Origin of the sequence: Burkholderia sp. AU33423 (genome assembly GCF_002223135.1) — a bacterium.
GTDB lineage: Bacteria > Pseudomonadota > Gammaproteobacteria > Burkholderiales > Burkholderiaceae > Burkholderia > Burkholderia lata_D.
On record NZ_NKFH01000009.1, the window covers coordinates 56020 to 113080 of the forward strand.

The 57061-nt window shown below is 64.9% G+C and carries 52 protein-coding genes and 3 pseudogenes (1 of these 55 cut by a window edge); 20 read left to right on the forward strand and 35 right to left on the reverse strand.

Translation table 11 applies throughout. The features are described from left to right. Nucleotides 1–49 precede the first annotated feature (49 nt). From tnpA to CFB50_RS33525, 4 genes are read left to right on the forward strand one after another with little or no spacing between them, the layout of a single operon-like run. Entirely contained in the window at nucleotides 50–445 is a 396-nt protein-coding gene (gene tnpA / locus CFB50_RS33510) for an IS66-like element accessory protein TnpA (protein WP_089445531.1), read from the forward strand. Then, nucleotides 442–789, forward strand: a complete 348-nt coding sequence (gene tnpB / locus CFB50_RS33515) for an IS66 family insertion sequence element accessory protein TnpB (RefSeq protein ID WP_089445532.1) — start codon at nucleotides 442–444, stop codon at nucleotides 787–789. Before tnpA ends, tnpB begins: the two co-directional genes overlap by 4 nt. Nucleotides 790–818: 29 nt before the next feature. Further along, on the forward strand, nucleotides 819–2381 hold the full coding sequence (tnpC, locus tag CFB50_RS33520) for an IS66 family transposase (protein ID WP_089445533.1): 1563 nt from the start codon (nucleotides 819–821) through the stop codon (nucleotides 2379–2381). 38 nt (nucleotides 2382–2419) lie between these two features. Next, nucleotides 2420–3016 carry a plasmid pRiA4b ORF-3 family protein gene (locus CFB50_RS33525; RefSeq protein WP_089445534.1) on the forward strand — a complete coding sequence of 199 codons (597 nt, stop codon included), beginning with the start codon at nucleotides 2420–2422 and terminating at the stop codon, nucleotides 3014–3016. 48 nt (nucleotides 3017–3064) lie between these two features. On the opposite strand, the gene CFB50_RS33530 is transcribed toward CFB50_RS33525, so the two are convergent. After that, nucleotides 3065–3379 (reverse strand): hypothetical protein, encoded by a 315-nt coding sequence (locus CFB50_RS33530; protein WP_089448775.1) that lies wholly within the window; start codon nucleotides 3377–3379, stop codon nucleotides 3065–3067. A 202-nt stretch (nucleotides 3380–3581) separates the two neighbouring features. On the opposite strand from CFB50_RS33530, the gene CFB50_RS33535 reads away from it, so the two are divergent. The 3 genes from CFB50_RS33535 to CFB50_RS39215 all read left to right on the forward strand — a co-directional run bounded on the left by CFB50_RS33535 (nucleotide 3582) and on the right by CFB50_RS39215 (nucleotide 5849). Continuing rightward, entirely contained in the window at nucleotides 3582–3797 is a 216-nt protein-coding gene (locus CFB50_RS33535) for a hypothetical protein (RefSeq protein WP_089448776.1), read from the forward strand. Between the two features lie 430 nt (nucleotides 3798–4227). Further along, complete coding sequence (pstS, locus tag CFB50_RS33540) at nucleotides 4228–5235, forward strand: phosphate ABC transporter substrate-binding protein PstS (RefSeq protein ID WP_089449043.1); 1008 nt, start codon at nucleotides 4228–4230, stop codon at nucleotides 5233–5235. Between the two features lie 269 nt (nucleotides 5236–5504). Further along, the gene (locus CFB50_RS39215) at nucleotides 5505–5849 is read left to right on the forward strand and encodes a hypothetical protein (protein WP_144020733.1); all 345 of its coding nucleotides are present in this window, start codon (nucleotides 5505–5507) and stop codon (nucleotides 5847–5849) included. Here CFB50_RS39215 and CFB50_RS33545 read toward each other — a convergent pair. The 3 genes from CFB50_RS33545 to CFB50_RS33555 all read right to left on the reverse strand — a co-directional run bounded on the left by CFB50_RS33545 (nucleotide 5830) and on the right by CFB50_RS33555 (nucleotide 8638). Beyond that, nucleotides 5830–6429, reverse strand: coding sequence for a DJ-1/PfpI family protein (locus CFB50_RS33545; RefSeq protein ID WP_069249653.1), 600 nt, complete (start codon nucleotides 6427–6429; stop codon nucleotides 5830–5832). The genes CFB50_RS39215 and CFB50_RS33545 overlap by 20 nt on opposite strands. A gap of 219 nt (nucleotides 6430–6648) precedes the next feature. Further along, nucleotides 6649–7062, reverse strand: coding sequence for a hypothetical protein (locus CFB50_RS33550; protein ID WP_089448777.1), 414 nt, complete (start codon nucleotides 7060–7062; stop codon nucleotides 6649–6651). Between the two features lie 1192 nt (nucleotides 7063–8254). Further along, entirely contained in the window at nucleotides 8255–8638 is a 384-nt protein-coding gene (locus tag CFB50_RS33555) for an ATP-dependent protease (protein ID WP_089448778.1), read from the reverse strand. Nucleotides 8639–8749: 111 nt separating this feature from the next. On the opposite strand from CFB50_RS33555, the gene CFB50_RS33560 reads away from it, so the two are divergent. After that, nucleotides 8750–9190: a hypothetical protein gene (locus CFB50_RS33560; RefSeq protein WP_256979387.1), complete on the forward strand. Its 441-nt coding sequence runs from the start codon at nucleotides 8750–8752 to the stop codon at nucleotides 9188–9190. A 372-nt stretch (nucleotides 9191–9562) separates the two neighbouring features. On the opposite strand, the gene CFB50_RS33565 is transcribed toward CFB50_RS33560, so the two are convergent. Beyond that, nucleotides 9563–11008, reverse strand: a complete 1446-nt coding sequence (locus CFB50_RS33565) for a DEAD/DEAH box helicase (RefSeq protein WP_179254266.1) — start codon at nucleotides 11006–11008, stop codon at nucleotides 9563–9565. Between the two features lie 380 nt (nucleotides 11009–11388). Here CFB50_RS33565 and CFB50_RS33570 point away from each other — a divergent pair, with 380 nt between their 5' ends. Further along, nucleotides 11389–12123, forward strand: coding sequence for an ABC transporter substrate-binding protein (locus tag CFB50_RS33570; RefSeq protein WP_089448780.1), 735 nt, complete (start codon nucleotides 11389–11391; stop codon nucleotides 12121–12123). A 156-nt stretch (nucleotides 12124–12279) separates the two neighbouring features. Here the strand turns inward: CFB50_RS33570 and CFB50_RS33575 are convergent, their stop codons facing one another. Next, the gene (locus CFB50_RS33575; RefSeq protein ID WP_089448781.1) at nucleotides 12280–12924 is read right to left on the reverse strand and encodes a carbonic anhydrase; all 645 of its coding nucleotides are present in this window, start codon (nucleotides 12922–12924) and stop codon (nucleotides 12280–12282) included. A gap of 364 nt (nucleotides 12925–13288) precedes the next feature. On the opposite strand from CFB50_RS33575, the gene CFB50_RS33580 reads away from it, so the two are divergent. Together CFB50_RS33580 and CFB50_RS33585 are read left to right on the forward strand one after the other, a co-directional pair. Next, the gene (locus CFB50_RS33580) at nucleotides 13289–14080 is read left to right on the forward strand and encodes an MHYT domain-containing protein (protein WP_089448782.1); all 792 of its coding nucleotides are present in this window, start codon (nucleotides 13289–13291) and stop codon (nucleotides 14078–14080) included. Between the two features lie 15 nt (nucleotides 14081–14095). After that, nucleotides 14096–14473 (forward strand): annotated as a pseudogene (locus tag CFB50_RS33585) (AraC family transcriptional regulator); the annotation flags it as partial. 74 nt (nucleotides 14474–14547) lie between these two features. On the opposite strand, the gene CFB50_RS33590 reads toward CFB50_RS33585, so the two are convergent. Then, nucleotides 14548–15525 carry a LysR family transcriptional regulator gene (locus tag CFB50_RS33590; protein WP_089448783.1) on the reverse strand — a complete coding sequence of 326 codons (978 nt, stop codon included), beginning with the start codon at nucleotides 15523–15525 and terminating at the stop codon, nucleotides 14548–14550. 112 nt (nucleotides 15526–15637) lie between these two features. Between CFB50_RS33590 and CFB50_RS33595 the strand changes: the two genes are divergently transcribed. The 4 genes from CFB50_RS33595 to CFB50_RS33610 are packed head-to-tail and all read left to right on the forward strand — an operon-like array spanning nucleotide 15638 to nucleotide 19791. Further along, nucleotides 15638–16810, forward strand: a complete 1173-nt coding sequence (locus CFB50_RS33595; protein WP_047853245.1) for an acyl-CoA dehydrogenase family protein — start codon at nucleotides 15638–15640, stop codon at nucleotides 16808–16810. A gap of 58 nt (nucleotides 16811–16868) precedes the next feature. Continuing rightward, complete coding sequence (locus tag CFB50_RS33600; RefSeq protein ID WP_089448784.1) at nucleotides 16869–17726, forward strand: FAS1-like dehydratase domain-containing protein; 858 nt, start codon at nucleotides 16869–16871, stop codon at nucleotides 17724–17726. A gap of 10 nt (nucleotides 17727–17736) precedes the next feature. Next, nucleotides 17737–18936: a CaiB/BaiF CoA transferase family protein gene (locus tag CFB50_RS33605; protein WP_089448785.1), complete on the forward strand. Its 1200-nt coding sequence runs from the start codon at nucleotides 17737–17739 to the stop codon at nucleotides 18934–18936. 3 nt (nucleotides 18937–18939) lie between these two features. Further along, nucleotides 18940–19791 carry an HpcH/HpaI aldolase/citrate lyase family protein gene (locus tag CFB50_RS33610; protein WP_089448786.1) on the forward strand — a complete coding sequence of 284 codons (852 nt, stop codon included), beginning with the start codon at nucleotides 18940–18942 and terminating at the stop codon, nucleotides 19789–19791. A 50-nt stretch (nucleotides 19792–19841) separates the two neighbouring features. On the opposite strand, the gene CFB50_RS33615 is transcribed toward CFB50_RS33610, so the two are convergent. The 10 genes and pseudogenes from CFB50_RS33615 to CFB50_RS33660 form a co-directional block, all read right to left on the reverse strand. Continuing rightward, complete coding sequence (locus CFB50_RS33615) at nucleotides 19842–20882, reverse strand: LLM class flavin-dependent oxidoreductase (RefSeq protein WP_089449045.1); 1041 nt, start codon at nucleotides 20880–20882, stop codon at nucleotides 19842–19844. Between the two features lie 232 nt (nucleotides 20883–21114). Further along, a pseudogene (locus CFB50_RS33620) lies at nucleotides 21115–21435 on the reverse strand (hypothetical protein); the annotation flags it as partial. After that, on the reverse strand, nucleotides 21366–21653 hold the full coding sequence (locus CFB50_RS33625) for a DUF1330 domain-containing protein (protein WP_089448787.1): 288 nt from the start codon (nucleotides 21651–21653) through the stop codon (nucleotides 21366–21368). The pseudogene CFB50_RS33620 and the gene CFB50_RS33625, both read right to left, overlap by 70 nt. Before the next feature lie 467 nt (nucleotides 21654–22120). Further along, a complete protein-coding gene (uvrA, locus tag CFB50_RS33630) occupies nucleotides 22121–28024 on the reverse strand; it encodes an excinuclease ABC subunit UvrA (protein ID WP_089448788.1) in 5904 nt (1967 codons plus the stop codon). A 359-nt stretch (nucleotides 28025–28383) separates the two neighbouring features. Further along, the gene (locus CFB50_RS33635) at nucleotides 28384–29589 is read right to left on the reverse strand and encodes an MFS transporter (RefSeq protein WP_089448789.1); all 1206 of its coding nucleotides are present in this window, start codon (nucleotides 29587–29589) and stop codon (nucleotides 28384–28386) included. 204 nt (nucleotides 29590–29793) lie between these two features. Further along, complete coding sequence (locus tag CFB50_RS33640; protein WP_089448790.1) at nucleotides 29794–31812, reverse strand: bifunctional DedA family/phosphatase PAP2 family protein; 2019 nt, start codon at nucleotides 31810–31812, stop codon at nucleotides 29794–29796. Nucleotides 31813–31815: 3 nt separating this feature from the next. Continuing rightward, nucleotides 31816–34935 (reverse strand): efflux RND transporter permease subunit, encoded by a 3120-nt coding sequence (locus tag CFB50_RS33645; protein ID WP_089448791.1) that lies wholly within the window; start codon nucleotides 34933–34935, stop codon nucleotides 31816–31818. Nucleotides 34936–34977: 42 nt separating this feature from the next. Continuing rightward, nucleotides 34978–36039, reverse strand: coding sequence for a metal transporter (locus CFB50_RS33650; protein ID WP_089448792.1), 1062 nt, complete (start codon nucleotides 36037–36039; stop codon nucleotides 34978–34980). Continuing rightward, nucleotides 36036–37423 (reverse strand): annotated as a pseudogene (locus CFB50_RS33655) (TolC family protein). The gene CFB50_RS33650 and the pseudogene CFB50_RS33655 overlap by 4 nt, the downstream one beginning before the upstream one ends. A gap of 88 nt (nucleotides 37424–37511) precedes the next feature. Further along, complete coding sequence (locus CFB50_RS33660; protein WP_256979393.1) at nucleotides 37512–38744, reverse strand: sensor histidine kinase; 1233 nt, start codon at nucleotides 38742–38744, stop codon at nucleotides 37512–37514. Between the two features lie 134 nt (nucleotides 38745–38878). Here CFB50_RS33660 and CFB50_RS40315 point away from each other — a divergent pair, with 134 nt between their 5' ends. Beyond that, nucleotides 38879–39289, forward strand: coding sequence for a transposase (locus tag CFB50_RS40315; RefSeq protein ID WP_256978861.1), 411 nt, complete (start codon nucleotides 38879–38881; stop codon nucleotides 39287–39289). Beyond that, on the forward strand, nucleotides 39181–39696 hold the full coding sequence (locus tag CFB50_RS40320; protein WP_256978984.1) for an IS5 family transposase: 516 nt from the start codon (nucleotides 39181–39183) through the stop codon (nucleotides 39694–39696). Before CFB50_RS40315 ends, CFB50_RS40320 begins: the two co-directional genes overlap by 109 nt. 8 nt (nucleotides 39697–39704) lie before the next feature. Here CFB50_RS40320 and CFB50_RS33670 read toward each other — a convergent pair whose 3' ends face one another. The 4 genes from CFB50_RS33670 to CFB50_RS33685 form a co-directional block, all read right to left on the reverse strand. Continuing rightward, entirely contained in the window at nucleotides 39705–40394 is a 690-nt protein-coding gene (locus CFB50_RS33670) for a response regulator transcription factor (RefSeq protein ID WP_089449046.1), read from the reverse strand. Between the two features lie 140 nt (nucleotides 40395–40534). Continuing rightward, nucleotides 40535–40720 carry a DUF1289 domain-containing protein gene (locus tag CFB50_RS33675; RefSeq protein ID WP_089448794.1) on the reverse strand — a complete coding sequence of 62 codons (186 nt, stop codon included), beginning with the start codon at nucleotides 40718–40720 and terminating at the stop codon, nucleotides 40535–40537. 2 nt (nucleotides 40721–40722) lie between these two features. Then, entirely contained in the window at nucleotides 40723–42006 is a 1284-nt protein-coding gene (gene dmeF / locus CFB50_RS33680) for a CDF family Co(II)/Ni(II) efflux transporter DmeF (RefSeq protein WP_089448795.1), read from the reverse strand. A 12-nt stretch (nucleotides 42007–42018) separates the two neighbouring features. Further along, nucleotides 42019–42291, reverse strand: coding sequence for a metal/formaldehyde-sensitive transcriptional repressor (locus tag CFB50_RS33685; protein ID WP_089448796.1), 273 nt, complete (start codon nucleotides 42289–42291; stop codon nucleotides 42019–42021). A gap of 384 nt (nucleotides 42292–42675) precedes the next feature. On the opposite strand from CFB50_RS33685, the gene CFB50_RS33690 reads away from it, so the two are divergent. Then, on the forward strand, nucleotides 42676–43092 hold the full coding sequence (locus CFB50_RS33690; protein WP_089448797.1) for a plastocyanin/azurin family copper-binding protein: 417 nt from the start codon (nucleotides 42676–42678) through the stop codon (nucleotides 43090–43092). 190 nt (nucleotides 43093–43282) lie between these two features. On the opposite strand, the gene CFB50_RS33695 is transcribed toward CFB50_RS33690, so the two are convergent. The 12 genes from CFB50_RS33695 to CFB50_RS33750 all read right to left on the reverse strand — a co-directional run bounded on the left by CFB50_RS33695 (nucleotide 43283) and on the right by CFB50_RS33750 (nucleotide 54189). Further along, nucleotides 43283–44743, reverse strand: coding sequence for an aspartate/glutamate racemase family protein (locus tag CFB50_RS33695; RefSeq protein ID WP_373452987.1), 1461 nt, complete (start codon nucleotides 44741–44743; stop codon nucleotides 43283–43285). Further along, entirely contained in the window at nucleotides 44740–46014 is a 1275-nt protein-coding gene (locus CFB50_RS33700) for a dicarboxylate/amino acid:cation symporter (RefSeq protein ID WP_089449048.1), read from the reverse strand. The genes CFB50_RS33695 and CFB50_RS33700 overlap by 4 nt, the downstream gene beginning before the upstream one ends. Before the next feature lie 183 nt (nucleotides 46015–46197). Continuing rightward, nucleotides 46198–47112: a LysR substrate-binding domain-containing protein gene (locus tag CFB50_RS33705; protein ID WP_089448798.1), complete on the reverse strand. Its 915-nt coding sequence runs from the start codon at nucleotides 47110–47112 to the stop codon at nucleotides 46198–46200. A 233-nt stretch (nucleotides 47113–47345) separates the two neighbouring features. Continuing rightward, a complete protein-coding gene (locus CFB50_RS33710; RefSeq protein WP_089448799.1) occupies nucleotides 47346–47666 on the reverse strand; it encodes a high-potential iron-sulfur protein in 321 nt (106 codons plus the stop codon). Nucleotides 47667–47808: 142 nt separating this feature from the next. Next, entirely contained in the window at nucleotides 47809–48150 is a 342-nt protein-coding gene (locus CFB50_RS33715; RefSeq protein ID WP_069249680.1) for a cytochrome C oxidase subunit IV family protein, read from the reverse strand. Nucleotides 48151–48157: 7 nt separating this feature from the next. Further along, entirely contained in the window at nucleotides 48158–48877 is a 720-nt protein-coding gene (locus tag CFB50_RS33720) for a heme-copper oxidase subunit III family protein (RefSeq protein WP_089448800.1), read from the reverse strand. After that, nucleotides 48874–49485, reverse strand: coding sequence for a cytochrome c oxidase subunit 3 (locus CFB50_RS33725; protein ID WP_089448801.1), 612 nt, complete (start codon nucleotides 49483–49485; stop codon nucleotides 48874–48876). The genes CFB50_RS33720 and CFB50_RS33725 overlap by 4 nt, the downstream gene beginning before the upstream one ends. After that, entirely contained in the window at nucleotides 49482–51242 is a 1761-nt protein-coding gene (gene ctaD / locus CFB50_RS33730) for a cytochrome c oxidase subunit I (RefSeq protein ID WP_069249683.1), read from the reverse strand. The genes CFB50_RS33725 and ctaD overlap by 4 nt, the downstream gene beginning before the upstream one ends. A 31-nt stretch (nucleotides 51243–51273) precedes the next feature. Beyond that, nucleotides 51274–52422 (reverse strand): cytochrome c oxidase subunit II, encoded by a 1149-nt coding sequence (locus CFB50_RS33735; protein ID WP_089448802.1) that lies wholly within the window; start codon nucleotides 52420–52422, stop codon nucleotides 51274–51276. A 104-nt stretch (nucleotides 52423–52526) separates the two neighbouring features. Then, a complete protein-coding gene (locus CFB50_RS33740) occupies nucleotides 52527–53042 on the reverse strand; it encodes a hypothetical protein (protein WP_069249685.1) in 516 nt (171 codons plus the stop codon). A 216-nt stretch (nucleotides 53043–53258) separates the two neighbouring features. Beyond that, the gene (locus CFB50_RS33745) at nucleotides 53259–53768 is read right to left on the reverse strand and encodes a DUF1269 domain-containing protein (protein ID WP_069249686.1); all 510 of its coding nucleotides are present in this window, start codon (nucleotides 53766–53768) and stop codon (nucleotides 53259–53261) included. A gap of 205 nt (nucleotides 53769–53973) precedes the next feature. Further along, complete coding sequence (locus CFB50_RS33750) at nucleotides 53974–54189, reverse strand: DUF3820 family protein (protein WP_011350052.1); 216 nt, start codon at nucleotides 54187–54189, stop codon at nucleotides 53974–53976. Nucleotides 54190–54312: 123 nt separating this feature from the next. Here CFB50_RS33750 and CFB50_RS33755 point away from each other — a divergent pair, with 123 nt between their 5' ends. Continuing rightward, nucleotides 54313–54501, forward strand: a complete 189-nt coding sequence (locus CFB50_RS33755) for a hypothetical protein (RefSeq protein WP_069250279.1) — start codon at nucleotides 54313–54315, stop codon at nucleotides 54499–54501. A 265-nt stretch (nucleotides 54502–54766) separates the two neighbouring features. Here the strand turns inward: CFB50_RS33755 and CFB50_RS33760 are convergent, their stop codons facing one another. Next, nucleotides 54767–55108, reverse strand: a complete 342-nt coding sequence (locus CFB50_RS33760) for a hypothetical protein (RefSeq protein WP_089448803.1) — start codon at nucleotides 55106–55108, stop codon at nucleotides 54767–54769. A gap of 372 nt (nucleotides 55109–55480) precedes the next feature. Beyond that, nucleotides 55481–56347: a LysR family transcriptional regulator gene (locus CFB50_RS33765; RefSeq protein WP_089449049.1), complete on the reverse strand. Its 867-nt coding sequence runs from the start codon at nucleotides 56345–56347 to the stop codon at nucleotides 55481–55483. A 188-nt stretch (nucleotides 56348–56535) separates the two neighbouring features. Between CFB50_RS33765 and CFB50_RS33770 the strand changes: the two genes are divergently transcribed. Further along, on the forward strand, nucleotides 56536–57061 hold the 5' portion of the coding sequence (locus CFB50_RS33770; RefSeq protein ID WP_089449050.1) for an NAD(P)H-quinone oxidoreductase. The gene runs 473 nt beyond the window's last position; 526 of the gene's 999 nt are visible here — the first part of the coding sequence; the start codon lies at nucleotides 56536–56538; its stop codon lies off the right edge, out of view.

Below are 57061 nucleotides of genomic sequence, written 5' to 3' on the forward strand. Positions count from 1 at the left end.
CCGGAAGTTGCCAGAGTAGTGCCCACCACTTCAAGTAGCGGGGACTACTTTGACAACAGAAGCACCAAAGAGGATTGGCCGCAAAGGCATCCCGAATCACCCACTCGAATTCCGGCGCGAGATGGCCAGGCTGGCATGCGAGCCCGGCGTGTCGGTCGCGCGCCTGGCAATGGAGCACGGCCTGAATGCGAATCTGGTGTTCAAATGGCGCCGTTCGTTGCGGGCCGGCGAATACGATTCGGCTGGACTGCTACCGGTGAAAGTGGAGACGCCGCTTGCCGAGACTACGCCGCTGGTGCCGGTGTCGGCGCCGACCACGATACCGACCGGCGCGATTGAGATCAACGTAGGCAACGCCCATGTCCGCATCGAAGGCGCTCCGGACGAGAGTACGTTGACGCTGGTGCTGCACATGTTGCGCGGCATGCCGGGGATGGCAGCGTGATCGGTTTGCCGAGTCGAACTCGCGTCTGGTTGGCTGCAGGCGTGACCGACATGCGCTGCGGGTTCAACACCCTGGCGGCTAAGGTCCAGACCGTGCTGGAGCGAGATCCGTTCAGCGGGCACGTGTTCGTGTTTCGTGGCCGGCGGGGCGATCTGGTCAAAGTGCTATGGTGGAGCGGCGACGGCATGTGTGTGCTGATGAAACGCCTGGAGCGTGGGCGCTTCATCTGGCCGCGCGCCGATGGCGGCGTGGTCTGCCTGAGTCAGGCCCAGTTATCGATGCTGCTCGAAGGCATCGACTGGCGGCAGCCGGTGCGTACGACCGAGCCGAGTTCGGCGTTGTAAACCTACCGGCGCCCGCGTAAACTGTGGGCATGACCACGGCCAACGCCTATCCGGATGACATCGAAGCGCTCAAAGCCTTGTTGCTTGAGCGCGATGCGCGCATCGGTCATCTGGAAGATCTGGTCGAATCACACGAAGCCGTGGTGGCCACGGGCAAGGCCGAGATCGAGCACCTGAAGCTGTTGATCGCGAAGCTGCGCCGTATGGCATTCGGGCGCAGTTCCGAGAAACTGGATCGCCAGATCGAGCAGCTCGAACTGAAACTGGAAGATCTCGAAGCCGACGAAGGCGCTGCGCCCATCGAGATTCCCAAGGCACCGCGCACGGTACCGGAACAGATACAACGCAAGCCGCTGCCGGAGTATCTGCCGCGCGACATACGAATGTACCTGCCGGAGTCCGACGAAACCTGCACGGCGTGCGGTGGCGAGATGAAGCCGCTCGGCGAAGACGTGTCCGAGCAACTGGAATACGTGGCGGCCAGCTTCCGTGTGATTCGCCATGTTCGACCGAAACTGGCCTGCACCTGTTGCGATCAGATCGCACAGGCGGCAGCGCCAAGCCGCCCCATCGAACGGGGTCAGGCCGGCCCGGGACTACTTGCGCATGTGCTCGTGGCGAAGTTCAACGATCACCTGCCGTTGTACCGCCAGTCGGCGATCTACGCCCGAGAAGGCGTGGAACTGGATCGCTCGTTGCTGGCGAAATGGGTGGGGCACAGTGCCAAGCTACTGCAACCGCTGGTCAATGCGCTGCGCCTGCATGTGATGGCAGCCACGAAGCTGCACGCCGACGATACGCCAGTTCCGGTGCTCGCGCCGGGCAATGGCAAGACGAAAACCGGGCGGCTATGGGTCTATATGCGCGATGACCGGAACTCGGGCGACAAGGCGCCACCGGCAGTCTGGTTCGCCTACACCCCCGATCGCCGTGGCGAGCATCCGCAACAGCATCTGGCCAAGTTCAAGGGGACGCTGCAGGCCGATGCCTATGGCGGCTATCAGAAGATCTACGAGACCGGCAAGGTACTTGAGGCGGCTTGCTGGGCGCATGCCCGGCGCAAGTTCTACGATCTGTATGCGGCGCGGCCCAACGCGCTGAACAAGGAGGCGCTGGAACGCATCGGCGCGCTCTACGAGGTCGAAGAAGCGATCCGGGGCAAACCGCCAGACGAGCGGCAAGCGCACCGGCAGACGAACGCCAAACCATTGCTCGAACAGTTCCATGTGTGGCTGAACGCCGCGCTGGCAACACTCTCGCGCAAATCGGACACGAGTCAGGCCATCCTCTATGCCCTGAACCGGTGGGAAGCATTGACGCGCTACTGTGACGACGGACAATTGGAAATCGACAATCTGCCGGTCGAGCGGGCACTGCGCGGCGTTGCCCTGGGCCGACGAAACTACCTGTTCGCCGGCGCGGATTCCGGCGGTGAACGTGCGGCCGCGATTTACAGCCTGATCGGCACGGCCAAGCTCAATGGTATCGATCCCGAGGCGTACCTGCGTCATGTCCTGGCGCGCATCGCCGATCACCCGATCAACCGAATCGACGAACTGCTGCCCTGGACGGTGCCCCTTCCCACGCCGTGAAGGGATAATGCCACTGATGCCCAGACCTCGGAGATCAGATGGCCAAGTCGTTTCAGCGCTATACCTTGCACGTGCAATTACTGTATATCCAACCGCCTATCTGGCGCCGGATCACAGTCGAAGGACCCGACTCGCTGCGCAAGTTACACCACATTCTGCAAGCAGCCTTCGGATGGGAAAGCACACACATGCACGACTTCCTGATCGACGGCAAAACCTACGCCATGTTCGATGTCGATGCGGCACTAGAGTTCATGGATCGATCGAAGACATTCGACGACCGGAAAACCAAACTGAACAAAGTCCTGCGACCTGACTCGCGCATTCTCTACCGCTATGACTTCGGAGACGGCTGGGATCACCAGATCGTGGTCGAAAGCGTTGAGACGATTGCAGACGAGTCGTGGGGCGAGTCCAGGGTGATCGATGGTGCTCGCGCTTGCCCACCGGAAGACGTCGGCGGTGCGCCAGGGTATGAAACGTTCCTGACCACGTTGCGCGACAGGCCTGACAGCGAAGAAGCGGATAACTATCGTCAATGGGTCGGCCCAGGATTCGACCCGGAGCTATTCGATTTGCGTGCTGCCAACGCCGCGTTGATGCGACTCGCGACCAATCGATGGGGTAATCGATAACTCCGTCACGACGGTGCTGGTGACGCGCTTACAATCGCCCTACGGCGCTCACAGCATCACCGCCCAAGCCGCCGGCTCGCCCCGAGCAATCCCCGGCCGAACAAAATCCGAAACATTCAGCGAAACCGTATCGGCTTTCGCCTTTGAGCGCGTCTTCCGCGCGACTGCCAGGATCGACGTCAAATGCTCGTAAAAGCATTCGAGCTGTCGTGCGTCAGACGCCAGTCGCTCAAGGTCGCACGCCTTCTCGAGAATCAATCGAGCAATATGAAAACGCTGAAGTCCGTGACCGACCCGAATCTGAAACACGACGCCATCGCTGCTATGCGGCACCCCCGCCCACACAAGCGAACTGCAATCCATAAAGCCTCCGAAAAATCCTAATCGTCACACCAATATGCCAGCCATCTCCGACATTGCATATTTGTATTTCAAAATTGTGGCGTTTCACACATTGGCATTTTCGTAAAACTCGAATATTGCGCCGCAGCAAAAGTGTCCGTAGACTGGGTTGACGCGTCCGATGTAGTTGCCCCGCAATTGCCCCACGACGGGAGAGCACGCGATGACGACTTCCTCACCAGCACTGGGCCAAGGCCCCCCTGCGCTCCACGTGTTCCAGCAAGATGGCGGCTGGCACTGGGGCATCACGGTTCCTCGCTCCGCGGGATCCGGCTTCAAACTGATCGCATTCAGTACCGACATCTTTTCCACGGAAGACACTGCCCAACGAGATGGCGATCGGGCGTTGGCCTCCATCGTCGCCGGTGACGTGCATTGAATCCGGCGGATCGAGCCATTGCGCCTTCCTTGAATTTTCACAGTCAACTGCAATACTCCTATCACCCTTCGTTGCGAGACTGCTTACCGCACACGATGACGGACTTCGCCACTTGTCTGACCTACTCGATCGTCAGTGACGATCCAAGCCGGCCGCTCTCTTCCCGCGGCCTCGGTTGCGGTACGTTGCAATCAAGCTCCCGGCGAACCTCACACGAGAAAAATGCGGCACGGAGGCTGCCGCAACCACGCATTGGCGCATCGTGCTCGAAAGCAATCGAGAGACGATCATTGCCGCGGTCAATCGACAGACGTTGCCGAAAGGCAGCCGGCAGACCCTACTCGACCCGTCAGACTTCTCAACCGAGGCCTGCTTGCGGACCGGCATGCCGATAGCAGACAGGAGGCGTTACGTGAACATCCGGAACTTGATGCCCTGCACCCTGGTTCTTGTTGCCCTCCATGCTCACGCGGTAGATATCACCGGCGCAGGCAGCACGTTCGCCGCCCCGATTTATGCAAAGTGGGCAGACGCGTACAAGAAGGCGGGCGGCGGCAAGGTCAACTATCAAGGCATCGGCTCGTCGGGCGGCCTGAAGCAGATCAACGCGAAGACAGTCGATTTTGCCGGTTCGGATGCTCCGCTGAAGGATGACGAGCTCGCGAAGGCAGGCCTGTTCCAGTTCCCGACGGTGGTCGGTGGCGTGGTGCCGGTCGTCAACGTGCCGGGCGTGAAGGCCGGCGAACTGACACTGTCGGGCCCGGTGCTCGGCGACATCTACCTCGGCAAGATCAAGAAGTGGAACGACCCGGCGATCGTCGCGCTGAACCCGAAGGTGAAGCTATCGGACACGGACATCGCCGTGGTTCGCCGTGCCGACGGCTCGGGCACGAGCTTCATCTGGACGAACTACCTGTCGAAGGTCAACGGCGAATGGAAGTCGAAGGTCGGCGAAGGTACGACGGTCAACTGGCCGACGGGCACGGGCGGCAAGGGCAATGACGGCGTGGCCGCGTTCGTGCAGCGCCTGCCGGGCGCGATCGGCTACGTCGAATGGGCGTACGCGAAGAAGAACAACATGGTCTACACCGCGCTGAAGAACTCGACGGGCACGGTGGTCGAGCCGAAGACGGAAACGTTCAAGGCCGCCGCTGCAGGCGCGAACTGGTCGAAGTCGTTCTATCAGATCCTGACGAACGAGCCGGGCAAGGAAGCATGGCCGGTCGTCGGCGCGACGTTCGTGCTTCTGTATGCAACGCAAGAGAAGCCGGCACAAGGTGCGGAAACGCTCAAGTTCTTTGACTGGGCATTCCACAACGGCAACCAGGCCGCCACGGAGTTGGACTACATCTCGCTTCCCGAATCGGTGGTGTCCGAAATCCGCACGCAATGGAAAGCGAAAATCAAGGATGCGTCCGGTAAGCCGATTGCAAACTGAGTAGTCCGGATGAGACGCGCAATCGCCCGCATTCGCCACGCAGCGAAGGAGGACGTCCCTTTGATGACTTTCCGGAAAGTCCGTCACGACCGCCAATCGACGCACATCGCGATGGCGAGCGTGCCTGGTTTAAGCATGGGACGGACGCACTGCCGATCACGTTGCAATCAGCGGACGATTTGAACCATGAGCGAAGAAGTGATTCGCCGCGCCGACGCGTTCCTGAAAGGCTGACGCACATGCCTTGCGAAGCGTGCACGAACATGCGCATGATGTCCGATCCCGTCGCACATCGCGGACTGGTGGAATTGCACAAGCCAACGAAATTGCGACCGTTAGGTCGGCCGGCAATCGTCGTGCGACAGTATCGCTGCCGTCTTTGCACGACGAACTGGCTGGTGGAGTCCGATCCGTTGCAGACTGGCGTCACCGAATGGCTCTGCCTGAATGAGGCGTCGAACATTCTCGCCCCCTCTTCCACGCAACAGCCGAACGACGTGGCAACCGGGCACGTGGGAGAAGCCGGTGTCGGGAACCCGACGTTACCGCTAAGCCCGGCTTATGGCGACGGAGGCAGCGCCATTTTTTTGCGCGCTACGGCAGGTAAGGCGTGATGTTCGTCAACGCACGAGAAACGTACGCCTCCTTCTCCCCGACCGGCGCCACGTAGTGCAGTGCGCTTCGCGCCGCTTCCTCGCCTTCCAGGCGCGCAATGATCCACGCGGCCAGATACGGCGAAGCAAGGCAGCCACCTGCCGTTGCGACGTTGCCTTGAGCGAAGAATGGCTGATTGAGGACTTCGACGCCCGCCTCGACGACCCAGGGTTTGGTTGTGAGGTCCGTGCACGCCGGGATGTTGTCGAGAAGGCCAAGCTTTGCCAGAACCAGCGTGCCCGAACATTGGGCGCCAATCAGTTGCCGGGTCGGATCGAGATTCAGTTGCTGCATCAGCGTCGCGTCGTTGACGACATCCCGGGTTTGAATACCGCTCCCGACGATGACGGCATCCGCCGCGCGTGCGTCCGCCAACGTCGACTGCGCCTGCACGGTCACACCGTTCATCGATGTGACGAATTGCTCCGGGCATGACAGCGTCACCCGCCAGTCGGGCTTCTTGATTCGATTGAGTACGCCCAGCGCGATGAGGGAATCGAGTTCGTTGAAGCCCTGGAAGGTCAGAATCGCGATGTGCATGGGATGCCCTGGCTGTGGTCTGTCGATGCATATTGCCAGATCGGCGCGATGAACGGATTTACGTCGGCGAAAACTTGCGGTTTCGGTTTTGGCCACCGGGACCTGGTCGGAAGGGTGCACGTCGCGTTCTCACATCAGCGCTGCTTTCCGGACCGGCGGTTTATGAAGCGTAGCCTTACCGGGGAATCTCTTTCCGTTTGGCACGGTGGGTTCGGAAAGTCAGCGGATAAGCTGTCCGAAAACCCGAGCCCACACCGCCCGAACGCGTCGCGCGCGGTCTTCGAAGAGATATGACGCCGCAAGCGTAAAGACACCTGAAATTGCCCCCGTCACGATGTGCTCGACATAGGGGATGCGGTAGTGACTCGTGTGCGAGTAGGCGTCACCCAACGTGGTCAGGATGCCAACGACCAGCGCATTGCCGTATCGATGCGCGTAGAGTTTTGACACAGGCGTGAACGTCAGAAGTACAGCCAGGAGTCCAGTCAGCAGACCCGTATGAAATGCGATAGTCCAGTGGGCAAGGCTCGTGATGTTTCCCCAGCTCCCCGGCATGCACGTCATGCACGCACTGGTCGGCTGCCAGAAACGCTGGACAAACAGTCTGACGCGGTGATTCCACTCGGTTGACATGATGCATTCCCATCAATGCCTTCGTCGCGGCCGGAGCCGCCACACGTATCGTTGAGACAGTTTCCGAACACTGTAGCGAGCTCGCCGCCGTCGTCGTCACGGATGGGTCGGCTGTGTGCCGTAGAGACTTGGCAATAACCGGACATGGGGGAATACTACTCCACGATCAGACGGCCGCTGTTTCGATCGAGACCGAAATTTCAACGCTCGAGTCTATCGGGGCGGCGCAGTCCGTGACGCGTAACGAACGAGGTGCTTGTGTGCGAAGTCGCGGGCCGGGATCGACCCGGAGCGGTCCTTTCGTGATTTTGCAAGCGGTCATTCGATCGACCAATTACGTCTTTCGTGGCCAACCACCCGACGATGTCTATAAGCCGTCAAACATAACAAATCCTTTCGTCCACTCGATTTGACCGACTTGGTCCACTTTCCAATAGACTTCCGCAAACACACCGTAAGACAGGAAACCCTTGCCTTTACGGTGAAAGTCGGCAGCATGAATCGACCGGTCTGTCTTGCAGACACCGTCAAAGTGGAATCCTTGTTCAGCAAGGGTCCTTTCGAGTATCCGAGCATCCGATCCAGGAGGGAAACCAGCATTCAATCGGGCGTCAAGTTCAGGCGATGTTCCAAGCCGGCCCATGGTTTTCAACGTTTCCTGTCCGGTCCTGTCCTTAGGCGGGCATGCACCCCAGTAACCACCACTCGCCGTCACGTTTTGCAATAGAGCAGGCGACTCGTCCTGTTCCTGCTTGCAAGCACCGAGACACAGGCAAAGTACAAATGTCACAGCAATCAAAATGGACGAGTGAAGACTGGATCGCATATTTGTGCCACCTCCCCTGTCTCATGCACTTTGTTCTAGTTGTATCTCGATTGTTTGTTGGCGATGTACATTTCCCAGACCCGCGAAAATCGGATTAATTGTTGCCGATCTCCGATACTGTCGATTGACCGCTTCTAGCCGGCCGCTGTCCGACGCGGCCGCCCAAGCACACCCCATTGCTGTAGATCGAGCCGCTGCACCTCGACGGCAAGTGTCAGAGCACAACGGTCACGCGTTCCGAAGATCCGAACGCTTGCCCTCCCTCGACGGGTCGGCTTCAGCAACTGAAAGCCCGGCGCACCTCGCGATTGACCTGACTCCAGCCCCGCACGCAGCACGACTTGCGCCCCCAATGGCAAGCAACGATCAGAGATCTCCGCGCACCTCACCGGTTCCCAGCGCGCTCCGCTGCCGGTTGACTTCCGCCCAAAGCTCATCGCTGTCGTCATTGCGCAGCACGACCATCCAGTCCAGCTGATCGTCAGTCACGTCGAAGTATTCCAGGATTTCCCGGCGAGCCGCGTCGATGAATTGCGCGTATTCCGGGGTTGCCTGGGCCTGCGCGTGCAAGGCGTCGTATTCGGCATCGTCCGCGCCGCCGCCGTGCTCGTCGATATAGCGCGAGATCCACTCGTCTCGTTCGCGGTCGTAGTCCGCCTCCGCGCGCATCGCCTGCAAAGCCGTGTAGAAATCCAATTGGGCAAACGCGGCGATCGCCGCCGTTGTCGCCTCGTCGAATGTAGTCATCATTCCTTCTCTCATGTCGTTCATCGCAGATCATCGCACGGGCCGCACCCCGGCAGGCGCCTTGAGTCCGGACCGCGCGCACATGCCATAATTCGCCCGTTCCCGAGCTACCGGATGCATCGTGTCATACGCGAAATGATTTTGATCAGATCACTTGCCGCCTACCTGTTGCTGGCTGGATGTCTTGCTACAGCACACGCCGAGACGTATCCGCAAGAAGTATCGAGAAACATCGACAAGCTTCAGTCCCAATGTGCCCGCCAGTCCAACGATCCCAAAGCGCCAGCCTGCATCGAATACAAGGCCACGTTGGCCCGCACCGTTCCATCTGTCGTCCAGGCATTGATGCATCAGGAAGAAGTCGCCAATGACAAATGCCGGAACGGCCCGGCACCAAAATTATTGCCTGACGGGCAATATGCTCCGGGCAGCGCCTGCGCACAACGCGAACAGTTGATGAAGACCCTTCACCAGCACGGCTTGTGCTGGGGCCATACGGACATGGATAGCTACCTCCCCGGTTGGGTGATCTGTCATCCCGGTGAATGGCAGTAAGCCCGCACCCATAGCAGGACAGCATTCCGCAAGGCTGCGAAGGGGGATTGCAGGTCCCAGTCTTCGCCGGCGATGCTCGCACCCGCTGCTGCCGCAGCAAGCAGTCGAACTGGTTTCCCGGCAATGCGTCCAGTCTCTCGGTCTGCCTTTGCAGCGCTAATCCTCGCCGCCGTCCTGGCATCAGCAACGGGCTCTTGTCCCAGCGGACTTTCCTGAACCTCCCGTTTCAGCCTGAAACGGTGGTTCTGAAACTTGCGTCGACGGATCGCGATGGGCTTCAGATTCAACCCGACAACGCCACACACTCGAGGTTGCCTTCAGCCGTCGAACCGCCAGCCCTATTCCGTGGCTGGCGAGTCGCATCTCCACGCATCAGGACGGACGTTTCCCGCGGGCACCAGCGGGTTTGCCAGCCGGCTTGCGCGCTCCCGCCGCCGGCTTGTCGGCAGATTTGCCACGCGGCTTCTGCACGCTGAACGGGCTGCCGATGGTGTAGTCCGGTCCGTTACCGGCCGGCTTCGCGTGCGGCGCCGCAGCCTTGCGCTTGTTCTCACCACCTTGCGGACGCGGCTTCTTACCCGCCACCGGCATGGCAGCCGACGCAGCTTGCGGCACTTTGGGCTTCTTCGGCTTTTTGGGTTTCTTGATGATCTGCCCCGTCGCGCTGGTTTCCGGCACGCGGTGTTCGGCCTCGAAACCCGGCTCTTCTTCACGGCGCAGCGTTTGCTTGATCAGTGCTTCGATCGCGGCCAGTTGCGGCGCTTCATCCGCACACACCAGGGACACCGCCACACCACTGGCACCTGCGCGGCCGGTACGGCCGATGCGGTGCACATAGTCTTGCGCCACGATCGGCAGGTCCACGTTGATCACCAGCGGCAGGTCGTCGATATCCAGCCCGCGCGCCGCCACATCGGTGGCCACCAGCATCTGGACTTCGCCCGTCTTGAAGCGCTCCAGCGCACGCAGGCGCGCCGGTTGCGGCTTGTCGCCGTGGATGGTGTCGACCGCATAGCCCGCTTCGTCCAGCATCGCCGCCAGGTAATCCACGCCGTTGCGCGTCTTGACGAATACCAGCGCATGCTCCCACTTGTTCTCGGCCACGAGGTGCATGAAAAGGTCGGGCTTGTTCCGCTTGTCCACCGTCACCACCCACTGCTTGATCTTGCTGGCCGTGGCATTGGGCGGGCTGACGCTGATGTTGACCGGGCTACGCAGAATGGTCGCCGCCATCGCGCGGATGTCGTCGGTAAACGTGGCCGAGAACAGCAGCGTCTGGCGCTGGGCGGGCAGCGCGGCAAAGACGGCGTTGAGTTCGCGCGCAAAGCCGAGATCCAGCATGCGGTCGGCTTCGTCCAGCACCAGCGTCTGCACTTGATCGAACTGCACCGCGTTCTGGCGATTGAGGTCCAGCAAACGGCCCGGCGTGGCCACGAGCACATCCACGCCCTTGCGCAACTTCATCATCTGCGGATTGATGCTCACGCCGCCATAAGCGGCCAGGAATCGCAAATCGAGGCCCTTGCCGTACGCGATGAAGCTTTGCAGCACCTGTTCAGCCAGTTCACGCGTGGGCACCAGCACCAGCACACGTGCGCGGTTGCTGGACACCGCCGGGCCGTGTTGCACCAGCCGCTGCAACAGCGGCAGCGCAAACCCCGCCGTCTTGCCCGTGCCGGTCTGGGCGCCCGCCATCACGTCCTTGCCACCGAGCACGGCAGGAATCGCCTTGGCCTGCACCGGCGTGGGGGCCTGGTAATTGAGGTCCTGCAGGTTACGCAGCAAGGGATCGATCAGGCCGAGCGAGGCAAAAGACATGGACGTATTCCGGACTAAAACCGCAATTCTAGCGGTTGCCGGGCGAATCAAGGCCCACGGCGCCTGGCTGGACGGCGCCGACGGGGAGCGGCGACACGGCCAACCGACAGCCGCCGCTGGCGCGAAGCACGCAAATCACCCCCCTCTTCCCGCATCAAATCGCCTCTCGCAGCCACGCCATTCCTTTGCCCGCCCATCACGGTTCGGGCCACAAGATGCGGGGAAGGCACCTGTCTCGCGCCTCCCGGTTGACGCCGAAGGCCGGTTTGCGTCGCTCGACGCCGCTCGATGACGAAAGCCAGGTGTTAAGCTCGATGCCGACGCGCCGTCGCACATCGACGCGCGCCGAACCCTGCCGCTACGACCACCACGAGCCTCCCATGCCCGTCGCCCCTTCCGTCCTCTCCGCGTTCACGCCGACCGGCAAGCTGCGCGCGTCGATCAACCTCGGCAACCCGATCCTCGCGAACCGCGACCCGGCGACGGGCGAACCGTTCGGCGTGTCGATCGACCTTGCGCGCGCGTTCGCCGAACGCCTGTCGGCCGGGCTGGAACTGGTCGTGTTCGACACCGCCGGCAAATCGGTGCAGGCGCTGACCGACGAGCGTGCCGATTTCGGCTTCTTCGCGGTCGATCCGCTGCGCGGCGAAACGGTCGCGTTCACGGCGCCGTACGTGCTGATCGAAGGGTTCTATCTGGTGCGCGACGCGTCGCCGATCCGCACGAACGCGGACGTCGACCAGCCGGGCAACCGCGTGACCGTTGGCAAGGGCAGCGCCTACGACCTGTTCCTCACGCGCGAACTGAAGGCCGCGCAGATCGTGCGTGCACCCACGTCGCAAGCCGTCGTGCAGACCTTCCTCGAAGAGCAACTGGAAGTGGCCGCAGGCGTGAAGCAGCAGCTCGAGGCCGACGCCGCTAAAACGCCCGGCCTGCGCCTGCTCGACGAGCGGTTCATGGTGATCCGGCAGGCCATGGGCGTGCCGAAGAGCCGTGGGGAAGCTGCCGCGGCGGCACTGAATGCGTTCGTCGAGGAAATGAAGGCGTCAGGCTTCGTCGCGGATTCGCTGCGACGGCATGGCATCACCGGCGCATCCGTCGCGCCGCAAGCGTGATTGCATCGGGTGTAACGCAGCGCGCCGGGACCGCGATTGCCCTGCTCACCAGCCGCCCGGCTTCGCGCGGCCGCTTCGGGTGCGGGAAGTCGCGATCGCTTCCCGCTTTTCCACTCGGCATGGCGGATATGACCCGCCGGAACGAGGTCCCGGCGCTCAGTACGACTTGACCGCCACCGTGGTCGGCGACTCGCTCAACGGGACGAATCGGCGCGTGGTGCCGTCGAGTGCGTCGATGCGCCCCATCTCGATGTCGTAGACCCAACCGTGCAGATTCATGCGTCCTTGCTCGAGCGCGAGGGCAACCGACGGATGCGTGCGCAGGTTGGCGAGCTGCGCGATCACGTTCTCGCGCACCAGACCGTCGAGCTTGGCCCGAGGGGAGTCGAACTGATGCGCGGCATTGATGGCTTTCGCGGCATCGGAATGGCGCAACCAGTTCGCAACAGCCGGCATATGGTCGAGACACGTACACCGTGAGATCGCGCCCATCGCGCCGCAATCCGAGTGCCCGCAAATGACGATATCCCGCACGCCGAGCACGGCGACCGCATACTCGACGGTGGCCGACACGCCGCCCGGTTCCGGTCCGTACGACGGGACGATGTTGCCCGCGTTGCGAATCACGAACAGTTCGCCCGGCTCGCGCTGCGTCAGCAGTTCGGGCACCACGCGGCTGTCCGAGCACGTCACGAACAGCGCCTTGGGATTTTGGGTGGTCGCGAGCTGCTTGAACAGCTCGACACGTTGCGGATAGACCTCGCGCTGAAAGCGCAGAAAGCCGTCGATGATGTCGCGCACGGGACTCTCCTGATACGAAATCACGGCGGGCGGCAATGTGATGGCACGCCGCGTCCGCCAAGGCGGGCGCCATTATCGCAGATCGACGGCGTCGTGATGAGGCTGGCGCCGACGTCGGCCGGCCGGACTCCCTCGACGCGCCCCCATGCGCGCACGGCGCATCCGATCCGGTCCGCCCGGGACCGAAAACCCTGCACGATCCGGGGACGTCCGTCGCACCGACGCACCACCCTAAGTTGGCAGCGGTGCCCTTGATTCGAATCCGGGTTTCGGTATATTTGCGGGACACACGAGGGGACGGCGCACTCGCAAAAAATAGGGCGCCCTCAAACGACCAAAAAGCCTATAACCGAGAATAACGATCATGTCCGGCACCTACGACCCTACGCTTGTCGTACTTTCCTGCTTGCTTTCGATCCTTGCATCGTTCACCGCACTCAATATCTCCGATCGCCTGAATCTCATCGGGAATCGTTCGATCTGGCCTTGGATCGCTTTCGGCGGTTGCATCATGGGGCTCGGTATCTGGTCGATGCATTTCGTCGCCATGCTGGCATTTCACCTGCCGGTCGCTGTTGGATACGATATTCCCACCACCGTCGCTTCCTTGTTCATTGCGATTGCGGCTTCGGCCGTCGGCTTCATCCCGCTCTCCCGCTTCGCCCTGCACTGGCCGCAACTCATTGTCAGCGCAATCGTCATGGGACTGGGCGTCGCCGGCATGCACTATCTCGGCATGCAGGCCATGAGCATCTGCTCCAGTATTCGATACCAGCCCTGGTTGGTCGCGCTGTCCGTCATCATCGCGATCCTGGCAAGTGGCGCCGCCTTGTTGCTGGCCTTCGACCTGCGCCGGCCGAGCACATTCGGCAGAACACGCCAGATCGGTTCGGCCATCGTCATGGGCGTGGCCGTGTGCGGGATGCATTATTGCGGCATGGCAGCGGCCAGTTTCGAACGTAGCAGCGACGCGACGGTGCCCCTCTCCGATCTGCCCGCACCGTGGCTGGCCGGTATCGTCGTGACTTTCAGCCTGGTGATTTTCCTGGTCGCCGCCGTGATCATGCTGCTGGATGCCAGAACCAATACCCAGGCACGAGAACGCGTTCAGGCGACATTGAGCACCCATCTCGATCGACGAAATCCCACTCGCTGACTGGGCAGGCTCGACTTCACCCGTGCCTTCATGCTGGCCGCCGCCGCCGGCCTGGCGCGTCCCGAGGCGATCGGCTTCGGCGTGTATTTCGACGATCCTGAGCAGGTGCCGGCCGACCGATTGCGCTCGATGGCCGGCATGTCCGTCGCGCCCGACGCCGAAGTGGGCGACGAGCTGGAGCGCTTCGAGATTCCCGCCGGCCGCTGCGCGATCCTGACCCACACCGGGCCGTACAACGAAATGGACCAGCCGTATAACTGGATGTTCTCCGAATGGCTGCCTGCGAGCGGCATGGTGCCGGCCGACTTCCCGATGTTCGAGCAGTACCTGAACGACCCGCGCAGCACACCGCCCGCTCAGTTGCAGACGCGCATCTGCATGCCGTTGAAGTAAGCGTCGCACGGCCCCGCGGCGTCACGCCGGGGCTCGCCGGCGATGGCTGATCCCAGCCGGGCACGCCGCCGGGGTCAGCCACGACCGCCCTGAAGGCGGTTCACGCCAGTCCCGGGCTCGCCCTGGCCCAGCCAGCGCGCGTCCGGCCAGTCGCCCTGGTCGAACGTCGCCTTCACGCAATCGAGCAGCACACCGACCACGCAGCGCACCGGCGCCGTCGCCTGCCGGCTGCTCGGCGCCGCCAGCACGATCGTGCGCCGGACGCCCGGCGACGCGAGCGGCGCCGCGCTCAGGATGCCGCGCTCGACCTCCTGCGTCACGCCGACTGCCGGCAGGATGGTCCACCCGTGGCCTTGCGCGACCAGCTCCTTCTGGACGCTCAGCGCATTGGTTTCGGCGAACACCTGCAACGTCACGCCCGCCTCGGCCGCCGCGTGCTCGATCGCCGCCCGCAGGCCCTGCGGCGCGGACGGCAGGATGAACGACTCGCGCGCGACCCGCTCGAGCGACACCGGCCGCTTGCGCGACAGCTTGGCCGACGGCGCGGCGACAGCCCACAGACTCTCGTCGATCAATGCCTTGACGTGCAGCGCGGGGGTTTCCTTCTGCCCGTACAGCAGCGCCGCATCGACATCCCCCGCTTCGAGCCAGTCCTGCAGGTGGCCCGCGTAGCCGATCGTGAGCCGCAGCCGGATGTGCGGGTAGCGCCGCGCCACCTCGCCTGCCAGCCGCGTGGCCAGCAGGTCCGACGTGCTGGCCAGCAGCCCGATGCTCACGATGCCCGCCACCGGCCCCTCGGTCGGCTGGATCTCGGCCTTGGCCCGCGCCACCTCGTTGAGGATGCGGCGCGCGTATTCGAGCATCGTCTTGCCCGACGGCGTGAGCTGCATCCCGTGGCGGCTGCGGTCGAACAATTCCGTCCCCATGTCCTCCTCGAGCAGGCGCAGCTGCCGCGACACGGCCGGCTGCACGAGATTCAACAGGCTGGACGCGCGCGTGACGTTACCGGTTTCGGCCACGGTGACGAACGCACGCAATTGCTTGAGATCCATCGCAGATACCTCGATGCCAAAAACTGATTCGACGATCAGGAAATTCTATTGTTTAAGAAATCCATCAAAACTTATTATGGACTCGACCCATGCCAATGACGAGACACGATTCATGAGCGCCTCCGTTTTCTCCGCCCCCGACCAGTACCAGGCAATCCGCGACGCGGTACGCGGCCTGTGCAATCAGTTTCCGGCCGACTACCACCGCAAGATCGACGAGGCGCGCGGCTACCCCGAAGCGTTCGTCACGGCCCTCACGCAGGCCGGCTGGCTGGCCGCGCTGATTCCGCAGGAATACGGCGGCCCGGGCCTGTCGATGGCCGAGGCGTCGGTCATCATGGAAGAGATCAACCGCTCCGGCGGCAATTCGGGCGCGTGCCACGGCCAGATGTACGTGATGAACACCATCGTGTTCAGCGGCACCGAAGCGCAGAAACAGCGCTACCTGCCGCGCATCGCGGCGGGCGAACTGCGTGTGCAGTCGATGGGCGTGACCGAGCCCACCACCGGCAGCGACACCACCAAGCTCAAGACCACGGCCGTGAAGAAGGACGGCCGCTGGGTCATCAACGGCCAGAAGGTATGGATCTCGCGCGTCCAGCACAGCGACCTGCTGATCCTGCTCGCGCGCACGACGCCGCTCGACCAGGTGCAGAAGAAGAGCGACGGGCTGTCGTGCTTCATCGTCGAGCTGGACAAGGCGATCGGCAACGGCCTCACCGTGCGTCCCATCCTCAACATGGTCAACCACGAGACCAACGAGCTGTTCTTCGACAACCTGGAGCTGCCGGAAGACGCGCTGCTCGGCACCGAAGGCAAGGGGCTGAAGGTGATCTTCGACGGCCTGAACGCCGAGCGCACGCTGATCGCGGCCGAGTGCATCGGCGACGGCTACTGGTTCCTCGAGAAAGCGCGCGACTACGCGAGCGAGCGCAAGGTGTTCGGCCGCCCGATCGGGCAGAACCAGGGCATCCAGTTTCCGCTGGCCGAATCGTTCATCGAGCTGGAGGCCGCGAACCTGATGCGCTGGCGCGCCTGCGAGAAGATCGACGCGCGCCAGAACGCCGGGGTCGAGGCCAACATGGCCAAGTACCTGGCCGCGAAGGCCAGCTGGGAAGCGGCCAATGCGTGCCTGCAGACGCACGGCGGCTTCGGCTTCGCCTGCGAATACGACGTGGAGCGCAAGTTCCGCGAAACGCGCCTGTATCAGGTCGCGCCGATTTCCACCAACATGATCCTCGGACATGTGGCCGAGCACGTGCTGCAGCTCCCCCGTTCCTACTGATTTCGGAAGGATTCCTCTCCATGACGATTCCCGTACCCGATATCGAGCACCCAACACCATGAGTGTCGAGCCTTCCGAATCCTTCGACGCGTGGGTCGGCCGCCGCGAAGACAGCGCGGACCGGATTACCGGGGCCCCCGTCCGTCTGCTGCAGGCGACGCTGGACTACGCGAACCCATCCGAACTCCCCGCGACGCTGCCGCCGCTGTGGCACTGGCTGTACTTCCTGCCGGGCGAGCGTCAGTCGAACATCGGCGTCGATGGTCACCCGCGGCGCGGCGGCTTCCTGCCGCCCGTCACGCTGCCGCGCCGCATGTGGGCCGGCGGACAGCTGCAGTTCCTGCGCCCGCTCGCCGTCGATGCGCCCGTGCAGCGCCGGTCGACGATCCTGGGCGTGCAGAGCAAATCCGGCCGCAGCGGCCGGCTGGTGTTCGTCACCGTGCTGCACGAAGCGAGCGATGCCGAAGGCGTGGCCATCCGCGAGGAACAGGACATCGTATATCGCGACGCGCCGCCGTCGGCCGGGGCCGGCGCACCGGCACTCCAGCCGCCACCGGCGCCGACCGACGAAGAGTATTCGCGCGTCGTCACGCCCGATCCGGTGCTGCTGATGCGCTTTTCCGCCCTCACCTTCAACGGCCACCGGATCCACTACGACCGACCTTACGCGATGCAGGAAGAAGGCTATCCGGGCCTCGTGGTGCACGGCCCGCTGGTCGCGATGCTGCTGCTGGAGGAACTGCGCCGCACGCACCCCGGCAAGACCGTTCGCCGCTTCGAGTTCAAGGCTGTGAGCCCGCTGTTCGACACCGCGCCGTTCACGGTGAACGGCAAGCTCGAAGGACATGCCGCCCGCCTGTGGGCGCGCGGCCCGCAAGGGCAGCTGGCCATGCAGGCCAGCGCCGAACTGGAATAACGATCCGACCATGCAAGCTCGAAAAGCTCAACCCGGCCCGCTGAGCGGGATGACTGTCGTCACGCTCGAACACGCGATCGCCGCGCCGTTCTGCACGCGTCAGCTCGCCGACCTCGGCGCCCGCGTCATCAAGGTGGAGCGCCCCGGCGTGGGCGATTTCGCGCGGGCGTACGATCACCGCACCCGCGGTCTCGCGTCGCATTTCGTGTGGACCAACCGGTCGAAGGAAAGCCTCACGCTGGACCTGAAGCAACCGGCCGCGCAGGCCGTGCTGGGCGAACTCGTGGCCCAGGCCGACGTGCTGGTGCAGAACCTCGCGCCCGGCGCGACCGCGCGCATGGGCCTGTCGTTCGACGCGCTGCACGCGAAGCACCCGCGGCTGATCGTCTGCGACATCTCGGGCTATGGCGCCGACGGCCCCTACCGCGACAAGAAAGCCTACGACCTGCTGATCCAGAGCGAGGCGGCGTTCCTGTCGATCACGGGCACGGCCGACGAGCCGTGCAAGGCCGGCATTTCAATCGCCGACATCGCGGCGGGCATGTATGCGTACACGGGCATCCTCAGCGCGCTCCTGCAACGCGGCGTCACGGGCATCGGCTCGCACGTGGAAATTTCGATGCTCGAGGCGCTGGCCGAGTGGATGGGCTTCCCGATGTACTACGCATACGACGGCCAGCAGCAACCGGGCCGCAACGGCGCCGCACACGCGACCATCTACCCGTACGGCCCGTTCGAGGCCGGCGACGGCCGCGTCGTGATGCTCGGCCTGCAGAACGAGCGCGAATGGAAAGCGTTCTGCGATGTCGTGCTGCGCGACCCGGCGCTCGCGACCGATCCGCGCTTCGACGCCAACGTGCGCCGCTCGGAACATCGCGCGGAACTGAAGGCCGCGATCGAACAGGCGTTCTCCTCCCTCACCGCGCAGGACGTGATCGCGCGCCTCGACGAAGCGCAGATCGCGAACGCCGCCGTGAACCAGATCGGCGATCTCTGGACGCATCCGCAACTGCACGCGCGCCAGCGCTTTCGCTCGATCGACTCGCCGGCCGGCGAACTGCAGGCGCTGCTGCCGCCCGCCACGATCGACAGCTTCGACGTGCGCATGGATGCGGTGCCCGCGCTGGGCGAGCACAGCGCGGCCATCCTGCACGAACTCGGGCGCACCGACGCCGATATCGAACAACTGCGCGCCGCCGGCGTGATCTGAGCCATGCGCAAGCCCCTCTCCCCCGTCCATCACGCGCGCAGTCTGCTGTTCGTGCCGGCCACCCGCCCCGAGCGCTTTGCGAAGGCGCTCGGCTCGGGGGCCGACTGCATCATCGTCGACCTCGAAGATGCCGTCAGCCCCGACAGCAAGGACGACGCACGCGCGCAACTCGCGGAGCATCTGCCGCTGCTGACGGACGAGCAGCGTGCGCGCACCGTCGTGCGCGTGAACGCGGTCGGCACGCCGTGGCACGACGCGGACATCGCGCTGCTGCGCGACTGGGCCACGCAAGGCGTAGTCGTGATGCTGCCGAAGTCCGAAGACGCGGGCGCGTTGCGCCACGTCGCGGAGCAGCTCGGCGAGCACGCGCAACTCGTCGCGCTGATCGAATCGCTGGCCGGGCTCGATGCGGCCGACGCGCTGGCGCGCGACCCGCAGGTCGTGCGCGTCGCGTTCGGGCATCTGGATTTCCAGCTCGATCTCGGCATGCGCGCGACGCCCGACGAGCCGGAGCTCGCCTTTGCGCGCAATGCGATCGTGGCCGCGTCGCGTCGCGCGCAGTTGCCCGCGCCGATCGACGGCGTGACCACGCGCACCGACGATGCCGAGCGTCTGACGGCCGATGCCCGACGCGCGCGCGCATTCGGGTTCGGCGGGAAACTTTGCATCCACCCGGCCCAGGTCGCCGGCGTGAACGATGCGATGGGCTATTCGGAAGACGAGCAGGCGTGGGCGCGCCGCGTGATCGACGCAGCCGCGAAACACGGCGGCGCCGCGTTCCGCCTGGACGGCCGGATGGTCGATCTTCCGGTGATTCGCGCGGCCGAGGCGATCATCGCCGGTACTCGGAAATAATCGATCGCTACTACGCAGCGCGCCCCACAGGTCCGCACCCGCGCCGCCGCTCAGGCCGCCGCCTGTTCGCGCCGATCGGCGGGACGCCAGCCGAGCGCCGGTGCGATACGCGTGATGACATCGTCGAGAATCTGCAGATAATTCTCGAACGGCAGGTTGTAGGGCAGTTCGACGCGCAGTTCCCGCACCTGTCCGACCACCGGATCGGCCAGCAGCCGCTCCAGGATTTCGTCCGAGGTGCCGACGAGATCCGGCGCGTACAGCGTGCGTCGCTCGCCCTGCGGCGCCAGCGTGCGGGCATGACGCCCGTCCGCAAACGCGCGATAGCGTTCGCGCTCTTTCGCGCTCGCGCCGTCGGTCGGGACGATCACGCGCCCCAGCGAGATACGCGGTGCGTGGGCTTCATGCCAATGGTCGCGATACAACGCCAGCTGCCGCAACTGGGCGTCGATATGGCTGTCGGTGCCCTCGCCCGTGGTCACGTTGGCGATCAGCAGGTTGAAGCCGTTCCGGGCCGCCCATTCGGCCGACCGCCTGGACCCCGCGCCGTACCAGAGCCGCCCCGTCAAGCCGGGTGCGAAGGGGCTCACGCGCGGCCGGACCTTGCCCGCAGCCGATTCCACGAACGTGTCTTCGTCACCGAGCCAGTCGCCGGCCAGATTGCGGCGCAGCCGGGCCAGGCGTGCATGCGAGAAGTCGATCCGCTCCGGATCGGTGTCGAACAGGCGTTCGCCCAGCAGCGCCCCGTGAATCGGCGCGCCCGCACTGAGTCCGACGTTGAGCCGCCCGCGCGACAGCACGTCGACGGTGGCGAGATCCTCGGCCAGCCGGAACGGATTCTCGTATCCCATCTGGATGACCGCCGTGCCCAATCCGATCCGGGTCGTACGCTGGCTCGCCGCCGCAAGAAACGTGGCGGCCGACGAGACGGCGCGCTCGAGATGGCGTTGCCGTATCCAGGCACCGTCGTAGCCGAGCGCCTCGCCCGCGTGGAACAAATCGAGCGCCCGCTCGAATCCCTCCGCTGCATCTTCGCCGGGGTAATTTCCCGTTGTCAGGAAGGCAATTTGATCAATGCGTACGTTGCTCACTTTCGTGTCCTTCGCAATCAGTCGAAAATCGAAAGGAAATGAGGCATCGCGCTCGACCTCGAAAAGGTCGCGCACATCGGATTCAAGCGGTCATGAGAAAGCGTGGACGGGACAGACGACTTCACATGCGCATTCGATTATGGAGAACGTGCGACTGCCCCGTTGCGGTGATTTCTTCTATGGATATGACACGCGCATCAATAATGGAATTCGCGATTGATGCTGGACGGTTCGACGCCCGTTGCCGATGGTCGAGCGGCTGCGCGCACGCGGCCTCGGCCTGCGCGCGCACCGCGTCGAGATCGACCGGCGGAATCCGGTCGCCCGGGCGATACGGCGCCGACGGCTCGCGCTTCGACACCTTGCGCGACAGCGCGGCCGGGAAGCCGTCCGGCGGGAAGCCCAGTTCGCCCTTGAACAGCGACACGACGGTCCCGCCGAAGGCGGCGTCGCCGCGACGATCGACAAGAGACTCGCCCCCGGTCAGACGCCTTCGACCAGCACGGCCCGAAAGCGTCCGCCCTTGACGCGATGCTGAACGATGGCCTGGTATGCCGGGCTGTCATACCACGCGCGCGCGGCGTCCCCGGACGGAAACTCGACGATCACCACCCCTTCCGGGCCGTCGCCCTCGAGCGTTTCCTGCGGGCCATACGCGGCCAGCACCTTCAACGGGTGGCCGGCGGTCGTCGCGCCGACTTTGTCCTGGTAGAGATCGAGTTCCTGCTGATCCTGCGTGCTTTCACGCGTGAAGACGATATAGGTCGCCAAGATTGCACTCCTGATGCGTTCGAGAATGATGGGACGATCCAGAGATCGTCCGCCGCACAACGACACTCATCCTAACCATCGGGCGCGCTTTCTCTTATCCCCCTGCTTCCAACTCTCTATTCGAGCCGGATTAACAATGAACGCATCCGGGCGGGCGGGCGCGGCCGCGGCGGCCGCGATCGTCGGCAGCCGCGCCATCTCGTTCGCACGCGATGTCCATCAGCCATTCCCGGTGCTCGCCGGGTTCGAGACCTGGCAGCTTGCGTTCGTGCCGATCGGGCTGCCGGCCTGTGGCGGTGTGCCCGCCTCGCGATCACGGCGGCGGCACAGGGCGTCGACCGCAGCCCCAAAAGAAAACACCCCTCGACGAGGGGTGCATGAGCCGGATCGCGATGCCCCCGTCGCTGGCAAGTCAGTTGGGGGAAATCACCGCCCGGCACCGGGGCCGTCGAGACGAAGCGTCGCGCTTACCCCACCCGCGCTTCGCCCTCGCGCTCGGCTTCCGCTTCGTCCGACCCCGTTCGCGCCAGCACCGGCTTGAGCGCCTGCCCGGTGTGGCTTGCACTCACCTGCACGAGCGCTTCCGGCGGCGCCGCCGCGACGATCGTGCCGCCGCCCACGCCGCCTTCCGGCCCGAGATCGATGATCCAGTCGGCTTCCGCGATCACGTCGAGGTCATGCTCGATCACGACGACGCTGTGCCCCGCATCGACGAGCCGGTGCAGCACACGAATCAGCTTCGCGACGTCGGCCATGTGCAGGCCGACCGTCGGTTCGTCAAGCACGTACAGCGTGTGCGGCGCCTTCTGGCCGCGCCGCGTGATGTCGTCGCGCACCTTCGTCAGCTCGGTGACGAGCTTGATGCGCTGCGCCTCGCCGCCCGACAGCGTCGGCGACGGCTGGCCGAGCGTCAGGTACCCAAGCCCGACATCCTTCATCAGCTGCAGCGGATGCGCGATGTTCGAGATCGGCGCGAAAAACGCTACCGCCTCGTCGATCTCCATCGTCAGCACGTCGCCGATGTTCCGGCCGCGCCACGTGACGGCGAGCGTCTCCGGGTTGAAGCGCTGCCCGTGACACACGTCGCACGGCACCTTCACGTCGGGCAGGAAGCTCATCCCGATCGTGCGCACGCCTTGCCCTTCGCATGCGGGGCAGCGCCCGTCGCCGGTATTGAACGAGAAGCGCGACGCCGTGTAGCCGCGCGCCCGCGCTTCCAGCGTATCGGCGAACAGCTTGCGGATCGTGTCCCACACGCCGATATAGGTGGCCGGACACGAGCGCGGCGTCTTGCCGATCGGCGTCTGGTCGACTTCCAGCACGCGATCGATCTGCTCCCAGCCGCTCAGCGACTCGCAGCCCTGCCACGCATGCGTGACGTTCAGCGAAGGCCGCGGCGCGCTGCGCGCGAGCACGCTCGAACGGCGGTTGGTGGCCGGCGCATCCTGCTGCGCGGCCTTGCGTGCGCGGCGCGTGGCCGGCGACGACAGCACCGAGCGGCCGACCGCATCGAGCAGGTTCGTCATCAGCACATCGCGCGCGAGCGTCGACTTGCCCGAGCCGCTCACGCCCGTCACCGCGACGAGCCGCGCGAGCGGAATGCCGACCGTGACGTCACGCAGGTTGTGCAGCCGCGCGCCGTGCACGGTGAGCCACGCTTCCGGCACCGCGGCGCTGCCCTGCTTGCGCGGCAGGCTCACGCTGCGGCGCGGCTGCAGCGGGTGCGTCATCGGCTGCGCGAGCAACCGGCCCGTGACCGAATCGGACTGCGCGGCCAGATCCGCGACCGCGCCCTGCGCGACCAGCGTGCCGCCGCGCTTGCCGGCGCCCGGGCCGACATCGATGATGTGATCGGCGCGGCGGATCGTGTCCTCGTCATGCTCGACGACGACGAGCGTATTGCCCTTGTCGCCGAGCTTGCGCAGCGCGTCCAGCAGGATCTGGTTATCGCGCGGATGCAGGCCGATCGTCGGTTCGTCGAGCACGTAGCAGACACCCTGCAGATTGCTGCCGAGCTGCGCGGCGAGCCGGATGCGCTGCGCTTCGCCGCCCGACAGGCTCGGCGCCGCGCGATCGAGGCTCAGGTAACCGAGCCCGACTTCCTCCAGAAACGCGAGGCGGCTGCCGATCTCACTGACGATGTCGCGTGCGATCTGCGCATCGCGCCCCGTCAGTTCCAGCCCGTCGATCCAGCGCCGCGTGTCGGACACCGTCCATTGCGCGACCTCGACGATCGGATGCGCGTCGAACGTGACCGCGCGCGCGGACGGGTTCAGCCGCGTGCCGTGGCAATCCGGGCACGGTTCGTTGCCCACGCCTTCCGGTTCCTGCTCGTCGGACGGCAGCGTCTGCTCGCGGCCGCGGTCATCCCCGGCGAGCACCGTGTCGTCGTACGCGGCGCGCTGTTCGCGCGTGAGCGTGACGCCGGTGCCGACGCAGGTCGTGCACCAGCCGTGCTTGCTGTTGTACGAGAACATCCGCGGGTCGAGCTCCGGGTAGCTCGTGCCGCACACCGGGCACGCGCGCTTGACCGACAGCACCTTGACCGTGCCGACGCGTGCGGTCGAATGATCGTTCTGCATCGCATCGTGCAGCCCGTCGAGCGGCGCGAGCAGATGCATCACACCCTTGCCAAGCTCGAGCGTCTCGTCGAGCACGCGCCGCAGTTCGGCCTCGTTGTCCGGCGACACGACGATATCGGCCACCGGCAGCTCGATCGTGTGCTCGCGGAAGCGGTCGAGCTTCGGCCACGGATCGACCGGCACGAACTCGCCATCGACGCGCAGATGCGTGCTGCCGCGCGCCTTCGCCCACTTCGCGAGATCCGTATACACGCCCTTGCGGTTGACGACGAGCGGCGCGAGCAGCCCGACGTGCTCGCCGCGATGATCGCGCAGCAACTGCGCGGCGATCGATTCGACGGACTGCGACGTGACGGGCGTGCCGTCGTGGATGCAATGCTGCAGGCCGAGCTTCACGTACAGCAGCCGCAGGAAGTGCCAGACCTCGGACGTGGTCGCGACCGTGCTCTTGCGCCCGCCGCGCGACAGCCGCTGCTCGATCGCGACGGTCGGCGGAATGCCGTACACCGCATCGACTTCGGGCCGGCCGGCCGGCTGCACGATCGAGCGCGCATACGCGTTCAACGATTCGAGGTAACGGCGCTGGCCTTCGTGGAACAGGATGTCGAACGCGAGCGTCGACTTGCCGGAACCCGACACGCCGGTGATCACGTTGAACTTGCCGTGCGGGATGTCGACGTCGAGCGCCTTCAGGTTGTGCTCTCGTGCATTGACGATCCGCACGACGTCTTCGCCTTCGATCGCACGCCGCTCGCGCGCCGCGTTCAGCACGGCCTGCAGCGGCTTGCCTTCGTCGGCGAGCGCCAGCTCGGCGTCCATTGCGCGGTCGTACTGCAGCAGCGCCACGCCGGTATGCGATTCGGCGCAGGCCTTCACGTCGTCGGGCGTACCCGCGCACAGCACGAGGCCGCCGCCGTCGCCGCCTTCCGGCCCGAGATCGATCAGCCAGTCGGCCGCGCGGATCACGTCGAGGTTGTGCTCGATCACGATCAGCGAATGGCCGGCCGCGAGCAGCTTGCCGAACGCCTGCATCAGCTTCGCGATGTCGTCGAAGTGCAGCCCGGTGGTCGGCTCGTCGAACATGAACAGCTTCGCCCGCGCGATGCGCGCTTCTTCGGTGACGACCCGGCGGCCGTTGACGGCGGCCGCCGATTCGGCGAGGAAGCCGGCCAGCTTCAGCCGCTGCGCTTCGCCACCCGACAGCGTCGGCACCGGCTGGCCGAGCTTCACGTATTCGAGGCCGACGTCGACGATCGGCTGCAGCACGCGCAGCACCTCGGCGTCGGTCGCGAAGAACGCGGCCGCTTCGCTGACGGTGAGATCGAGCACGTCGGCGATGCTCAGCGCGCGGCCGTTGCGCTCGATGCGCACTTCGAGAATCTCGGCGCGATAGCGGCTGCCGTCGCAGTCCGGGCAGCGCAGGTAGACGTCGCTCAGGAACTGCATCTCGATGTGCTCGAAGCCCGAGCCGCCGCAGGTCGGGCACCGGCCGTCGCCCGAGTTGAAGCTGAACGTGCCGGCGCCATAGCCGCGTTGCAGCGCGAGCGGCGCCTTCGCGAACAGCTTGCGGATCTCGTCGAACGCGCCGACGTAGCTCGCCGGGTTCGACCGCGTGGTCTTGCCGATCGGCGACTGGTCGACGAACACGACGTCGCCGACCTGGTCGGCGCCCGTGAGGCTGCGGAACGCGCCCGGCGACTCGGTCGCCTTGCCGTGGTGCCGTGCCATCGCCGGATAGAGCACGTCCTGCAGCAGCGTGGACTTGCCGGACCCCGACACGCCCGTCACGCAGACGAGCCGCTGCAGCGGAATCTCGACCGTCACGTCGCGCAGGTTGTGTTCGCTCGCGCCTTCGAGCACGATGCGCGGCGTGTTCGCGTCGACCACCCGACGCGCCCAGTTCGACGCATGGGCGACCTGCTTGCGGCCGCCGAGATACTCGCCCGTCAGCGTGCGCGCGGAGCGGATGTCGCCCGGCGTGCCGTCGTAGACGATCGTGCCGCCTCGCTCGCCCGGGCCGGGCCCCATGTCGATCAGCCGGTCGGCCGCGAGCATCACCGACGGATCGTGTTCGACCACGACCAGCGTATTACCCGCGTCGCGCAGCCGCTGCATCGCCTCGACGATCCGCGTGAGGTCGCGCGGATGCAGCCCGATGCTCGGTTCGTCGAGCACGAACAGGGTTTTCGTGAGCGACGTACCGAGCGCCGTCGTCAGGTTGATCCGCTGCACCTCGCCGCCCGACAGCGTGCGGCTCTGCCGGTCGAGCGTCAGGTAGCCGAGCCCCACGTCGCACAGATATTTCAGGCGCGTGCGCACCTCGGCGAGCAGCAGCTTCAGCGCATCGTCGAGCAGCGCGCTCGGCAGCGTGATGTCGTCGAAGAAGCGGCGAATGCGCTCGATCGGCAGCAGCATCAGGTCGTGCACGGTCAGGCCCGGCAGCGCTTCGAGCTGCGTACGGCTCCAGTCGACGCCGCGCGGCATGAAGCGGCCGGCCGGCGCGAGCACGCCGTCTGCATTCTCTTTCGAGCCGAGCCGCCATTGCAGCGATTCGGTCTTCAGGCGCGCGCCGCCGCACACGTCGCACGGCGTGTAGCTGCGGTATTTCGACAGCAGCACGCGGATATGCATCTTGTATGCTTTCGACTCGAGATAGCCGAAGAAGCGCTTCACGCCGTACCACTGGCTCTGCCACTTGCCGTTCCAGTCCGGCGACCCGTTGACGACCCAGTCGCGCTCGGCGTCCGACAGCTCGGACCACGGCGTGTCGCGCGGGATGCCGGCTTTCGCCGCGTAGCGCATCAGGTCGTCCTGGCACTCCTTCCAGGCGGGGGTCTGCATCGGCTTGATCGCGCCGCCGCGCAGCGTCTTGCGCGCGTCGGGGATCACGAGGCCGAGATCGACGCCGATCACGCGGCCGAAGCCGCGGCAGGTTTCGCATGCACCGTACGCCGAATTGAACGAGAACAGCGCCGCCTGCGGCTCCGCGTAGCGCAGGTCGCTGTCGGGATCGTGGAGCCCGGTGGAGAAGCGCCATACCTGCGGCTCGGCGGCCGTGCCACCTGCCTGCTCCGGCTCCGCCGCGAGCACGTATACGTTCACGCGCCCGCCGCCGCGCTTCAGCGATGCCTCGATCGCCTCGACCACACGCACCTTGTCGGCGCCCTGCACGCGGAAGCGGTCGGCCACCACGTCGAGCACCTTGCGCGGCCCGGTGGGCGACGCGACCTCGCGCTGCGCCTGCACGCGCGTATAGCCGCTCGCCGACAGCCACTGCGCGATTTCTTCATCGGACACCGCTTCCGGCAGCTCGACCGGGAACGTGACGACCACGCGCGGATCGTCCGCCAGCGTGCGCGCGACGAGCTCCGCGTAGATCGTCTCCGGCGTGTCGTGCCGCACCTGCCGCGCGGTCTTGCGGTCGAACAGCTCGGCCGCGCGCGCGTACAGCAGCTTCAGGTGATCGTTCAGCTCGGTCATCGTGCCGACGGTCGAGCGCGAGCTGCGGACCGGGTTGGTCTGGTCGATCGCGATGGCCGGCGGCACGCCGTCGACACGTTCGACCTGCGGACGGTCCATCCGGTCGAGGAACTGCCGCGCGTACGCGCTGAACGTCTCGACGTAGCGCCGCTGGCCTTCCGCGTACAGCGTGTCGAATACGAGGCTGGACTTGCCGGAGCCCGACGGGCCGGTAACGACCGTCATCTCGCCGGTGCGCAGGTCGAGATCGAGATTCTTGAGGTTGTGCTGACGTGCTCCGCGAATGCGGATCAGATTGCTGGATGACAATTTGCCTGCCCGTCTGAATGAGTTAGCCAGAGTTCACGGTGCCGGAACGCTGCGGCGGATGCCCGCAGGCGCGGCGCACGGGCCGCAAGGTTGTACCCGTGCGACTCGATTTCGACGGACACTATACTGTATATTCATACAGTTTTCCATGACGACCCTGGCGCCGTCATGGGCAGGCGGCTGGCAAGTGAGCGAGATGCATCCCGCCCGGAGCTTTCTTCGCTCGAACCGGAACGGCGAGCGCCCGGTAGCTGGCGAGTCGTGGCGCACTTTTCCCAATAAAAACAACCAATCGGAATGGGGGGTTGCTGCGCGATCGTTCGTTCAGCCGCGTACTGCTCGAGGAAGCCGTATCCCTTTCAATTCCGTGACGCCGTTGGGCGGGGTGCATACGCGCACAGACACAGCGGCACCACCACCAGTGCGGCGCCCACGACGAAGGTCGTCGAGGCACCGAAGCGGGCCCATACCACGCCCGCGATGCTGCTCGCGAGCAGCATCGCCACACCGCTGATCAAGTTAAATACGCCGAACGCTGTTCCGCGCAGGGTCGGCGGCGACGTTTCCGAAACCATCGCCGCCAAAATGCCTTGCGTGAACCCCATATGCAGTCCCCATGCGGCAACCCCGACAAACATCGACAGTTTCGACCTCCCCATACCGAGGAACAAATCGGCCGCAATCAACAGAACCATGCCCATGGCGAGCAGAACCCGCCGGTCCACACGATCGGAAAGCACGCCGACTGGCCAGGCCGACAGCGAGTATGCGAAGGCCATGACGACCATCACCGCGGGAATCCACGCGACATCGAGACCGGCTTGCTGCGCGCGCAGCACCAGAAACGCCTCGCTGAAACGCGCAAGCGTAAATGTCGCCCCGACGATGACGACGAACCAGTAGTGCGGGGAAAATTCTCGCAGCGCCCGCCAATGCAGTGGCGAGCGGAATGGCCGATGGGATTGTGCGCGGTCGGATTCGCGTATGCCGAAGACGATCAGGCCGACCGCAACAAAAGCGGGCACGGCGGCGAACCACAAAACCCACCTGATCTGATCCGCGAACCCCAACATCAATACGATCGCGAGCATCGGCCCCAGAAATGCGCCGATCGTATCCATCGATTGGCGCAATCCGAAGCAGGCGCCGCGAATGTCTGGCGGGGCGACATCGGCCACCAACGCGTCCCGCGGCGCGCCACGAATGCCCTTGCCGACACGATCGAGCAGACGCGCCGTCACGACGACCGTTGGCGTGGTCGCCAGCGGAAACAACGGCTTGGTCAATGCGGCGAGCCCGTAGCCGAGCAGCAGCAACCCTTTGCGACGCCCCAGCCAATCGCTGATCGCGCCGGAAAAAACCTTGACGATCATCGCGGTCGCCTCTGCCGCCCCCTCGAGAGCCCCGAGCGCCGCCACACTCATGCCCATCGTCGAGACCAGGTAAATCGGCAACAGCGCATGGATGAGCTCGGATGACAGATCCATGAACAGGCTCACGAAACCCAACGCCCAGACGGTACGTGGTATGGCGGGCCTTTTGGCAGTAGCTGAACGGGTGGTCATGATGCGTCGAGGTCAAAAGCGGTTCGTTGGAAAGTAGCGTGCATCCGTTACAGCGGGTATGACATTCCGCCGGACGGAGATCGACCAGAAGTACAGCGCTCCACAACGGAAGACGAATCAGATACCGGAATATTCACCCCTCCCTGGGATCTCGACCAGGATTCGCGATGCACACCCGGCGCGGTGAACGCCGGCCAACGTGCATTAGTGGCCGGTGACCGTGGCGCCGCGGGGCAATACCAGCGTGACGGGCCCGGTCGCATCGCTGACGCCTGCCTCGACGCTCGACGCGACCGCATCCATCTTCACGAAACCAGGAATGACAGCGGTATTCGACCGCGTTATGACACCGACAGTGAGCAATTGCCACGGCTGCCGGAACAACTCCGGGTATTGCGCGCCATACCAGACCGGCACACGACCCGCCCGATCAGTCGCGACCTCGTACTCGGAACGCCAGAGCCGCAATACCGTACGACTCAAAGGCTGGGCTGGATCGAACTTGACGAAGGTCAGTGCCGCGCCGTAGCCGTTCGACAACTTCGGCAGCACGGGCAATGCGCCGACGGACACGTGTGGCGTCAACCACAGCAGCGCGGATTGCGTCGACCACGCGGGAGCAGACCGCCAGCCGGAGGCTTCGAGCTGCTTCGAAATCGAGATTGCATCGTCCGCCCACTGCAATGAAAGCGCTTCTTCCCGATCACCACTCAAGTCGATACGTCGAACCGGAAGCGAGCGCCACCCGCCATCCATCCACTGACGAAGCGTTAAAGTTGTTTCGTGCGCGACCGGGCGGCTCCGCTCGAGATCGGCACGATCGGCGTCACTATCCACCCAGGCGCCATAGATCGCGAGCGTACCCGCCACGATGCAGACCAACAGGCCCGGCCGCACGTCGTCGCGCACGGTCCAGTGTGTATGGATGCCAGCCAGCGCGGCGAACCACGCGAGTCCCAGGCCCCATCCCGCCAAAATGTCGGCAAGCCAGTTTTCGCCCAAATAGAGATGGGCGAAGCCGACCAGTGCAATCCATCCGACTATCCCCGCGATGACCGCACCGCGCCATGACGACTCCCATCGCCGAATCAGCAGCCAGCCAAGCGATCCGTACAACAGGAGATTGAGCGTGGCATTACCGCTTGGCATCGGCGCGTGCGGCACACCCGCCTGCCACACCAGCGGCTTCACATAGTCTGACGGCTCGAGTACGGGGCTGACAGCCGCGGCAATGCACACCACGAGCAACCAGTAGATCGTCGTGCGCCAGCATTGGCGTACCACCAGCCAGAGGAGTACCACTGCAGCCACGATCAGGCCGACGTCCCACCCGCTCAGTTCGACCACTCCCGTCATCAAAGAGTCGATGGGCGCTGTGTGAAGCGTGCGCAGGAAGTTATCGATCGCGATGTCGGCATCCATGAGCGGATCGTGTGCGATCACGTCCTGAAGAACGCCAAGGAACAGCCACACACCCCCGATGAACAGCAGGGCAAGCACCATCAGCGTCGGCGATTCGGGATGGTCGGGACCGATGATGCCCGACAGCGCCGTTGCGAGACGTGGATGCCGGCGCGCCAGGCGCTCCATCGCCCGCCACGCGGCGGCCCTCACGGCAGGCACGCCATATCGCATCGCAATACGCACGAACCGGACGATCAACCAGATCAGCGCGGCGAGCAGTAGCAGCATCACGGCGAGGCGCTCACTCACGGCAGCAGCGAGTTGAGCAGACGCACCAAACACGATTCCCGGGACGATGTGAGCGGGAGACCATGCCAATGCCGAAGCGATATTGATCGGATAGAACTTGCGGCGCGGCATCTGTGCCGCCCCAGCGACCAGCGGAACGATTGCGCGTACCGGTGCAAGGAAGCGCGCCATGACGATGCTCTTCCCGCCGTGCCGCGCGACAAACTGCTCACCGCGTTCCCAGGCCTCCATATGTCCGTGATCAGCCCACCAGGTGCGTACCTCGCCCGCATAGCGGCGACCAAGCTCGAAGCTGATCCCGTCACCCGTCATCGCACCGAGTGCGGCGACACCGAGGGTCGTCCACACATCCAGCACACCAGCGCCGATCAGCGCACCTGCGGCAAACATCACGATGCCGGCCGGGACGAGGGTTCCCATGACGGCAAGAGATTCTGCGCAGGCCACACCGAAGACGATGATCAGGACGAGCACCGGATGAGTCGCGATACCGACAAGCCAAGCGTGCATGGGTCACCCGTTCGACGAAGCGGCCGGAGACTCCGCCAGCGTGTCCAGCTCGAACCGTCCGTACCGCAATGCCAGCGTCGGCAGCACGATCAGGTTCAGCGCAGTCGACGTGATCAGGCCACCGAGGATGACGATTGCCATCGGTCCCTCGATCTCATTGCCGGCGGCGCCGCTGGTCAATGCGAGCGGCATCAGCGCAAGCGCGGTCACGAGTGCGGTCATCAGGATCGGAATCAGACGCTCGGATGCGCCGCGCACCGCGGTCTCGATTCCCCACGGCATGCTTTCGACGTGAACGAGGTGTTCGTAGTGGCTGATCAGCATGATCGAGTTGCGCAACGAGATGCCGAACAGTGTGACGAAGCCGACCATGCTGCCCAGCGACAGGTCGCCACCGGCCAGTGCGACGCTCAGGACGCCCCCCACCAGCGCGAACGGCAGATTGATCATCACGAGCACGACGCCACGACGGCTCTTCATCGCGAGGAACAGCAACAAAGCGATACCGACGGCGGACATCGCGCCATAGACGAGCAGATCGCGCTGCGACTGCGAACGCGCTTCGCTTTCGCCGGAGAAAACCGCATACGTCCCCGCCGGCATGGCGATCTCGTGACTCACACGCGTTTGCGCTTCCTTCACGAAATCGCTCACGGCGCGGCTGCCGAGGGTCACGGAAACCGTCTGCATGCGCCGACCGCCGTCGTGCGTGATCTGGTAGCGCCCCGACGCCTGACCGATCGTCGCGAGCGCGCGCAGCGGAACCGCGAGCCCGTCCGGGTTACGCAGCATCAGCGCCCCGACGTCCGCGAAGCTACGGCGCACGTCGGGCGACAGGATCACGACGACATCGTACGTACGACTGCCCTGATAGACCTGCGACGCGGCCGCGCCCTGGTACGCGCTCTGGATTGCCTCGAGCACATCCACCGGCCGAAAACCCCAACGGCTCAGTTGATCGGGCTTGAGCCGTACGTCGAGTTCGGGAATGCCGGGTGGCGATTCGACGCCGACGCTGGCGACGCCGTGGATCGTGCCGAGCAGCCGCGCAATTTCCTGAGCCTTGCGGTCGATCACATCGAGGTTGTCGCCGAACACGTTGACGACGACCGGTGCAGTGACGCCCGAGATCGTTTCGTCGATCCGCTCGACGAGAAACGTATTGACCGACGTCGTGAGTCCCGGGAAGCGCCCAAGCGCCTGCTGGATGCGGTGCAACGCGTCGCTCTGGCCGGATGCGCTCATCGGCTCGAGATCGACCTCGAACTCGCTCAACTGCACGCCCATCGGGTCGACCACCTCGTTGGCACGTCCTGCGCGCTGGGCGACGAGGCGGACGCCGGGCACCTGCATCAGCGCATGCGTGACCTGCGTCCCGATACGCATCGATTCGGCGAGCGACGTGCCGGGTGCGATCCCCATATGGACGATGTAATGGCCTTCGCGCAGCTCCGGAATGAAGTTGCCGCCCATGAACGGCAGCGACGCCAGCGCCGCGACGCACATCAGCGCAACGACCACCATCACGGTCCTCACGCGCTGCTCCACCTTCATCAGCAGCGCGGTGTAGCGCTGCTTCAGGCCCGCGATCAGGCGTGGCTCGTGTGCCGGCAGCGGGCCGCGCGAGAGTAATGCAAGCGCCATTGCCGGCGTGAGCGTCAGCGCGACACCGAGCGACGCCAGCACCGCGAGGATGTACGCGATGCCGAGCGGCGCGAACAGCTTGCCGGCCACCCCCGACAACGTCAGCACCGGCAGGAAGATCAGCATCACGATGAACGTCGCGAACACGACCGCGCTCCGCACTTCGAGCGATGCGCGAAGCACGACGCGAAACACGGGCAACGGTGTCGGCAGCGCGCGGTTCTCGCGGAGCCGCCGATAGATGTTCTCGACATCGATGATCGCGTCGTCGACCACTTCGCCGAGCGCGATCGCGAGACCGCCCAGCGTCATCGTGTTCAGGCTGACGCCGAACGACACGAGCACGATGACCGCGACCAGCAGCGACAGCGGGATCGCGACCGCCGAGATGATCGCGGTACGGACATTGAGCAGGAACAGGAACAGCACCGCGATCACGAGGACGGCGCCGACCAGCAGCGCGGTACGCAGGTGCCCGACCGATGCGTCGATGAACTTGGCCGGCCGGAACACGTCCGGCTGAACGTCAATGCCCTGCTTCGCCAGCACCGGACGAAGCGCCGCGAGCGTCGTGTCGATGTTGTTCGTCACGGCCCGCGTGTTCGTTCCGTACTGGCTTTCCAGCACGAGCATCACGCCGGGCTGCCCCATGATGGATGCCGCGCCCACTGCCGGCGCGCTTCCCCACGTCACGGCCGCGACATCGGACAGACGCACCGCGACACCGTTGCTCCAGCGGAGCACGACACCTGCCAGCTTTTCCGGCGTCGCGATCTGACCATCCGTGTTGACCGCGATGCGCTGGTTGTCGTTCTCGATGAAGCCGGCACCACGCACGCCGGTCGACTGGCGTGCCGCGGCAATCACGTCCTGGATCGACAAGCCGTAGCGCATCAGTTTCGCCGGATCGACCTGAACCTGCAGCTGACGCGTCTGGCCGCCGAACACGATGGCGTCGGCGACGCCCGGCGCGCTCATCAGCTGCGGCCGAACGACCCATTGCGCGATGTCGTACAGGTCCATCAACGAACGCGTCTTCGACGTCAGCCCGAGCGTGCGCACGACGCTGGTGGTCGTCGTCAACGGCAACAGGCGCGGCGGCAGCACGCCCGCCGGCAACGTCGCGGCCAGCGCGTTCACGCGTTCGGACACGAGCTGGCGGATCTGCATCACGTTCGCGTGCGCATCGAACACCAGCGTGATCGACGCCAGACCCTGCAGCGAGCGCGAACGCATCGACTGCAGGCCGACCATGCCACCGAGGCCATTCTCCATCGGCTGCGTCACGAGGGTTTCGACTTGCTCGCTGGTCAGGCCCGGTGCCTCGACCTGGACGATGCTCATCGGTGGCGCGAATTCCGGAAAGACATCGAGCTTCGCGTGCGACAGCGAAAAGAGGCCGTAGCCGGCCGCCAGCACGGCGAGCGCGTACACGATGCCGCGAAAGCGCAGCGAGAACCGGATGATCGCGTCAAGCATGGGCAGGGGTCGGATGGATGGCGGGCGAACCGGACTTCTGTTTCAGTCGTCGCATTCGGGCGGATCCTTGCAGGCCGTCGCGATGCCCTGCGGTTTCTGTTCCTCCGACAGCAGCAGCTGCGCGCCCTGCGTCACGACGGCGTCCCCTGCATGGAACCCAGTCGTCACGTCGAAACCCTGATCGCCGGCGGAATCGGCCGGCACGGCGCGGCGCGTGAAGCGATCGGGCGCCGTGCGCACATAAACCCAAGGCTGCCCGCCGTACCACACCACGGCGCGATCGGGAATCGCCAGCGCCGGCCCGGCCGGGTTCGCGCCCGGCACGTGTGCGCTCGTGCGGGTGCCGACCGGCAACGCGCGTGCGACGGCATAGAGCCACGGATTGCCTTGCACCGCCGGATCGCCCTGCGGCGAGGCCGACAGCTTCTGCGCCATCACGGGCTGGCCGTCCGGCCCGTCGATTGCAATGCGCTCCGGGGCCGCGGCCGCATCGTCGGGCGGCAGCGTCACGCGCACGACAATCGCCTGTCCGGCGAGCAGCCGCTGAAATAACGGGGATTGAGGCGCCATCGCGGCATTCGTCAGGACGTCGCCAAACTGCTGGCGCATCGTCGCGGCCAGTGAGCCTTGTGCCGCATCGGCGGACTGCAGCTTCGCGCGAGCCGTTTGCGCGGCTGCCTGCGCGTCCTGCAATGCCTTTTGCGAGACGTTCCGATCGTCTGCGAACAGCGTTCGGCTTCGTTCGTATTGTGCTTGCGAGGTTGCGGCCAGTTCACGTGCGGCATCGCGGTCCGCAATGGCCGACGCCAGCCGGTTGCGCAGATCGAACAGCGGCTGCAAGTCGACGACCGTTGCATAGGCCGTGCGGCCGGATCGCACGGCTGCCGCGGCCAGCGGCGTCACTTCGATTCGACTGGCGCGCTGCTCGTCGGTCGGCACGACGACGACCGTCTCGCCGTTCACGGTTTGCACGGCGGGCTGCGCCACACGTGTTGCGGCAACCGGTGCTGATGTTCCCGGACCGAGCGTCCGGTAGATGTACCACCCGGCACCGGCGACCAGCGCAATGGAGATAACGGAGAAAAAGAGCAGTCGGCGTTTCATCGCGCACTCTGTTGTGACGGGGAGAACGTTCGGACGGCGTCCGGCGTCAGCGGGCGCTGCATCGCGTCCTCGAGCGCGCCGGCCGCCTGGCGAACCGCGACGGCCGCGTCCAGACGAGCGATCTCGGCGGCCTGGTAGTCGGCGTTCGCCTGCGTGAGCGTCAGGCGGTCTACGTCTCCGGCTGCGAATCCGGCTGCCTGACTGTCGAGTTGCCTGCGCGCGGCGGTGCGGTGTATATCGGACAGCTTCAACGCGTCGAGGCTCGATCGATAGCGAGCGCGTGATCGAGGTCGCCGAGGATCGTGTCCTGCAGCGCGGCGGTGCGGGCCGCGGCTTCCTTGCGCTTCGCTTCCGCCTGCGCGATGCCACCCTGGTTCTGATCGAAGATCGGCAGCGCAATGCCGGCCAGGCCGAACGCAATCTTGTGCGTTCCGGTGTCGTAGGTGTAGCCGGGGCCGAGGTGAATGTCCGGGTATTGCTTCGCGACCTCCAGCTGCAACGCCGATTCGGCTGCCGCATAGTCGGCGAGCGAACCCAGCAGGTCCGCACGATGCAGGATCGCGTCGCGCCGGGCATCTGTCTCCGGGGGCGGCGGCGGAGCGTGGTCGAATCCGTCGAAATCGAACGCGGCCTGCTCCAGCGCGGCGGCCGGGATGCCGATCGCCGCGGCCAGTTGCGCGCGGGCATCCTGTTCGGCGGCCCGGCTCGCCGCCAGATCGATTTTCGCCTGCGTCTGCATGGCGACAGCCGCGTCGACGTCGGGCCCGGCGCTTTCTCCGACCGCGCGTCGCTTCGTGACCATTGCGACGATCTGCTGCGCCGCGTCGACCTTGCGCGACAGTAGCGCGCTGCGCTCGCGGCCCGCTTGGAGCGCCAGCAGCGCGTCACGCACCTGGGCGCCGACTTTCCACGCCTCGTTGCCGATTGCCAGGCGAGCCGATTCCGACAGGTGCGATGCTTGATCGATCCGATACCCGCGTTTGCCGGCGGTTTCGATCGGGATGTCGAGTGCCGGGCCGGTCGTGAACGGTGCGCCCGGCCCCGGGTTCGGCGTCGCCCACTGGAACGGCAACTGAAGGACCGGATTCGGGATCGCGCCGGCTACATCGATGCCGGCCTTCGCCGTTCCCCACTGCGCGCGGGCGATATCCAGTGCCGGGCTGTAGTACCAGGCCGCCAGCGTGAGCATCTCGCGATTCCAGCGCGGCAGTGGCCACGGTGCGACGTCGTGCCCAAGCTCGCGCACGAGGTACGCATGCAGTTCGTCGCTCGCGAGCGACCGGTCTTCGAATTGACGGGCAATCTGTAGCGGCGCGATCGGCTGAGGATGGTAGGTCGCACAGCCGCCCAGCAACGCACAGACAACAAGCAGCGCTCCGCGCATACGGGTATCCGGGGTCCTGGCCAACCGATGTGTCGGCTTTCGGCCCGGATACTACGCAACCGGTTGTGAAGTTTTCGTCAACCAAGGGTCAGGTCGACTCGATTCGCGCCGGTTTCGCGGCCGGCAGGCGCAGCGACACGCGTGTGCCTTTGTTCGGCTCGCTGTCGATCCGGATCGCCCACCCATGGCGATCGCAGATTTTCTTCACGATCGACAGGCCGATGCCAAACCCCGGTGCTGCGGTGCGCGCCTGGTAGCCGCGATCGAACACGTGCGGCAACGCGTCGGCGGGGATGCCGTGCCCGGTGTCCTCGATTTGCAGCCAGCCGTCCGCAAAGGAGAACGCGATCTCGCCACGATCCGTATAGCGAACGGCGTTGTCGATCAGATTCGACAGGACCAGCCCGAGCACGGAGCGGCTGGCCTCCACCTGCACGCTGCGATCGATATCGATCCGAATCTCGATACCGTTGGCGTTCAGCGTCGCGGCGGCCGGATCGACGGCTTCCTCGATCGCGCCGACGAGGCACACGGCCCCGACGTCGGCAGGCTGCTTCTCACGCGCGAGCAGCAGCAGCGCATCGACCAGATCCTTCATCCCGTCCGCCGCGTGTTCGATCTGCTGCAGGCGGGCGCGCGACTTCGCACCGATCGATGCGTCGTGCTCGAGCAGTTCGCAACTGGTCTTGATCACGGTCAGCGGCGTGCGCAGCTCGTGACTGACGTTCCCGGCGAATTCCTTTTCACGTTCGACCATCTCGGCCATGCGCCGGTGGTAGTCGTTGAACGCTTCGGCCAGCTCGCCCACTTCAGCCTCGTCGTACTTCCCGGTATTGAGCGATGCCGATCCGCCGAGCCGCAGTGACTTCACCTGCTGCGCCAGGCTCGCGACCTGCCGCACCAGCAGCCCCGACAGCCAGAACGCGCACCAGATCGTGAACAGCGCGAACACGCCGGTGCCGGCCATCAGCGCGTTGATCACCTGCCGGAATCGCTGCTCGTACGTGCTGAAGTCATACACACGATAGAGGCGGCCCGCGCCGAGCGACACGATTGCGACGTGGATCTCGCGGTCGTCGAGAATGATCTCGTGCGTGCCGTCGGCGAGCTGCGTGACCGAATCCGGCAGCGCCAATTGCGGGCGGTCCGCCTCCGATACATAGCCGTTCAAGCGGACGTCGAACGGCGGCATCAGCGCCGGGTCGCTGCGATACGAACGCAGCACGCTGGCCAGGTCGTCGCGAATCAGCGCGGTGATCAGTCGCTCCTCCTGCGCTTCGGCGAGCGTCTTGACACCCAGCGCCTGCGCGATGAGCAGCACGATCGTCAGCGCGGAGAAGAAAAGCGCAACTTTGGCGCGAAGACTAAGAGGTCAGTTCAAAAACCCCGTGAGGGGGCTGTTTACTTCCTCGGCGAGCTGTTAACCTTGGGCACCAGAACAACGGAAGCCCAAGGATGGAAGCGCCGATCATTGACGACGAACTGTGGATACTGATCGAACCATTGCTGCCGCCCGCGAAGCCTCGTGCGAAGAGCGATCCTGGTCGTCCGCGCGTTTGCGATCGTGCGGCGCTCAACGGCATCCTGTTCGTGTTCAAAACGGGAATCCGCTGGAACCACTTGCCGACTCGGCTGGGCTTCGGCTCGGGCGCAACTTGCTGGCGGCGATTGAACGACTGGCAAAAGGCTGGTGTATGGGACCAACTGCACGAGTTGCTGCTCGACAAGTTGCGTGCGGCCGGCCAGATCGATCTGTCATACGCTGCGGTCGATTCGTCGTCCGTGCGCGCCGTTGGGGCGGGCGAAAAACTGGCCCGAACCCCACGGATCGTGCGCGACCCGGTTCCAAGCACCACATCCTCGTAGACGCCAACGGCGTTCCCGTCGTCGCGATCCTGACCGGCGCGAACGCCAACGACGTCACGCAGTTGCTGCCGCTCGTTGATGCAATTCCGCCGATTCGCGGTGTCCGTGGCCGACCACTTCAGAAGCCCGGCGTCGTCTACGCCGATCGCGGCTACGATTCCACACGACACCGACGTGCGCTGCGTGAGCGCGGCATCAGGCCCGTGATCGCGAAGCGCCGGACCGAACACGGCAGCGGGCTCGGCAAGTATCGTTGGGTGGTCGAGCGTACGCACTCCTGGCTCCATAATTTCCGTCGTCTACGCACGCGCTTCGAGCGACGTGCCGACATTCACGAAGCATTCTTGAAACTTGGCTGCTCGCTCGTCTGCTGGAACGTCTTCAGGCGAGCTGAGCAAGGTTTTTGAACTGGCCTCTAAAGCGCACGATCGTCGCCCGCCCCGAACCGGTAGCCGAGACCATGAACGGTCTCGATCGGATCGCGCTCGCCCTGCGCGGTGAGTGCGCGGCGCAACGTATAGACGTGCGCGCGCAGCGTGTCGCTGTCAGGCAGCGCTTCGCCCCATACTTCGGCTTCGAGTTCCGCATGACCGATCACCCGGCCTGGCGTCTGCATCAGCAGGCGCAGCAGATGCAGGCATTTGGGCGGCATCTTGACTGGCCGGCCGGCCCGCTCGACGGTCAGCGTCTTCAGGTCGAGGCAGACGTCGGCGCAACACAGCGCGGTCTCGGCAACCTGCCCGCGGTAGCGTTTGACCAGTGCGCCGAGACGCGCGCCGACTTCCTTGAGCGAGAACGGCTTGACGAGATAATCGTCAGCGCCGTGGTCAAACCCGTCGAGCTTGTCGTCCAGCGTGTCCCTTGCCGTCAGCATCAGCACCGGCGTATCGCGATGATTCTCTTCGCGCAGCTTGCGGCACAACGTCAGCCCGTCCATGCCCGGTAGCGACAGGTCGAGCAGAATCGCGTCCCAAGTTTGCGACACGGCCAGCTTCAGGCCGGCAGGGCCGCTCATGGCCATGTCGACCTCGTAGCCTGCACTCTCCAGATAGTCGTAGAGGTTGGCCGCGATGCTGGCGTCGTCTTCGATGACGAGTACGCGCAAGGTGTTCTCCAAAGGTCCGCATGCCAGATCGATTCTGCCATGCGCTTCCATCAGGGGGAATTCCGTCGCCGTCGACCGATCGATAGTCGCTCGACGCGCAACGAATCTCACTGACTTGGTTATACCCTGAGCGCCCGCAATCAGTCTGTCTCTACTTTGGGCAGCTTCGCCTGCCTCCGCGCACGATCATTCACGATCTGGTGACGTCGATGGTCCGTCATTTTCTTCCATGCGCGCGCTTCTTCCCGCGTACGCAAGCACGCCACGCAGTAGCCGGTCCTGCCGTCGAACGAGCACACTTCAATACAAGGCGATTTGACCGCCATCCTCAATGTCCCCTCGCCGCCGGAACGACCTCGACGGTCACGTGCGACAGATCCTTGAAGCGTTGCAGCAGGCCGTGATAGAAGCGCGAATCCCGCGCCGTGTCGTCGGTTGAGACGGAGACGACCGCGCTCATGTGACCCGGCCCGAGGCGCCAGACGTGCAGATCGTTGATCCGGTCGCCGCCGCCTTCGATGGCAGTGCGCACGTTGTCCGCCAGCCGGCGATCCGGGCTCATGTCGAGCAGGATGCCACCCGTGTCGCGCATCAGGCCGTACGACCAGTTCGCAATCACCAGCGCGCCGATGATGCCGGCGAGCGGATCCATCCAGACCCAGCCGAACGCACGCGCGAGCAACAGGCCGATGATCGTCAGAACCGAGACTGCCGCATCGGCAATCACGTGAATGTAGGCGGAGCGGATGTTGTGATCCCGCGTCGCCGAGCTCGATGTACCGTGATCGTGCTCTTCGAACGCCAGTTCATGCTCGCGACCGTTCAATCGAACGATGGCCTTGAACTCATGAGGCTCAGGGATAGCGTCGACCGACTCCAGATAGCCACCGCGACTTGTCATCGCGAATGTTTGCCGGGTACCGTCCGGACGGATCGTCGTCACCGACACGGCCTTCGCATCGACGAGCGTCGTATCGCGTGTGGCAGGGGCCACGCGGAACACGGGAGGAACACCCTCCTCGAACACCGACACGAGGAATGCGCCCCGTTGATCGAATATCTTGTGCACTTCGCCTTCGTGCGCGTGATCGTCGTGATTGCCATGAGCATGCCCGTGATGGTGGCCGTGACCGTGGCTATGGCCATGGTGATCACCGCTCAGCAGCCAGATGCTCGTGATGTTGACGAGCAGGCCGGCCACAGCAATTGGAATCGCTTCGCCGAAATGGATCGGCACCGGGGCGAGCAAGCGTGCGATCGCCTCATACCCGATCAGCAGCGCGATCATCGCGAGCACGATCGCGCTCGTGAAGCCAGCCAGATCACCAAGCTTGCCCGTGCCGAATACGAATCGCGGGTCGCTCGCATGCTTGCGCGCATACGTGTACGCCAGCGCGGCAATCAGCATTGCGCCAGCGTGCGTCGACATGTGCAGCCCGTCGGCGATGAGCGCCAACGAGCCGAAGATCGAGCCGCCGACAATCTCGGCCACCATCATCGCCGCGCACAGCCCGATCACCATCCAGGTCCTGCGCTCGTTTTCCGCGTGCGCGGCGCCCAGGAAAATATGGTCGTGCCCCGCACCAAACGCGGCATCCTTGAATTCGCTCATCGCTGCACTCGATTACTTGAAATAGCTGTGAACGACTTCGATCAGCTGTTCGGTCGCGCTGCCTTCGTCCTCGTGCCCCTCGGCATCGACGAGGTGGCTGCGGATGTGATCCTCGAGCACGACCGCGAGCAGCCCGTTCATCGCGCCACGGCTGCTCGTGATGCGTTGCAGGATTTCATTGCAGCCGCGCTCCTCTTCCAGTGCACGTTCGATGGCTTCGACCTGCCCCTTGATGCGGCGGACGCGATTCAGCAGCTTCTGCTTTTCCTTGACGGTGTGGCTCATGATGGCTCCTTCATATAGCGGGGGGGAGTATATTCCAATTCCCGATTCCATATAGGGAGGAGGGGTATCTGTCGGGATAACGCAAGGTTGGCGCCGAGAGGCCGGATCGGCCGATGACGCGCCACATTGCAGCAGAGACCGCGTGGCGCAAGCCGGCGTGCACGATCGGCCGGCGACGTTCCTGTGTTGCAAGAACGCCCCACGCAAAGGACGCTTGGCCGACCCCGGGAATAAACGCCTCGCAGCGCACGTTTACAGCACGTACCGCCCAAGGAAAGCGTTCGTGCCGTCGCACTGGCAGGGGTATCTGCGTGCGCGGCATATCACATGCGGCATTCGCCGGACGCCTGGCGGGCGCGGTATTTCGTTGCACCGGGAGCCATCATGAACGCCACTTACCGAATCGCCATCCTCGCCGGCGTGACTGCGCTCGGCATGACCTCGCCTGCCAGCCGGGCAGAGCAAACCGTCAACGCGACGTTGCTGTCGAACGCGATCCAGCTCGAGACACACAACGTGAAAGCGGGCCGCGTCACGCTTGATGTCAGGAATGCCGCGGACAACAACATGGAACACGAACTCGTCCTGCTCAGGACCGATCTCGCGGACGACGCACTCCCTGTCCGCAAAGGCCAGGTGCTGGAACACAAGTTGAAAAAGATCGGCGAAGTCGAAGACATCGCACCGGGCAAGCGCAAACGCGCGTCATTCACGCTCGTGCCCGGACGCTACGCGCTGATCTGCAACAAGCCGGGACACTATGCTGCCGGTATGCATACCGTGCTTGTCGTCACGCCGTGAATCGCCTGGCCGAACCGAAGGCGCCTGATACCGACGCCGTGCGTGCGGAATAGAAGACTTCGCCACGTCGCGCGGCGTGTGCGTCGTCGACGTGGACACCGCTTCACGTCATCTATCGGCGCGTCCTCTGCGTCAAGCCGATCGATCGGCGCCCGCGCACAGGTCCGCGATTCGCCACACGGAAACCGGCTCAGCCGGCCGCCGCCAGCGCATGGGCAACGCACGTCCGGGCCAGCACGTCGGTCGGGTCGACCAGCGTTGCCCGACTGCCGTTGCGCGTCACGTATTCGCCGCCCGGCAGCAGGATCGGCAATTCGGTACACCCGAGCACGATCACGTTCACGCCTTCGGCGATCAGCGCATCGATTGCGGCACCGATGTCGTCCTCGCACTGTCCGGTCGTGAAGCCGGCCTTGACGCCGTGCGTTCCATAGATCGCTTCCATCACGCGCGCCTGCAAGGCCGGCGCCGGTGCGACCTGACGGAGTCCTTGCGATTCCAGCACCTTCCTGTACACACCGCTTTCGATCGTGCCGGACGTCGCCAATACGCCGACATCGCGGAGCCCCGGATACGTGTCGCGCAGATGGGCGACCGTTACCGTCAGCATGTTGACGATCGGAATGCCGAGGGTCGGCTGGATCCGTTCGACGAAGGCATGCGCGGTGTTGCACGGAATCGCGATGATATCGGCGTCGCCCGCCTCGAGCTGCTTGCAGGTCGCGTACAACGCGATCGTCGGATCCGTGCCGCTACCCACCAGGTTCTCCGTCCGGTCCGGAATCTGCGGATTCTGCTCGACCAGCAGCTTGATATGGTCCTGGTCGCGCGCCGCCGGCGTGTTGCGCACGATCTTGTCCAGGAAATCGACCGTCGCGGCCGGGCCCACGCCGCCGACCACGCCGATCTTGAACGTCGATGCACGGGAGCCGAGCGGCGCCGATACCGCGTACTGCGCGTAGGCGAGATTCGAATCGATCAACGGCACCGGCAACGGGCCGATTTCGTCCGCGACCAGCGCAATCTCGGTCAGCCCCGGAACGATGACCTGCGCGCCCTGATCGACCAGGTCCTCACAGGCTCGGCGCAACAGCTCGACCGGGCGGCCCCCGAGATTGCCGCGCTTGATGCCGTCGGCACCGTAGACGGCTTCGGTCACGAGATCGACGCCATCGTACGAACGCGGATAGACGATGTCGAATGGCGGCGACGGGAAATATGCATCGAAGAGCCGTTTGTCCCGCACGTAGTCGGAAGCGAGCACGCCAATGCGCGTCGCGCCGGGATACTTGCGTTGCACATGGCTGCGAACGGCTTCGACGATATCCACGATAGGCAGCCGCGTATTCGCCTTCAGCTCGTCGATGAACGTGTGGCTCAGAAAGCACGGGAGCACGACCGTCGTCACGCCACGCTGCTCGAACGCCCGGATCATGTCGAACACGTACAGCTTGCGTTCGATGGTCGCCGCACTGCCTGACCCCGCGCCATTGAACGGGTATTGCTCGAAAATCGCTTCGATATGCTCATCGTCGGAAGACGCCGGCGTCGCCTTCACCATCTTGAAGAACACGTCGGCACTCCCCAGCGGCCCGAGACCGCCGACCACGCCGAATTTTTGCCGGGTGTTCACGCTGTCCGTACGCATCATGCATTCAGCTCCGGCTCGTCGAATACGGCGCCGTTCGACTTCACCGCTCGCCGGCCCTCCCACTTCGCGATCACGGCCGTCGCCACACTGTTGCCGATCACGTTCGTCATCGTGCGCCCCATGTCGAGAATCTGGTCGATCGCGAGGACCATCGCGACGCCGGCCACCGGCAAATGGAACATCGGCGCGACCGCCGCGACCACGACCACCGAGCCGCGCGGCACGCTCGCCATTCCCTTGCTGCTCAACATCAGCACCAGCAGCATGAACACCTGCTCCGACAGCGGCATGTGCACGCCGAACGCCTGGGCGATGAAGATGGCGGCAAACGCCTGATACATCATCGAGCCGTCGAGGTTGAATGCGTAACCCAGCGGCAACGTGAAGCCCACCACCTTCTTGTCGACGCCGAACCGCTCGAGCTGCTCGGTCAGGCGCGGATAGGCGGCCTCGCTGCTCGCGGTCGAGAAGGCGATCAGCGCGGGTTCGCGCACGGCCTTCAGCAGGCTCACGACGCGTCGCCCGAGAAACGCATAGCCGGCGCCGATCAGCAGCATCCAGAGGACGAGCAAGCCGAGATAGAACGCGCCGATCAGCTTTCCATACGTGTAGATCACGTCGAGCCCGCGCAGCGTGACCGACGATGCGATCGCACCGAATACGCCGAGCGGCGCCGCGCGCATCACGTAATTCGTCAGGCGCAGCATCACCGGCACCATCCCGTCGATCGACTGGATCACGACGCCGACGCGCCTGTCGTGCTTCAGCGCACTCAGCGCGACGCCGAGAAAGACCGAGAACACCAGGATCTGCAGGATGTCGTTGCGCGCCATCGCGTCGAGCAGACTGGTCGGGAACGCATGCGTGATCACGTCCCGGGCGTTCAGCGCGGCCGTGTTCAAGCCGGTATTGACCTCGCCGGCGGTTTCCGTGAGGTACAGGCCGGCGCCCGGCTGCAGTGCGTTGGCCATGACGAGGCCCAGACTCAGCGAAATCAGCGACGCGCAGATGAACCACCCGATCGAGCGCAGGCCAATGCGCCCGACGTCCTCGCCGCTGTCCATGCCGGCCAGGCCCGACACGAGCGTCACGAACACCAGCGGCGCGATGATCATCTTGATCAGGCGCAGGAAGATGTCGGTGACGATCGAGAAATAGCCGGCAATCGCCTTGAGCGCGCCCGGGTCCGCGATGTGGGTGTGGCAGAGATAGCCGGCGGCGACTCCGAGAATCATGCCGACTGCGATGCTTAAGGTAAGGCGATTTTTCATGTCCATCCGTCCGTGGTGGCACCCGTCCGCCGGAAGGCGGACCGCCGCTGCGATGAAGGCAGCGCGACGCGGGTCATGCGTCACATTTGCCGTTGGAACGAATGGTAGGGACCGTCGATAAAACCGTGATGCCGGTGCAACATGGCGGTATGCGAGCGCCGCATAAGGCGGGAAAACCCTGACTCAGCCGAGCCGCGAAGGCGCCGCGCGCAGGTGCTGCCAGAGGGTGTCCAGGAATTCACTGCGATTCGATCCATCGCGATACACGCGCAGTTCGACGTCGAGGTTCCAGGCCGCCGGCCCGGCCGGCACGAGTTCGCCGGCCGCCAGTTCCGCCGCGATCGCGCTCCGGGGCAGCCACGCGACACCCTCGCCTTCCATCACGAGTTTCTTCAGCACCTCGGCCATGTCGGATTCGTAGTGCAGTTGCAAGGCCGGTGCATCCGGTGCGCGACCGAGCAGCAGCGCGAGGCATCGCCCGAAGTAGCTGGTTTCCGTATAGGAGATCAGCGGCAGCGGATGCTGCTTCGTCCCGGGAAGGCGAAAGGCCGGCGCCGATCGATGGTTGGGCCTACATGCCGGCATCAACGTATCGAGGCCCACGGTCAGGTGTTCGTATTTCACCGGATCGAGATGGAGCGGCAGTTCCGGATGGTGATACGCAAACATCAGCTCGCAGTTGCCGTTGACGAGCATCAGGATCGAGTCGTGGACATTGGTCGGAATGACGCGCGCCCGCACTTCGCCGAAATGCGGCGCGAGCGCCTTGAGCCAGGCCGGCAGGAAACTCAGCGCGATCGTGTGGCCCGCGGCGATCTGCAGGCTCTTGCCGGCGATCCGCTGCTCGGTGCGGATGATGGCACGCGTGTCGAACAGGCGGCTGAGCACGTCTTCGGCCGTCTCGCGGAACAGGCGGCCCGCCGGGGTCAGCACTGGCGGAAAGCTGCTGCGATCGATCAGTTCGGCCCCGATCCACTGTTCGAGCGACTGGATGCGGCGGCTGAAACCCGACTGTGTGACGTTGCGGAACTCCGCCGCCCGGGAAAAGCTTTGATACTGAGCGAGGGCGAGGAAATCCTCGATCCATTTGATTTCCATGTTGGCCTTGGAGGATCGCGGTGGGATCGGCCTGCGCGTCACCGAAGTCAGGGGGATGCGCGGGCCGGCGGACGCTCACATTGTATGTGCTCGATCCGGCGCCTCGCGTCGGCGTTCGCCATGGCGCCCGTGGCCGACCTGAACGTCGTCGTTCTGCATCGTCGCTGACGGGACGATGTTCGCGGGCGACAACGGCGTTTCGGCGGGACGGCCGCCAGCCCGTCCCGCCCTTGCTACGCCTTCTTCGTATAACTGTTGCACCAGCCTTTCGCACTGACCTGCTTGCCGCCGAAAACGGCGCACGCCCCCGTCGCGGCGCCGGCCTTGCCCTGGAAGAACTGGCAATTCGCACAGGTGTCGCCCGCGTGGAACTTCGGGTATTTCGCGTGATCGACCCGGCCGGCATCCGCCTTGTAGCCGAGCGCCTGGGCATTGGCATCGGTTTCCTGCACGACACCGGCCCCGGCATCCGCCGCCGTCGCGCGGCGTCCAACGGCGAGCGAGGAGGCGAGCACGGAGGTGACTGCAATGAAACGTCGACGTGAAAATTTCATGGAATCCTCCCTTCAGGTTTGCATGAACGGATGTCCGGGAAGCGCCGTTCCCCGATGAAGGAACGCCGTCTGCTCCGAATCGGCGCCGGTCGATCGCGCAGGCATCGCGCCCAATCAGGCCAACGCACGATCGACGACGGAATCAGCGAAAGAACAACGCCCGCATCCCGAACGTGTGATGCGCTTCCGCCGCCATCAGCACCATGAGCACGAGCAGGCACAGCGGCGGGATCAGGATCGCGTACACGAGCGCCAGCCGCTCCCACATCATGTGCATGAAGATCGACACGATCAGCCCGGCCTTCGCGATCATCAGCACGACGATCAGTACCCAGCGCATCAGGCCCTGCACGTTGAAGTAGTCGACCAGGTACGACAACGTGCTCAGCACGAACAGCAGGCCCCAGATCTTCAGGTAGAGGCCGATCGGATGCTGCTGGCCGTGCGCGGCGTCGGGTCGATCGGCGGGATCGATGTGCTCCATGGCTGCCTCACCACAAATAGAACAGCGCGAAGATGAACACCCACACCAGGTCGACGAAGTGCCAGTACAGCCCGGCGATCTCGACGATCTGGAAGTTGCCGTGTTCGGTGAATCCCGGCTGCCGGATCTTGCGCGCGATCAGCAGCAGGTAGATCACGCCGCAGGTCACGTGAAAGCCGTGGAACCCGGTGATCGTGAAGAAGCACGCGCCGAACTGCGCCGCGCCGAGCGGGTTGCCCCAGGGCCGGATACCTTCGTGGACGATCAGCTTGGTCCATTCGAGGGCCTGCATCGACACGAAGCTCGCGCCCAGTAGCGCCGTCGCGAGCAGCAGCGCGCCGGCGCGCCTGGCGTTGCGCCGGTAGCCGAAGTTGACCGCCATCGCCATGGTGCCGCTGCTGGTGATCAGGATGAACGTCATGATGGCAATCAGCAGCAACGGCACATCCAGGCCGCCCACCGTGAGCCCGAACACCTTCGACGTGTCGGGCCACGGCGCCGTGGTCGACATGCGCACCGACATGTAGCCGATCAGGAAGCTGCTGAAGACGAAGGTGTCCGACAGCAGGAAGATCCACATCATCGCCTTGCCCCACGGCACCCGGAAGGCTTCGCGGTCGGACGACCAGTCCGTGACGATGCCACGCCAGCCGTCGGGCCGCGCGTCGGCGGTCGGCACCGCAGACGATTCGGCAGCGGATTCGGTGTGGACGGTGGGCGCTGTCATGGCGCGGCTCCGTATAGCGGCCCGCAGACGGCCGCGACGATTCCGGGGGTCAACCACCACATCGCCGCCAGCAGCACGAGCCAGACTGCGAGCAGGAAATGCCAGTACAGCGCGCACAGCGCGATCGCCCGTTGGGCCCGGAACGGATCCGCGCGTCGGAGCGGCGCGATCGTCACGCCCCACGCCACCAACCCGCCCAGCACATGCAACCCGTGCAGGCCGGTCAATAGGTAGAGGAAGCTGTTGGACGGATTGTCGGTGACGGTCTGCCCGGCCGCCGACAGCATGTGCCACGCAACCAGTTGCCCGATCACGAACACGGCCGCCAGTACGCCGCCGGATACCAGCCACACCGTGCGGTACGGGCCTATCCGCCGGGCTCGCTGCATCGCGATGCTGGCCAGCGCCAGCGCGCCGGTGTTCCACCATAGCAACGCCGGATGCGGGATCGGTTGCCAGTCGGGTTCGCGCATGCGCATCGCATAAGCGAGCAGCAGCAGCGAAAACAACGTCGTCGCCACCGCCATGAACACGACCAGGCCGGTGCGGCCCGCATTCGGCAAACCGGGTGGCGCATCGGGAACGAACGGGCGCGGCAGCGTGGTCATTTGTGTGTCTCGCCGGGGTGGAGCGTCGGGTGGGCCGCCGCGGGTTCGGGCACCGTCGCGGGCGGCTGGTTTTGCGGCACGAAATCTTCCTCCTGCCCCGGCGGACTGTATTCGTATGCCCAGCGGTAGACGACGGGAAGCGTCGGGCCCCAGTTGCCGTGCACGGGCGGCGTTTGCGGCGTCTGCCATTCGAGCGTGGTGGCTCGCCACGGGTTGCCGCCCGCAAGCCGGCCGTGGCGGAGGCTCCACGCGAGGTTGAACAGGAACAGCAGCTGTGCCACCGCGACGATCAGCGCGACGATCGTGATGAACGTATTGAGCGTCTGCGCCGAATGCGGAATGAAGCTGTAGCCCTGATACGCGTAATACCGCCGCGGCATGCCCAGGACGCCGAGATAGTGCATCGGGAAGTAGATCGCGTAGGTGCCGACGAAGGTGATCCAGAAGTGCGCGCGCCCGAGCGTGTCGTCGAGCATGCGGCCCGTCACCTTCGGATACCAGTGATAGAGGCCGCCGAACACCACGAGGATCGGCGACACGGCCATCACCATATGAAAGTGCGCGACGACGAAGTACGTGTTCGACAGCGGGATATCCACGCTCACGTTGCCGAGGTAGAGCCCGGTCAGCCCGCCCAGCACGAAGGTGCTGACGAAGCCGATCGCGAACAGCATCGGCACGGTCAGGTGGATATCGCCGCGCCACAGTGTCAGCACCCAGTTGTAGACCTTGAGGGCGGTCGGGACGGCGATGATGAGCGTCGTGGTGGCGAAGAAGAAACCGAAGTACGGATTCATGCCGGCGATGAACATGTGGTGCGCCCAGACCACGAAGCTCAGCGCGCCGATGATCACGATCGCCCACACCATCATCCGGTAGCCGAAGATGCTCTTGCGCGCGTGCGTGCTGATGAGATCCGACGCGATGCCGAAGGCCGGCAGCGCGACGATGTAGACCTCCGGATGCCCGAAGAACCAGAACAGGTGCTGGAACAGCAGCGGGCTGCCGCCGGCATGCTTCAGCGTCTGCCCCATCGACACCACGGCCGGGATGAAGAAACTGGTGCCGAGCGTCCGGTCGAACAGCATCATCACCGCCGACACGAACAGCGCCGGAAACGCCAGCAGCGCCATGATGGTCGCGATGAAGATGCCCCACACCGTGAGCGGCATGCGCATCAGCGTCATGCCGCGCGTGCGTGCCTGCAGCGTGGTGGTCACGTAGTTGAGGCCGCCCATCGTGGCCGCGACGATGAAGATCGCCAGCGACACGAGCATCAGCACGATGCCCCATTCCACGCCCGGCGTGCCCGGGAGGATCGCCTGCGGCGGATACAGCGTCCAGCCCGCGCCGGTCGGCCCGCCCGGCACGAAGAAGCTCGCCACCAGCACCAGCACGGCCAGCAGGTAGACCCAGTAGCTCAGCATGTTGAGAAACGGGAACACCATGTCGCGCGCGCCGAGCATCAGCGGGATCAGGTAGTTGCCGAAGCCGCCCAGGAACAGCGCCGTCAGCAGGTAGATCACCATGATCATCCCGTGCATGGTGACGAACTGGTAGTAGTGGTTCGCGTCGATGAACGAAAACTTGCCCGGAAAGCCGAGCTGCAGCCGCATCAGGTCTGACAATACGAGGCCGACCAGGCCGATCGCGATGGCCGTCAGTGCGTACTGCACGGCGATGACCTTGTGGTCCTGGCTCCACACGTAGCGGGTCCAGAAGCTGTGCGGGACGTGGTCGGTGTGCGCGTAGGTCATGGCGTGTGCTCCGTCTGATTCGTCCGTTCCGCTAGGGCTGGGCCGCGGTGCCGGCGGGCGTCCCGCCTTGCGCCTTGATATAGGCCACCAGCGCGGTCAGTTCCTGCTCGCTCAGGTCGAAGTGCGGCATGATCGGCGAGAAGCCCTTCACGACACGGGCCGTCGGATTGCGAATGAACGCGCGCAGATAGGCTTCGTCCACCTTCGCGGTGCTGCCGTCGGCCATCGTTTCGGTCTTGCCGTACAGGCCCTTCCAGGTCGGGCCCACGAGCGGGCTGCCGTCCACGGTGTGGCAGGCGACGCAGCCCTTGGCCGCCGCGAGCGTCTTGCCCAGGTTGGCCAGCGCCTGCGCGCTGCCGCCCGCGGCGGCCGGCGCGGCCTGCACGTGGGCCATCTGCTGCTGCGCGAACGTGGTCTGCTGCGCCAGCCAGCGCGAGAACGCGGCTTCGTCTTCCACCACCACCACGCCGCGCATGCCGGCGTGCCCGATCCCGCAGAGCTGCGCGCACAGGATGTCGTAGCGCCCTGCCTTGGTCGGCGTGAACCAGAAGGTGGTCACCATGCCCGGCACGATGTTCATCCGCGCCCGGAACGGTGGAACGTAGAAGTCGTGCAGCACGTCGCGCGACCGTGTCAGGACCTGGACCGGCCGGTTGAGCGGCAGGTGCACCTCGGGACTTTCGATCAGGTAGTTGTCACGGCCGTTCGGGTCGGCGGGGTTCAGGCCGAACGGGTTGTCGTTGCTGATGTAGCGCACGTCGGTCGTGCCCAGCTTGCCGCCGGGCCCGGCGAAGCGGAAGCGCCATTGCCATTGCTGACCGAGCACCTCCATCTGCAGTACGTTGCGCGGCGGCCGGATGTAGTCCGCGTAGACGAACAGGCCCGGCGCGAGCAACGCCGCCACGCCGACGATGGTCAGGCCGATCAGCCACCATTCCAGTTTCCGGTTGTGCGGTTCGTAGGCCGCCCGGTGCCCGCTGCGGTGGCGATAGCGCACCAGGGCGACCACGATGAACAGGTTGATGGCGATGAAGAATGCGCCGGTGATGACGAGCGTGATCGTCAGCATGTCGTCCATGCGCACCCAGTTCGACGCGATCGGCGTGATCCACCACGGGCTGGCAAAGTGAAACCCCACCGCCAGCACGATGATCAGGACCAGGGCAATCGCAAGGACCATAGGCCGCCTCGCTGCATGTCACTCACCGGCGCCGCCGACGCCCGGCTCCATATCGCCCGCGGGCGCCGCGTGTTCACGCTCGGCGCGGCGGGAAACGCGATGTGTCAGTCGTCCGCGTTCTGCTTGCGCAATCGCTCCAGCCTGCCGTAGGTGATGGCCGCAACCACGCCGAACAACAGGTTGGCCAGCAAGGGTCCGGAACCCCGCTCGGAGACGAACCACGGGAACACGGCCGTCATCACGTAGAAGTTCCACCCATACGCGACGATCCCGAACGCCAGCCCGATCGCGGCTTCCATGCCCACGCTCGAATCGAGGCGGAAAGGCGCCATGATCGCGGCGAGCATCATCCCCATGATCGCGCCGAGCACGTAGTGCAACAGCAGCGCCATCGCCACGATTTCGAGGTTGAATTGCGTCATCTGGCCGAGCGCGCTGCGGCCCATCACCATCGCTGCGATCTTGTGGGTCGGTTGCCACGGGCTCGAGCCGAGCACCAGGGTCGACCAGATGAATTCCAGCGCGATCACCAGCGCGCCGCCCGCGAGACCGGCCACGGCAGCGGCGACCCAGTCGGGCGTACGACGCTCCCAATGGTGCGATTGAATGTGCAGTTCCATACGACCTCCTTGTTGACGCTTCGACGTCGGCGCTTCGGTTCCAAAGGCGTCACGCGCGTCGGGCCTGCGTCGCCTGCGCGATCCGGCATGGCGGACAGGGTTGCCTGCGCGACGTGTGCACGACCCGCTCCACGCGCGGCCCGCGGTCGCGGCCGTACGCTCGACGAAACGCGACGATGCAACCGGGTGTCGGGCAGGCCGGCTTGCTGTCGCGCGTCAGGGGAAGATCGGTGACGTAGGTTCGGCGCCTTCCAGGTCCGCCTTCGGAAAATGCTGAGCGACCATCTCTTCGATTTCCTGCTCTCGCAATGCCGGCACGTCGGCCATGATCAGGATCTGGCCTGCCTGGATCGCCTCGCGAAATCGCTGGAGTCGCGCGTTCGGTTCCGAGATGCCGATCATCGCGGCGGTCCACGCCCCGAAACCCGCACCGGCCAACGTCAATCCGACGACGGCACCGCCCGCGATCACGAGCTCCGCCGGAGGAAATACGAGCGCGACGAGGCCGATCAGCGCACCGGCCGCGCCGCCGAGCGCGACGCCGCGCTCGAGTGCATGCACGACATCGCTGCTTTGCAGCAACGATGCTTCGGGCAACTGATCGAGTGTGACGCTGTGGTCGGCGAGCACGTGGATATGGCGCCAGACGATGCGTGCGCGCAATAGATCATCGACGATGGCCTTCGCCATCTGGGTATCAGGTACGAGGAAATAAAGGCGTCTCATGTTGGCACCCCTTTTCTTGCCATCAACGCGTCCACAATGTCTTCTATTCTATGTCAGCATCGGCGACGCGCTAGGTGCATACGCGCCACGGACGGGGTCGCATGCGGGCATTCGGCGCGCGTGGCAGGTGGGGTTGAAGCACGGTGGTGATCGTCGATCACGATCGATCGATGCGGGGGCCCGGGACATTCGCCCCCGATGGGCGCTATCCGCGTTTGCGCAACGGCGCCAGCAAGTCCCGCAGGCCGTTGTGGTCGATCTCGTGCATCAGCGCGAGCTGCCGGCCGATTTCGCCGCGCGGAAACCCTTCGCGCGCCAGCCAATTGAGGTAAGGCCCGGGCAGGTCGGCAATCAGCCGGCCTTTGTATTTCCCGAAGGGCATGGTGACGGTGACGAGGTGTTCGAGGTCTGGATTTTGCATGCGGTATTGTGCACGGCTTTTCGGTCCTGTCGCAGACCTCGCGAAAAGGACTCAGCGAACTGCCTGCGCCCCTTTTCTCGCCTGCTAGACTGGAATTCCCCCCTGCACACGATGGAGGGAATCATGTTGTCCGTCTACGTCGTGAAGACCGGCGAGCAGTTCCTCTGCACCGCCGAGGATGGCGATATCGGCATGGCGCCGGCAGTCGAGGATGCCACGTCGTTTGGTTCGTATGAGGAAGCGGAAAAGGCGGCGCACGTGCATGCCGACCCCGGATACGAAATCGTCGCCGTCTGCGTGATCAGGCACTGACAGGGCGCCCGCTGTCGGGCACCCGGCGACGAGATGCGGCTCGCAGTTCCGCCGGCGCCATGCGACATGGGTGGCGCGATGGGCTTTGCCCGGAATTTCCCGGGAACGGATTGCGTGTCGAGATTCTCACGAGGAAATCGCCGCGCGCGTCGGCAGTCCCGCCGTGTGCGCTCCGCCGCAACGCGCCTTTCCTGAAACGCGTGGCATCCGGCGCGCATTCCCCGTATGGGGCGCGGCGAGGACTCGGAGCGTCGTTGCTCCGCTTTTATCGTCTGGGCCCTTTCATGCCCTCCGACTCCATGGCCGCATGCCACTCCTCATTCGCCTCGATCGGGTCCATCGCTTCGTCGACCGAGGCCGTCGCGCGCTCGGCGGCCGCTCTGGCTTCGTCTGCCGGGGAGGCAAAATCATCGTCGCCTTCGCGATCGCCATCACTGTCACCGTCGCTCGGGGGATGCAGCATGTCCTTGAGCATCGCACTCAACTCCGACGTGTCCCATGGCAGCCCACGCCGAATCCGATCCTTGATGTAGTGCCTCACTTCCGCGTCCTGCTCCACGGTCAGCGGCAGCCCTCGGAAGGTGCTTTGGGGGCCAGCGTCGATCATCGCTTTCTCCTGTTTCTAGGGCATTTTCAGTGTACTCGCCATTGCGAGCACATGAGCAGCGATTACGATGCGCTTGCGGCGGATCAAACGTGTGGGCTCGACGGGCGAGCGGCTGCGCATTTCGGGACCGTTGTCCGACAGGCTGCGCTTGCAGCCAAGCATGGGGCGCCGCCCCTCGCATCGGGCGGCATTCGTCCAACGACGGACATCCCGCCTTGCACTGAGACGGACATGTGTGCGTCCGCTCCGCCCGCATAACGGGCTGTCTCGTGCCGATAAACTCAATTGGGGCGTAGGCCTTGATTGCCGCTCATCCAGTCGTTCAGGGGGAAGAAGTGACAGCCTCCACCGCCACGAGCAGGGTATTCGCTGCTATCCGCCGAACGCAACGACGATCTCTTCGATCGTCACGCGGATGCGCGCCGTATGCCGCAGATCCTGATGCGTGACGAGCCAAACCTCATACGACGCGTCGTTGGTACGGTCCGGCCAGATCCGCACAAGGCCGTCTCGTTCGCCCATCGGCACGGGTATCTCGCTGATGCCGAGCCCTGCCTTGAGTGCCGCGCGCAACGTCAGGTTCGTGTTCAGCCGTGCGACGATGCGGCCGTCCGTCAGCGGTTCCCCGACGAACGCCGGCACCCGCGCCTTGGCGAAATACGGCTGGTAGACGACGAGATCATGCCCGGCGAACCGCTCGCCCGGCACCGGGTCGCCATGGCGCCGCACATAGTCGGGCGACGCGAACAGCCCCACTTCCCAGCGCGCCAGGCGGCGGGCGAGCAGGTCCGGATTTCGGGGCTTGACGGTCCGGATCGCGATGTCGGCTTCGCGCTTCGCGAGATTGAGGAGCAGGCTCGTCGTGTCGAGCATCACCGATACGTCCGGATGCTTCGCATGCAGGCGCGCGAGGGCCGGCATCACGAACTCGTGGGCCAGCGCATCCGTCGTCGATAGCTTCACCTCGCCGGCGAGCCGCTTGTCCACGCCTTGCGTGTGGCGCACGAGATCGTGTGCGGATTGCTCCATCGCCTCGGCTGCACGGATCGCGATCCTGCCGACCGGCGTGAGCTCATAGCCGTTCGACGTACGCAGGAACAGCGTCGCGCCGAGCGCGTGCTCGAGCGCCGCAAGCCTGCGGCCCACGGTGGCCTGATCGATGTCGAGCGCGCGGGCGGCGGCCCGCAAGGTCCTTTCCCGATGGAGCGCGACGAAGATGCGCGCGTCGTCCCAGTTCATGTCGCCCCCGGCGTGATGCAAATTTGCATCATACGTCCAGCAATTCGCTGCACGTCAAGCGCAGGCTGCGCGACTACACTTTTTTCAACCGATGCGGCGATTCGGCGGGTCGCTCGAATCCGCGGCGCATCCGGCATTTTAAAAAGGATGAAGTTGTGTCACACGAAACGAAAGGCATTCCCGCGGCGATGACCGCGATCGACATTACGCGGCCGGGCGGCCCGGATGTGCTGGCACCCGTGCAGCGTCCTGTTCCCGCGCCGGCCGACGACGAAGTGCTGATCCGCATTCATGCGGCCGGCGTGAACGGTCCTGACGTGCTGCAGCGCAAAGGGTTGTACGATCCGCCACCGGGCGCGTCGGACATTCCCGGGCTCGAAATCGCGGGTCACATCGTGTCCGTCGGGCGCGATGTGACCCGGTTCGCGGTCGGCGATCTCGTCTGCGCGCTGGTGCCGGGGGGCGGCTATGCGGAGTACGCCGTCGCGCACGAGAGCAACACGCTCGCGGTTCCCGATGGTCTCACGATGGTCGAGGCGGCCGCGCTCCCCGAAACCTTTCTGACGGTATGGCTGAACCTGTTCCAGCGCGGCAAGTTCAAGGCTGGCGAAAGCGTGCTGATCCATGGCGGCGCATCGGGGATCGGCACCACGGCGACGATGCTCGCGAAGGCGTTCGGCGCCTCGAAGATCATCACGACGGTCGGCTCCGACG

Excerpts from the sequence above, each read along its gene's own strand:
- CFB50_RS33565 (WP_179254266.1), bottom strand. The coding sequence starts at position 11,008 with ATGTCTTTTGCCTCGCTCGGCCTGATCGATCCCTTGCTGCGTAACCTG.
- CFB50_RS33570 (WP_089448780.1), top strand. The coding sequence starts at position 11,389 with ATGCCCGTCGCCCCTTCCGTCCTCTCCGCGTTCACGCCGACCGGCAAG.
- CFB50_RS33760 (WP_089448803.1), bottom strand. The coding sequence starts at position 55,108 with ATGATCGACGCTGGCCCCCAAAGCACCTTCCGAGGGCTGCCGCTGACC.
- CFB50_RS40315 (WP_256978861.1), top strand. The coding sequence starts at position 38,879 with ATGGAAGCGCCGATCATTGACGACGAACTGTGGATACTGATCGAACCA.
- CFB50_RS33525 (WP_089445534.1), top strand. The coding sequence starts at position 2,420 with ATGGCCAAGTCGTTTCAGCGCTATACCTTGCACGTGCAATTACTGTAT.
- CFB50_RS33725 (WP_089448801.1), bottom strand. The coding sequence starts at position 49,485 with ATGACCACGCTGCCGCGCCCGTTCGTTCCCGATGCGCCACCCGGTTTG.
- CFB50_RS33545 (WP_069249653.1), bottom strand. The coding sequence starts at position 6,429 with ATGCACATCGCGATTCTGACCTTCCAGGGCTTCAACGAACTCGATTCC.
- CFB50_RS33720 (WP_089448800.1), bottom strand. The coding sequence starts at position 48,877 with ATGACAGCGCCCACCGTCCACACCGAATCCGCTGCCGAATCGTCTGCG.
- CFB50_RS33635 (WP_089448789.1), bottom strand. The coding sequence starts at position 29,589 with ATGACCACCCGTTCAGCTACTGCCAAAAGGCCCGCCATACCACGTACC.
- CFB50_RS33650 (WP_089448792.1), bottom strand. The coding sequence starts at position 36,039 with ATGAAACGCCGACTGCTCTTTTTCTCCGTTATCTCCATTGCGCTGGTC.
- pstS (WP_089449043.1), top strand. The coding sequence starts at position 4,228 with ATGCCCTGCACCCTGGTTCTTGTTGCCCTCCATGCTCACGCGGTAGAT.
- CFB50_RS39215 (WP_144020733.1), top strand. The coding sequence starts at position 5,505 with ATGATGTCCGATCCCGTCGCACATCGCGGACTGGTGGAATTGCACAAG.
- CFB50_RS33560 (WP_256979387.1), top strand. The coding sequence starts at position 8,750 with ATGCATCGTGTCATACGCGAAATGATTTTGATCAGATCACTTGCCGCC.
- CFB50_RS33645 (WP_089448791.1), bottom strand. The coding sequence starts at position 34,935 with ATGCTTGACGCGATCATCCGGTTCTCGCTGCGCTTTCGCGGCATCGTG.
- CFB50_RS33745 (WP_069249686.1), bottom strand. The coding sequence starts at position 53,768 with ATGAGACGCCTTTATTTCCTCGTACCTGATACCCAGATGGCGAAGGCC.
- ctaD (WP_069249683.1), bottom strand. The coding sequence starts at position 51,242 with ATGACCTACGCGCACACCGACCACGTCCCGCACAGCTTCTGGACCCGC.
- CFB50_RS33735 (WP_089448802.1), bottom strand. The coding sequence starts at position 52,422 with ATGGTCCTTGCGATTGCCCTGGTCCTGATCATCGTGCTGGCGGTGGGG.
- CFB50_RS33535 (WP_089448776.1), top strand. The coding sequence starts at position 3,582 with ATGACGACTTCCTCACCAGCACTGGGCCAAGGCCCCCCTGCGCTCCAC.
- CFB50_RS33640 (WP_089448790.1), bottom strand. The coding sequence starts at position 31,812 with ATGCACGCTTGGCTTGTCGGTATCGCGACTCATCCGGTGCTCGTCCTG.
- CFB50_RS33595 (WP_047853245.1), top strand. The coding sequence starts at position 15,638 with ATGAGCGCCTCCGTTTTCTCCGCCCCCGACCAGTACCAGGCAATCCGC.
- CFB50_RS33610 (WP_089448786.1), top strand. The coding sequence starts at position 18,940 with ATGCGCAAGCCCCTCTCCCCCGTCCATCACGCGCGCAGTCTGCTGTTC.
- CFB50_RS33590 (WP_089448783.1), bottom strand. The coding sequence starts at position 15,525 with ATGGATCTCAAGCAATTGCGTGCGTTCGTCACCGTGGCCGAAACCGGT.
- dmeF (WP_089448795.1), bottom strand. The coding sequence starts at position 42,006 with ATGAGCGAATTCAAGGATGCCGCGTTTGGTGCGGGGCACGACCATATT.
- CFB50_RS33675 (WP_089448794.1), bottom strand. The coding sequence starts at position 40,720 with ATGGCGGTCAAATCGCCTTGTATTGAAGTGTGCTCGTTCGACGGCAGG.
- CFB50_RS33700 (WP_089449048.1), bottom strand. The coding sequence starts at position 46,014 with ATGAAAAATCGCCTTACCTTAAGCATCGCAGTCGGCATGATTCTCGGA.
- tnpC (WP_089445533.1), top strand. The coding sequence starts at position 819 with ATGACCACGGCCAACGCCTATCCGGATGACATCGAAGCGCTCAAAGCC.
- CFB50_RS33765 (WP_089449049.1), bottom strand. The coding sequence starts at position 56,347 with ATGAACTGGGACGACGCGCGCATCTTCGTCGCGCTCCATCGGGAAAGG.
- CFB50_RS33605 (WP_089448785.1), top strand. The coding sequence starts at position 17,737 with ATGCAAGCTCGAAAAGCTCAACCCGGCCCGCTGAGCGGGATGACTGTC.
- CFB50_RS33685 (WP_089448796.1), bottom strand. The coding sequence starts at position 42,291 with ATGAGCCACACCGTCAAGGAAAAGCAGAAGCTGCTGAATCGCGTCCGC.
- CFB50_RS33550 (WP_089448777.1), bottom strand. The coding sequence starts at position 7,062 with ATGTCAACCGAGTGGAATCACCGCGTCAGACTGTTTGTCCAGCGTTTC.
- CFB50_RS33710 (WP_089448799.1), bottom strand. The coding sequence starts at position 47,666 with ATGAAATTTTCACGTCGACGTTTCATTGCAGTCACCTCCGTGCTCGCC.
- CFB50_RS33715 (WP_069249680.1), bottom strand. The coding sequence starts at position 48,150 with ATGGAGCACATCGATCCCGCCGATCGACCCGACGCCGCGCACGGCCAG.
- CFB50_RS33750 (WP_011350052.1), bottom strand. The coding sequence starts at position 54,189 with ATGCAAAATCCAGACCTCGAACACCTCGTCACCGTCACCATGCCCTTC.
- CFB50_RS33530 (WP_089448775.1), bottom strand. The coding sequence starts at position 3,379 with ATGGATTGCAGTTCGCTTGTGTGGGCGGGGGTGCCGCATAGCAGCGAT.
- CFB50_RS33555 (WP_089448778.1), bottom strand. The coding sequence starts at position 8,638 with ATGATGACTACATTCGACGAGGCGACAACGGCGGCGATCGCCGCGTTT.
- CFB50_RS33705 (WP_089448798.1), bottom strand. The coding sequence starts at position 47,112 with ATGGAAATCAAATGGATCGAGGATTTCCTCGCCCTCGCTCAGTATCAA.
- CFB50_RS33600 (WP_089448784.1), top strand. The coding sequence starts at position 16,869 with ATGAGTGTCGAGCCTTCCGAATCCTTCGACGCGTGGGTCGGCCGCCGC.
- CFB50_RS33740 (WP_069249685.1), bottom strand. The coding sequence starts at position 53,042 with ATGGAACTGCACATTCAATCGCACCATTGGGAGCGTCGTACGCCCGAC.
- CFB50_RS33695 (WP_373452987.1), bottom strand. The coding sequence starts at position 44,743 with ATGATGCGTACGGACAGCGTGAACACCCGGCAAAAATTCGGCGTGGTC.
- CFB50_RS33580 (WP_089448782.1), top strand. The coding sequence starts at position 13,289 with ATGTCCGGCACCTACGACCCTACGCTTGTCGTACTTTCCTGCTTGCTT.
- CFB50_RS33755 (WP_069250279.1), top strand. The coding sequence starts at position 54,313 with ATGTTGTCCGTCTACGTCGTGAAGACCGGCGAGCAGTTCCTCTGCACC.
- CFB50_RS33690 (WP_089448797.1), top strand. The coding sequence starts at position 42,676 with ATGAACGCCACTTACCGAATCGCCATCCTCGCCGGCGTGACTGCGCTC.